The 55,204-nt window shown below is 70.6% G+C and carries 58 protein-coding genes (1 of these 58 cut by a window edge); 31 read left to right on the top strand and 27 right to left on the bottom strand.

Going from position 1 to position 55,204, the window contains the following annotated elements; all coding sequences use genetic code 11:
- On the bottom strand, positions 1–663 hold the beginning of the coding sequence (locus AB0J04_RS16895; RefSeq protein ID WP_363169208.1) for an FAD-binding oxidoreductase. 912 nt of this gene lie to the left of the window's left edge; only the first 663 of its 1,575 coding nucleotides appear in the window; its start codon is at positions 661–663; its stop codon lies beyond the left edge, outside the window.
- 173 nt (positions 664–836) lie between these two features.
- Positions 837–1,007, bottom strand: coding sequence for a hypothetical protein (locus AB0J04_RS16890; protein WP_363169207.1), 171 nt, complete (start codon positions 1,005–1,007; stop codon positions 837–839).
- Positions 1,008–1,149: 142 nt separating this feature from the next.
- On the opposite strand from AB0J04_RS16890, the gene AB0J04_RS16885 reads away from it, so the two are divergent.
- Entirely contained in the window at positions 1,150–1,995 is an 846-nt protein-coding gene (locus AB0J04_RS16885) for a hypothetical protein (RefSeq protein ID WP_363169206.1), read from the top strand.
- A 130-nt stretch (positions 1,996–2,125) separates the two neighbouring features.
- Positions 2,126–2,311: a hypothetical protein gene (locus AB0J04_RS16880; protein WP_363169205.1), complete on the top strand. Its 186-nt coding sequence runs from the start codon at positions 2,126–2,128 to the stop codon at positions 2,309–2,311.
- Here AB0J04_RS16880 and AB0J04_RS16875 read toward each other — a convergent pair.
- Positions 2,297–2,641, bottom strand: coding sequence for a metal-sensitive transcriptional regulator (locus AB0J04_RS16875; RefSeq protein ID WP_363169204.1), 345 nt, complete (start codon positions 2,639–2,641; stop codon positions 2,297–2,299). The two genes, AB0J04_RS16880 and AB0J04_RS16875, sit on opposite strands and share 15 nt — an antisense overlap.
- A 230-nt stretch (positions 2,642–2,871) precedes the next feature.
- On the opposite strand from AB0J04_RS16875, the gene AB0J04_RS16870 reads away from it, so the two are divergent.
- Both AB0J04_RS16870 and AB0J04_RS16865 read left to right on the top strand, forming a co-directional pair.
- Positions 2,872–3,492 carry a DUF47 family protein gene (locus AB0J04_RS16870; RefSeq protein WP_363169203.1) on the top strand — a complete coding sequence of 207 codons (621 nt, stop codon included), beginning with the start codon at positions 2,872–2,874 and terminating at the stop codon, positions 3,490–3,492.
- A gap of 7 nt (positions 3,493–3,499) precedes the next feature.
- Positions 3,500–4,498, top strand: a complete 999-nt coding sequence (locus tag AB0J04_RS16865; RefSeq protein WP_363169202.1) for an inorganic phosphate transporter — start codon at positions 3,500–3,502, stop codon at positions 4,496–4,498.
- Between the two features lie 604 nt (positions 4,499–5,102).
- Here the strand turns inward: AB0J04_RS16865 and pstB are convergent.
- From pstB to AB0J04_RS16810, 11 genes are all read right to left on the bottom strand, one after another.
- Positions 5,103–5,879, bottom strand: coding sequence for a phosphate ABC transporter ATP-binding protein PstB (pstB, locus tag AB0J04_RS16860; protein WP_363169201.1), 777 nt, complete (start codon positions 5,877–5,879; stop codon positions 5,103–5,105).
- Between the two features lie 51 nt (positions 5,880–5,930).
- Positions 5,931–6,995: a phosphate ABC transporter permease PstA gene (pstA, locus tag AB0J04_RS16855; RefSeq protein ID WP_363169200.1), complete on the bottom strand. Its 1,065-nt coding sequence runs from the start codon at positions 6,993–6,995 to the stop codon at positions 5,931–5,933.
- Positions 6,992–8,005, bottom strand: a complete 1,014-nt coding sequence (pstC, locus tag AB0J04_RS16850) for a phosphate ABC transporter permease subunit PstC (RefSeq protein ID WP_363169199.1) — start codon at positions 8,003–8,005, stop codon at positions 6,992–6,994. The genes pstA and pstC overlap by 4 nt, the downstream gene beginning before the upstream one ends.
- Before the next feature lie 139 nt (positions 8,006–8,144).
- The gene (pstS, locus tag AB0J04_RS16845; RefSeq protein WP_363169198.1) at positions 8,145–9,272 is read right to left on the bottom strand and encodes a phosphate ABC transporter substrate-binding protein PstS; all 1,128 of its coding nucleotides are present in this window, start codon (positions 9,270–9,272) and stop codon (positions 8,145–8,147) included.
- 255 nt (positions 9,273–9,527) lie between these two features.
- Positions 9,528–9,908, bottom strand: coding sequence for an NUDIX hydrolase (locus AB0J04_RS16840; protein ID WP_363169232.1), 381 nt, complete (start codon positions 9,906–9,908; stop codon positions 9,528–9,530).
- A gap of 229 nt (positions 9,909–10,137) precedes the next feature.
- Positions 10,138–11,259 (bottom strand): CHAD domain-containing protein, encoded by a 1,122-nt coding sequence (locus AB0J04_RS16835; RefSeq protein ID WP_363169197.1) that lies wholly within the window; start codon positions 11,257–11,259, stop codon positions 10,138–10,140.
- Positions 11,240–13,597, bottom strand: a complete 2,358-nt coding sequence (locus AB0J04_RS16830) for an RNA degradosome polyphosphate kinase (protein WP_363169196.1) — start codon at positions 13,595–13,597, stop codon at positions 11,240–11,242. Before AB0J04_RS16830 ends, AB0J04_RS16835 begins: the two co-directional genes overlap by 20 nt.
- A 202-nt stretch (positions 13,598–13,799) precedes the next feature.
- Positions 13,800–14,816 carry an ABC transporter permease subunit gene (locus tag AB0J04_RS16825; RefSeq protein ID WP_363169195.1) on the bottom strand — a complete coding sequence of 339 codons (1,017 nt, stop codon included), beginning with the start codon at positions 14,814–14,816 and terminating at the stop codon, positions 13,800–13,802.
- Positions 14,813–15,850: an ABC transporter permease gene (locus AB0J04_RS16820; RefSeq protein WP_363169194.1), complete on the bottom strand. Its 1,038-nt coding sequence runs from the start codon at positions 15,848–15,850 to the stop codon at positions 14,813–14,815. Before AB0J04_RS16820 ends, AB0J04_RS16825 begins: the two co-directional genes overlap by 4 nt.
- Positions 15,847–16,758, bottom strand: coding sequence for an ABC transporter ATP-binding protein (locus tag AB0J04_RS16815; protein WP_363169193.1), 912 nt, complete (start codon positions 16,756–16,758; stop codon positions 15,847–15,849). Before AB0J04_RS16815 ends, AB0J04_RS16820 begins: the two co-directional genes overlap by 4 nt.
- The gene (locus AB0J04_RS16810) at positions 16,755–17,168 is read right to left on the bottom strand and encodes a GntR family transcriptional regulator (RefSeq protein ID WP_363169192.1); all 414 of its coding nucleotides are present in this window, start codon (positions 17,166–17,168) and stop codon (positions 16,755–16,757) included. Before AB0J04_RS16810 ends, AB0J04_RS16815 begins: the two co-directional genes overlap by 4 nt.
- Before the next feature lie 121 nt (positions 17,169–17,289).
- Here AB0J04_RS16810 and AB0J04_RS16805 point away from each other — a divergent pair, with 121 nt between their 5' ends.
- The 5 genes from AB0J04_RS16805 (at position 17,290) to AB0J04_RS16785 (ending at position 21,994) form a co-directional block, all read left to right on the top strand.
- Positions 17,290–17,838 carry an RNA polymerase sigma factor gene (locus AB0J04_RS16805; RefSeq protein ID WP_363169191.1) on the top strand — a complete coding sequence of 183 codons (549 nt, stop codon included), beginning with the start codon at positions 17,290–17,292 and terminating at the stop codon, positions 17,836–17,838.
- Positions 17,839–17,917: 79 nt separating this feature from the next.
- Positions 17,918–18,760, top strand: coding sequence for a zf-HC2 domain-containing protein (locus AB0J04_RS16800; RefSeq protein ID WP_363169190.1), 843 nt, complete (start codon positions 17,918–17,920; stop codon positions 18,758–18,760).
- Between the two features lie 71 nt (positions 18,761–18,831).
- Entirely contained in the window at positions 18,832–19,725 is an 894-nt protein-coding gene (locus AB0J04_RS16795; RefSeq protein WP_363169189.1) for an ABC transporter ATP-binding protein, read from the top strand.
- On the top strand, positions 19,722–21,284 hold the full coding sequence (locus AB0J04_RS16790; RefSeq protein ID WP_363169188.1) for an ABC transporter permease: 1,563 nt from the start codon (positions 19,722–19,724) through the stop codon (positions 21,282–21,284). Before AB0J04_RS16795 ends, AB0J04_RS16790 begins: the two co-directional genes overlap by 4 nt.
- 74 nt (positions 21,285–21,358) lie before the next feature.
- Entirely contained in the window at positions 21,359–21,994 is a 636-nt protein-coding gene (locus AB0J04_RS16785; RefSeq protein WP_363169187.1) for an ABC transporter, read from the top strand.
- A 112-nt stretch (positions 21,995–22,106) separates the two neighbouring features.
- Here the strand turns inward: AB0J04_RS16785 and mshD are convergent, their stop codons facing one another.
- Entirely contained in the window at positions 22,107–23,033 is a 927-nt protein-coding gene (gene mshD / locus AB0J04_RS16780; protein WP_363169186.1) for a mycothiol synthase, read from the bottom strand.
- Positions 23,034–23,281: 248 nt separating this feature from the next.
- On the opposite strand from mshD, the gene AB0J04_RS16775 reads away from it, so the two are divergent.
- Positions 23,282–25,084 (top strand): bifunctional metallophosphatase/5'-nucleotidase, encoded by a 1,803-nt coding sequence (locus tag AB0J04_RS16775; RefSeq protein ID WP_363169185.1) that lies wholly within the window; start codon positions 23,282–23,284, stop codon positions 25,082–25,084.
- Positions 25,085–25,300: 216 nt separating this feature from the next.
- On the opposite strand, the gene AB0J04_RS16770 is transcribed toward AB0J04_RS16775, so the two are convergent.
- From AB0J04_RS16770 to AB0J04_RS16735, 8 genes are all read right to left on the bottom strand, one after another.
- Positions 25,301–26,077, bottom strand: coding sequence for a response regulator transcription factor (locus AB0J04_RS16770; RefSeq protein WP_363169184.1), 777 nt, complete (start codon positions 26,075–26,077; stop codon positions 25,301–25,303).
- A 47-nt stretch (positions 26,078–26,124) separates the two neighbouring features.
- Complete coding sequence (locus AB0J04_RS16765) at positions 26,125–28,221, bottom strand: pectinesterase family protein (RefSeq protein ID WP_363169182.1); 2,097 nt, start codon at positions 28,219–28,221, stop codon at positions 26,125–26,127.
- A 74-nt stretch (positions 28,222–28,295) separates the two neighbouring features.
- The gene (locus AB0J04_RS16760) at positions 28,296–29,783 is read right to left on the bottom strand and encodes a HAMP domain-containing sensor histidine kinase (RefSeq protein WP_363169181.1); all 1,488 of its coding nucleotides are present in this window, start codon (positions 29,781–29,783) and stop codon (positions 28,296–28,298) included.
- Positions 29,780–30,517, bottom strand: coding sequence for a response regulator transcription factor (locus tag AB0J04_RS16755; RefSeq protein ID WP_363169179.1), 738 nt, complete (start codon positions 30,515–30,517; stop codon positions 29,780–29,782). The genes AB0J04_RS16760 and AB0J04_RS16755 overlap by 4 nt, the downstream gene beginning before the upstream one ends.
- A 129-nt stretch (positions 30,518–30,646) precedes the next feature.
- Positions 30,647–30,856: a hypothetical protein gene (locus AB0J04_RS16750; RefSeq protein ID WP_363169178.1), complete on the bottom strand. Its 210-nt coding sequence runs from the start codon at positions 30,854–30,856 to the stop codon at positions 30,647–30,649.
- 65 nt (positions 30,857–30,921) lie between these two features.
- Positions 30,922–32,109 (bottom strand): trypsin-like peptidase domain-containing protein, encoded by a 1,188-nt coding sequence (locus AB0J04_RS16745; protein WP_363169177.1) that lies wholly within the window; start codon positions 32,107–32,109, stop codon positions 30,922–30,924.
- 206 nt (positions 32,110–32,315) lie between these two features.
- Positions 32,316–33,338, bottom strand: a complete 1,023-nt coding sequence (locus AB0J04_RS16740) for a LacI family DNA-binding transcriptional regulator (RefSeq protein WP_363169176.1) — start codon at positions 33,336–33,338, stop codon at positions 32,316–32,318.
- Between the two features lie 105 nt (positions 33,339–33,443).
- Positions 33,444–34,232 (bottom strand): response regulator transcription factor, encoded by a 789-nt coding sequence (locus AB0J04_RS16735; RefSeq protein WP_363169175.1) that lies wholly within the window; start codon positions 34,230–34,232, stop codon positions 33,444–33,446.
- 204 nt (positions 34,233–34,436) lie between these two features.
- On the opposite strand from AB0J04_RS16735, the gene AB0J04_RS16730 reads away from it, so the two are divergent.
- The 8 genes from AB0J04_RS16730 (at position 34,437) to AB0J04_RS16695 (ending at position 39,637) form a co-directional block, all read left to right on the top strand.
- Positions 34,437–35,276, top strand: coding sequence for an alpha/beta fold hydrolase (locus AB0J04_RS16730; RefSeq protein WP_363169173.1), 840 nt, complete (start codon positions 34,437–34,439; stop codon positions 35,274–35,276).
- A 36-nt stretch (positions 35,277–35,312) separates the two neighbouring features.
- Positions 35,313–35,567 (top strand): MoaD/ThiS family protein, encoded by a 255-nt coding sequence (locus AB0J04_RS16725; RefSeq protein ID WP_363169172.1) that lies wholly within the window; start codon positions 35,313–35,315, stop codon positions 35,565–35,567.
- A 1-nt stretch (position 35,568) separates the two neighbouring features.
- On the top strand, positions 35,569–36,771 hold the full coding sequence (locus tag AB0J04_RS16720; protein ID WP_363169171.1) for a hypothetical protein: 1,203 nt from the start codon (positions 35,569–35,571) through the stop codon (positions 36,769–36,771).
- A gap of 141 nt (positions 36,772–36,912) precedes the next feature.
- The gene (locus tag AB0J04_RS16715) at positions 36,913–37,650 is read left to right on the top strand and encodes a DUF2993 domain-containing protein (RefSeq protein ID WP_363169170.1); all 738 of its coding nucleotides are present in this window, start codon (positions 36,913–36,915) and stop codon (positions 37,648–37,650) included.
- A gap of 198 nt (positions 37,651–37,848) precedes the next feature.
- A complete protein-coding gene (locus tag AB0J04_RS16710) occupies positions 37,849–37,932 on the top strand; it encodes an Ms5788A family Cys-rich leader peptide (protein ID WP_350818853.1) in 84 nt (27 codons plus the stop codon).
- 139 nt (positions 37,933–38,071) lie between these two features.
- On the top strand, positions 38,072–38,911 hold the full coding sequence (locus AB0J04_RS16705; protein WP_363169169.1) for a sulfurtransferase: 840 nt from the start codon (positions 38,072–38,074) through the stop codon (positions 38,909–38,911).
- Positions 38,912–38,969: 58 nt separating this feature from the next.
- Entirely contained in the window at positions 38,970–39,257 is a 288-nt protein-coding gene (locus tag AB0J04_RS16700) for a DUF1416 domain-containing protein (protein ID WP_093780197.1), read from the top strand.
- A gap of 116 nt (positions 39,258–39,373) precedes the next feature.
- A complete protein-coding gene (locus AB0J04_RS16695) occupies positions 39,374–39,637 on the top strand; it encodes a DUF3099 domain-containing protein (RefSeq protein ID WP_363169168.1) in 264 nt (87 codons plus the stop codon).
- Between the two features lie 13 nt (positions 39,638–39,650).
- Here the strand turns inward: AB0J04_RS16695 and AB0J04_RS16690 are convergent, their stop codons facing one another.
- The gene (locus AB0J04_RS16690) at positions 39,651–40,013 is read right to left on the bottom strand and encodes a DsrE family protein (protein ID WP_363169167.1); all 363 of its coding nucleotides are present in this window, start codon (positions 40,011–40,013) and stop codon (positions 39,651–39,653) included.
- Positions 40,014–40,306: 293 nt separating this feature from the next.
- Between AB0J04_RS16690 and AB0J04_RS16685 the strand changes: the two genes are divergently transcribed.
- The 6 genes from AB0J04_RS16685 to AB0J04_RS16660 all read left to right on the top strand — a co-directional run bounded on the left by AB0J04_RS16685 (position 40,307) and on the right by AB0J04_RS16660 (position 45,615).
- Entirely contained in the window at positions 40,307–40,882 is a 576-nt protein-coding gene (locus tag AB0J04_RS16685) for an FABP family protein (protein WP_363169166.1), read from the top strand.
- Positions 40,883–41,230: 348 nt separating this feature from the next.
- Positions 41,231–41,899, top strand: a complete 669-nt coding sequence (locus AB0J04_RS16680) for a hypothetical protein (protein ID WP_363169165.1) — start codon at positions 41,231–41,233, stop codon at positions 41,897–41,899.
- Entirely contained in the window at positions 41,892–43,472 is a 1,581-nt protein-coding gene (locus tag AB0J04_RS16675) for an N-6 DNA methylase (RefSeq protein ID WP_363169164.1), read from the top strand. Before AB0J04_RS16680 ends, AB0J04_RS16675 begins: the two co-directional genes overlap by 8 nt.
- Positions 43,469–44,110: a restriction endonuclease subunit S gene (locus AB0J04_RS16670; protein WP_363169163.1), complete on the top strand. Its 642-nt coding sequence runs from the start codon at positions 43,469–43,471 to the stop codon at positions 44,108–44,110. Before AB0J04_RS16675 ends, AB0J04_RS16670 begins: the two co-directional genes overlap by 4 nt.
- 31 nt (positions 44,111–44,141) lie before the next feature.
- Complete coding sequence (locus AB0J04_RS16665; protein WP_363169161.1) at positions 44,142–44,639, top strand: transcriptional repressor; 498 nt, start codon at positions 44,142–44,144, stop codon at positions 44,637–44,639.
- Positions 44,640–44,649: 10 nt separating this feature from the next.
- A complete protein-coding gene (locus tag AB0J04_RS16660; protein ID WP_363169159.1) occupies positions 44,650–45,615 on the top strand; it encodes a folate-binding protein in 966 nt (321 codons plus the stop codon).
- Between the two features lie 20 nt (positions 45,616–45,635).
- Here AB0J04_RS16660 and dtd read toward each other — a convergent pair whose 3' ends face one another.
- Complete coding sequence (gene dtd / locus AB0J04_RS16655) at positions 45,636–46,061, bottom strand: D-aminoacyl-tRNA deacylase (RefSeq protein WP_363169158.1); 426 nt, start codon at positions 46,059–46,061, stop codon at positions 45,636–45,638.
- 159 nt (positions 46,062–46,220) lie between these two features.
- Here dtd and AB0J04_RS16650 point away from each other — a divergent pair, with 159 nt between their 5' ends.
- The 3 genes from AB0J04_RS16650 to AB0J04_RS16640 all read left to right on the top strand — a co-directional run bounded on the left by AB0J04_RS16650 (position 46,221) and on the right by AB0J04_RS16640 (position 49,466).
- Positions 46,221–46,787, top strand: coding sequence for an aerial mycelium formation protein (locus AB0J04_RS16650; protein WP_363169157.1), 567 nt, complete (start codon positions 46,221–46,223; stop codon positions 46,785–46,787).
- 110 nt (positions 46,788–46,897) lie between these two features.
- Entirely contained in the window at positions 46,898–48,190 is a 1,293-nt protein-coding gene (locus tag AB0J04_RS16645) for a GNAT family N-acetyltransferase (protein ID WP_363169156.1), read from the top strand.
- Between the two features lie 367 nt (positions 48,191–48,557).
- Complete coding sequence (locus AB0J04_RS16640; RefSeq protein WP_363169155.1) at positions 48,558–49,466, top strand: GntR family transcriptional regulator; 909 nt, start codon at positions 48,558–48,560, stop codon at positions 49,464–49,466.
- On the opposite strand, the gene AB0J04_RS16635 is transcribed toward AB0J04_RS16640, so the two are convergent.
- Positions 49,456–49,650 (bottom strand): hypothetical protein, encoded by a 195-nt coding sequence (locus AB0J04_RS16635; protein WP_363169154.1) that lies wholly within the window; start codon positions 49,648–49,650, stop codon positions 49,456–49,458. The genes AB0J04_RS16640 and AB0J04_RS16635 overlap by 11 nt on opposite strands.
- Positions 49,651–49,820: 170 nt before the next feature.
- Between AB0J04_RS16635 and AB0J04_RS16630 the strand changes: the two genes are divergently transcribed.
- Entirely contained in the window at positions 49,821–50,711 is an 891-nt protein-coding gene (locus AB0J04_RS16630) for a winged helix-turn-helix domain-containing protein (RefSeq protein ID WP_363169153.1), read from the top strand.
- Entirely contained in the window at positions 50,660–51,511 is an 852-nt protein-coding gene (locus tag AB0J04_RS16625) for an HAD-IA family hydrolase (protein WP_363169152.1), read from the top strand. The genes AB0J04_RS16630 and AB0J04_RS16625 overlap by 52 nt, the downstream gene beginning before the upstream one ends.
- Here the strand turns inward: AB0J04_RS16625 and AB0J04_RS16620 are convergent.
- The gene (locus AB0J04_RS16620; protein WP_363169151.1) at positions 51,498–51,683 is read right to left on the bottom strand and encodes a hypothetical protein; all 186 of its coding nucleotides are present in this window, start codon (positions 51,681–51,683) and stop codon (positions 51,498–51,500) included. The two genes, AB0J04_RS16625 and AB0J04_RS16620, sit on opposite strands and share 14 nt — an antisense overlap.
- A 168-nt stretch (positions 51,684–51,851) precedes the next feature.
- Here AB0J04_RS16620 and AB0J04_RS16615 point away from each other — a divergent pair, with 168 nt between their 5' ends.
- Entirely contained in the window at positions 51,852–52,721 is an 870-nt protein-coding gene (locus AB0J04_RS16615; protein ID WP_363169150.1) for a winged helix-turn-helix domain-containing protein, read from the top strand.
- Positions 52,722–53,020: 299 nt separating this feature from the next.
- Positions 53,021–55,114 carry an aminoglycoside phosphotransferase family protein gene (locus AB0J04_RS16610; protein WP_363169231.1) on the top strand — a complete coding sequence of 698 codons (2,094 nt, stop codon included), beginning with the start codon at positions 53,021–53,023 and terminating at the stop codon, positions 55,112–55,114.
- Positions 55,115–55,204 lie beyond the last annotated feature (90 nt).

The following is a 55,204-nucleotide window of genomic DNA, read 5'->3' as shown; positions in this document are numbered from 1 at the left end:
GTCCGCGGTGACGATCGTGGCCTGGGTGAGGCTGTCGCAGGTCAGGCCGTAGGCGCGGGAGACCACGCCGTGGCCGCCGCCGAGGACCAGGCCGGAGACGCCGACCGTCGGGCAGGAGCCAGCCGGGATCGTCACGCCCTTCGCGGCGAGCGTCCGGTAGACGTCGATGAGCTTGGCTCCCGCGCCGACCACGGCCGAGGCGCCGCCGGCCCGGACCCGGTTCAGCTTGGAGACGTCGATGATCAGGCGGCCGTCGCCCGAGGACCAGCCGCCGTAGGAGTGGCCGCCGTTGCGGATCGCGACCTTGGTCCGGTGGGCGCGGGCGTACGCCATGGCGGTGCGGATGTCGTCGGCGTGGGCGACGTAGGCCACCGCGGCCGGCTTGAGGCCGTCGAAGCGGGTGTTGTAGAGCCGGCTGGCGGCGGTCCAGGAGGCTTCGCCGGGGCGGACCAGGGTGCCGTCCAGGTCACGGGCCAGCGCGGTCAAGTCGGCGGGGGCCGCGACGCCGGCGCTCGTGAGCGGGGTCGTCGCCCCGGTTTCCGTTCCCGTTCCCGTTCCGGTCGCCGGGGCGGGGCCGCTCGCGCTGCCGCCGGTCGCCTTGCAGGCGGTCGCCGCTGCCGCGACCGCGGCCGTGCCGCCTGCGATGAACGTACGCCGTTCCATGTTCTGCGCCTTCCCTCGGCCCTTGGCCCTCGGCCGCCTGTCGGCTGCTGCTGCCTTCGTCTGCTTCATGGAGCGAGACGGGGGCATGGGACCACAGGTTCCGGCGGGTCGCGGCGGTGACGGAACAGTGACGTCCGCTCGTCGGTCGGCTGGTCGGTCGGCCGGTCGGTGGGTCAGTTGTCTGTGTGGCGTTGCGCGTCCGTTCTGGCCATGCTTCTCGCTCTGCGGGCCGGGCCGCGCCAGCCGCAGGTGCAGCGGGCCAGGCAGAAGCGGCCCTGTTCGACGGTCGTGGTGGTGTGTTCCCCGTCGGCGCGGGGGTGGGCCGAGCGGTCCTGCTGTGTCACTCCGACAACGTTACCCACGTTCGGCAAAAGACCCGTATGGCGGTCGCACGCTTTCGGTCGCGCGTGACGAGGGGCACTCGGCCGTCGTTACCGGAACGGCGAGGAGCCCGTGACGGACGTACCGGCTGGGGGTAGAGGGACCATGGCGGAGCGGCAGCGCAGGCAGATGGGTGCGGCGGTCCTGTGGGGGATCGTGGCGGGGGTCTGTGGGGTCTGCGCGGGCGCGGCCGGGTGCTCCGGCGGTGGAGCCGCCGGCGAGGACGGCCGGGCCGTCGATCCCGTCGAGACGTTGCACCGGGCCGCCGACGCACTCGTCGAAGCGGGCACCTCGAAGGCCCGTACGTCGATGGAGATGGCCACCGGCGGGACCCGGGTGACCATCCGCGGCCAGGGCGTCTACGACTACCGCAAGCAGCTCGGGGAGCTGAAGGTACTGCTGCCGCAGGATCCGTCCGGGGCCAGTGAGCACCGGCCGATCACCGAACTCCTCGCGCCCGGAGCCCTGTTCATGAAGAACCGGGGGGCCGGGGTGCCGGCCGACAAATGGGTGCGGGTGGAGACTGCGAGCCTGTCCGACGGGAATCTGGTGACCGGCGGGGCCACCGATCCGTTCGCCGCCGCCGAGGTGCTGCGCGGGACGCGCACGGCGACGTACGTCGGGCGGACCGAGGTGGCCGGGACGGCGGTGCGGCACTATCGCGGGACCGCCGATCTGACGATGGCCGCCGAGGACGCGTCCGTGGGCGGACGGGACTCGCTGCGGGCGGCAGCGAAAGGGTTCGCCACGGCTCGGGTGCCGTTCGACGTCTATCTCGACGACCAGGGGCGGATCCGCAAGGTCCGGCACCGGTTCAGTTTCGTGAACGGGCAGCAGAAAGAGGCTGTCGCGGTGGCCTCGACGACCCTGTTGTACGACTTCGGGGCGGCCGTCGATGTGCGGTTGCCCGCGGTGGGGGACATCTACGCGGGGCGGATCGCCGAGGAGTGAAGCTGCCCTCGACTCTCCTGTGCGATTGTTTTCGGCCACAGGGTGGGCACAAGGACTAGCCCGTCCGTGCCATGCGCTCGGTGTATAGCGCTCCCTACCCTAGGAAGTCGGTGACGGCAGAGACGAGGTGATGCGCGTGGCTCCGGGCGGCGGTACGGCAGTTCAGGACCACGTGGCCCTCGCGGAGATCGAACTGTGCGGGGAGCTGATCATCGCGGCCTCCGCGGCGGGCGGCGAACGGCTCAGCCTGGAGAGCATCGACCAGGTGCTGCGGGTGCGGGAAGAAGGAGGAGAGGGCGGGTCAGGTGCGCAGTAGGCGGGCGATCGCCTTCGTCGCTTCCTCCACCTTCGCGTCGATCTCGTCGCCTCCCTTGAGGGCCGCGTCGGCGACGCAGTGGCGCAGGTGTTCCTCCAGGAGCTGCAGGGCGAACGACTGAAGGGCCTTGGTGGAGGCGGACACCTGGGTGAGTATGTCGATGCAGTAGGTGTCCTCGTCGACCATGCGTTGCAGGCCGCGGATCTGGCCTTCGATGCGGCGCAGGCGCTTGAGGTGTTCGGCCTTCTGCTTGTGATAGCCGTGGACCTGGCCCGTCGCGGGGGCCGGGGTGGCGAGGGCCTCTTCCGTGCCGGCCTCGGTGGTCGTCATCGTGTCCTCCAGCGCTCCAGCTCCAGACATATACCCCTACTGGGTATATCGTACCGAAGTTTCGTGGGTATACGGCCCGAGCAGGCACTACGTCGGTCGACCGGCTGCCGGTCGCCCCCCTGCCGGTCTCTCTGTCTCATGGGCGACACTGGGGGACGGCCCATTAGCCGTGGCCGGATGATGCGCCTAGCATCAGCCTGACCGAAACCGATGCATCTTGAGGACCCCACGTGCGATTTCGTCTGACCCCCAGGGAGACGAGCTTCTATGACATGTTCGCCGCCTCCGCGGACAACATCGTCACGGGCTCGAAACTCCTGATGGAACTGCTCGGGGCGGACACCTCCGCCCGGGCCGAGATCGCAGAGCGTATGCGGGCCGCCGAACACGCTGGTGACGATGCCACGCACGCGATCTTCCATCAGCTGAACTCCTCGTTCATCACGCCCTTCGACCGCGAGGACATCTACAACCTCGCGTCCTGCCTCGACGACATCATGGACTTCATGGAGGAGGCCGTCGACCTGGTCGTCCTCTACAACGTCGAGGAACTGCCCAAGGGCGTCGAGCAGCAGATCGAGGTGCTGGCACGGGCGGCGGAGCTGACGGCCGAGGCGATGCCGAACCTGCGGACCATGGAGAACCTCACCGAGTACTGGATCGAGGTCAACCGGCTCGAGAACCAGGCCGACCAGATCCACCGCAAGCTGCTCGCCCACCTCTTCAACGGCAAGTACGACGCCATCGAGGTGCTCAAGCTGAAGCAGATCGTGGATGTGCTGGAGGAGGCCGCCGACGCCTTCGAGCACGTGGCCAACACGGTGGAGACCATCGCGGTCAAGGAGTCCTGAACCTTTCATGGACACCTTTGCTCTGGTCGTGACCATCGGCGTCGCGCTCGGATTCACTTACACCAACGGTTTTCACGACTCCGCGAACGCCATTGCGACGTCCGTCTCCACGCGGGCGCTGACGCCGCGCGCGGCGCTGGCCATGGCCGCGGTGATGAACCTGGCCGGTGCGTTCCTGGGGAGCGGCGTCGCGCATACGGTCAGCAAGGGGCTGATCGAGACGCCGGACGGGTCCAAGGGTATGGGGATCCTCTTCGCCGCGTTGATCGGGGCGATCGTCTGGAACCTCGTCACCTGGTACTTCGGGTTGCCTTCGTCGTCTTCGCACGCGCTGTTCGGTGGCATGGTGGGCGCTGCGCTGGCCGGGGGCACGGATGTCATCTGGTCCGGCGTGCTCGACAAGGTCGTCATTCCGATGTTCGTCTCGCCGGTGGTCGGGCTGGTCGTCGGCTATCTGGTGATGACGGCGATTCTGTGGATATTCAGGCGGGCCAATCCGCACAAGGCCAAGCGGGGTTTCCGGATAGCGCAGACGGTTTCCGCCGCGGGTATGGCGCTGGGGCATGGTCTGCAGGACGCGCAGAAGACGATGGGCATCGTGGTGATGGCGTTGGTCATCGGCGATGTGCAGGGGCCCGATGATCCGATTCCGGTGTGGGTGAAGGTAGCTTGTGCGGTGATGCTGTCGCTGGGGACGTATGCGGGTGGGTGGCGCATCATGCGGACGCTTGGACGGAAGATCATCGAGCTTGATCCGCCGCAGGGGTTCGCGGCGGAGACGACGGGGGCGTCGATCATGTTCACCACCGCGTTTCTGTTCAAGGCGCCGATCTCCACTACGCATGTGATCACTTCGGCGATCATGGGGGTGGGGGCGACGAAGCGGGTCAATGCCGTGCGGTGGGGAGTCGCCAAGAACATTGTCCTTGGGTGGTTCATCACGATGCCGGCGGCGGGGGCGGTTGCGGCTTGTGCGTTCTGGGTTGTGAACCTGGCGTTCCTGTAGGGGGAGCCTGCCCACCCACCCGCCCGACGCGGTAGGCCGAGAGGTCCCGTCCCGGGGCGGCCGGGGGCTCCGCCCCCTGCACCCCCGTCCGCCCGCCCACCCACCCGACTCGGTGGGTCGAGAGGGTGCCCTCTCTCGGGGTTTCGCCCCGAACCCTGGCGGGGGCTTCGTCCCCTGTACCCCTGGGTGTTCGCCCGCCCGCCCGACTGGGTGGGCTGGGAGGGTGTCCTCTCTCGGGGTTTCGCCCCGAACCCGGCGGGGGCTTCGTCCCCTGTACCCCTGGGTGTTCGCCCGCCTGTCTGTCCGAGTCGGTGAGCCGGGAGGGCACCCTCTGCCGGGGCTTCGCCCCCTGCCCGTCCCCGGCTTGGTGGGTTGGGAGGGTGTCCCTTGTCCTGGGCTGGTCAGGGGCTCCGGCCTCGCTCCTCCCCGCCCCTCCCCGCCCCCGGGCATCCGGCCAACCTCCCCCGTCCCCCGTCCCCCGTCCTCCGTCCGACCGTCGGAGGTAACAGTGAGCCCGCCCCCCTGTCGGGGGGGCGGGCTCTTTGTGTCCTCGCGGTGGCACCGCCATGCAGCACCGCGAGGGGACTTGGGGCGGGGTGGCGGTTTAGCCGAAGCGGCCCGAGATGTAGTCCTCGGTGGCCTGGACCGACGGGTTGGAGAAGATGCGTTCCGTGTCGTCGATCTCGATCAGCTTGCCGGGCTGGCCGACGGCGGAGAGGTTGAAGAAGGCCGTGCGGTCGGAGACGCGCGCCGCCTGCTGCATGTTGTGCGTCACGATGACGATCGTGAACCGTTCCTTCAACTCGCCGATCAGGTCCTCGATCGCAAGGGTGGAGATGGGGTCGAGGGCCGAGCAGGGCTCGTCCATCAACAGGACCTTCGGTTCGACCGCGATCGCTCGTGCGATGCACAGGCGCTGCTGCTGGCCGCCCGAAAGGCCCGAGCCGGGCTTGTTCAGACGGTCCTTGACCTCGTTCCAGAGGTTCGCGCCCTTGAGGGACTTCTCGACGACGTCCGCCAGTTCCGACTTCTTGTAGCCGCCGTTCAGACGCAGGCCCGCCGCCACGTTGTCGAAGATCGACATCGTGGGGAACGGGTTCGGGCGCTGGAAGACCATGCCGACCTCGCGGCGGACCGACACCGGGTCGATGCCCGCGCCGTACAGGTCCTCGTCGTCCAGGAGGACCTTGCCCTCGACGCGGCCGCCGGACGTCACCTCGTGCATGCGGTTCAGCGTGCGCAGGAACGTCGACTTGCCGCAGCCGGAGGGGCCGATGAAGGCCGTCACCGAGCGGGGCTCGACCGTCATCGAGATGTCTTCGATCGCCTTGTGGGACCCGTAGTAGGCGGTCAGACCGCTTACGTCGATTCGCTTGGCCATTTTTTCTACTTCACTTCCCGGTCAGATCAGATCAGTCGCTGTGTGGCCGCGTCAGCGACCGGTCTTCGGGGCCTTCCAGCGGGCGATGCCACGGGCCACCAGGTTCAGGATCATCACGAAGGCGATCAGCGTGAGCGATGCGGCCCAGGCACGGTCGTAGGCCGCCGTCGATCCCGCGCTCTGCGCGTACTGCTGGTAGATGTACAGCGGGAGCGAGGCCTGCGCACCCTCGAAGGGGTTCGCGTTGATGAACGGGTTCCCGAAGACCAACAGCAGCACCGGGGCCGTTTCGCCGGCGATGCGGGCGATCGCCAGCATGACGCCCGTGATGATGCCGCCGATCGACGTCGGGACCACCACCTTCAGGATCGTCCGCCACTTCGGCACGCCCAGGGCGAGCGACGCTTCGCGCAACTCGTTCGGGACGAGCTTCAGCATCTCTTCAGTCGAGCGTACGACGACCGGCATCATCAGGATCGCCAGGGCGAGGGAGCCCGCGAAGCCGAAGGGCTCCATGTCCAGCATCAGCATCAGGCTCAGGATGAAGAGGCCTGCCACGATGGAGGGGATGCCGGTCATGACGTCCACGAAGAACGTGACCGCCTTGGCCAGGCTGCCGCGGCCGTACTCGACCAGGTAGATCGCCGTCAGGATGCCGATCGGGGCGCCGATCGCGGTGGCCAGGCCGACCTGCTCCAGGCTGCCGAGGATCGCGTGGTAGATGCCGCCGCCGGGCTCGCTGTCCGCCACCACGCCCATGGAGTGGGTGAGGAAGTAGACGTCCAGGACCTTCACGCCGCGCTGGATCGTCGTCCAGAGGAGGGAGACCAGCGGGACGACGGCGAGCAGGAACGCCATCCAGACCAGGTTCGTCGCGATGCGGTCCTTCGCCTGGCGGCGGCCCTCCACCTTCGCGGCGATGCCGTAGGTGCCGACGAGGAAGAGGAGACCGGCGATCAGGCCCCACTGGACCTCGCTGTCCAGGCCGCCGGCCAGGCCGATGACGACCGCGAGGGCGAGCGAACCGGCCGCGATGGCGTAGGGGGACCAGCTCGGGAGGCTGGCTCCCCGCAGGGTGCTGGGGGTCTTGTCGGCTACTGCGCTTGCGTGGCTCATGCGTTGGCCCCCGAGTACTCACTGCGGCGGGAGATGATCCATCGTGCCGCGCCGTTCACCAGCAGGGTGATGACGAACAGGACCAGACCGGAGGCGATGAGCGCGTCACGGCCGAACTCCGTCGCCTCGTTGAACTTGCTGGCGATGTTCTGGGCGAAGGTGCCGCCGCCGGGGTTGAGGAGGCTGGCGTGGATGTCGAAGTCGGGGGAGAGCACGGTGGCCACCGCCATCGTCTCGCCGAGGGCGCGGCCGAGGCCGAGCATCGAGGCGGAGATCACACCGGAGCGGCCGAAGGGGAGCACCGACATGCGGATGACCTCCCAGCGGGTGGCGCCCAGCGCCAGGGCCGCCTCCTCGTGCATCTGCGGGACCTGGCGGAAGACCTCGCGGCTCACGTTGGTGATGACCGGCAGGATCATGATCGCCAGCAGGATGCCCACCGTGAGCATCGAGCGCGGGGCGCCCTCGTCCCAGGAGAAGATCCCGGTCCAGCCGAAGTAGTTGTTCAGCCAGCCGAACAGGCCGTCCATGTGCGGTACGAGGACCAGTGCGCCCCAGAGGCCGTACACGATGGACGGCACGGCGGCGAGCAGGTCGATCACGTACGCGACGGGGCCGCTCAGGCGACGCGGGGCGTAGTGCGTGATGAAGAGGGCGATCGAGACGGCGATCGGGACCGCGATGGCCATGGCGATGATCGACGAGACCACTGTGCCGAAGGCCAGGACGGCGATGCCGAACTTCGGCGGGACGAGGCCGGTGTTCCACTCGAAGGCGGTGAGGAAGTTGGCGTCGTCCTTGCTGATCGCGAGCGAGGCGCGGTAGGTGAGGAAGACCGCGATCGCGGCCATGATCACCAACAGGAAGATGCCCGAGCCGCGGGAGAGCGCGAGGAAGACGCGGTCGCCGGGTCGGGTGGCGCCGCGGGTGGCGGCCTTCTGCTCGGCCGAGCGGATCTCGGTGGGGGGAGGGGTGCCGTCCGTGTCTGACTTCTGTGTCGATATGTCCATAGGGGTCTCCGGTCTGCGGAGCCGCCTGCGGGTTGTGGGCGGCTCGGGTGGGGCCGGACTGCGGGCGGCCCCTGGCGGCGGTGCACCGGACGGGTGCGGTCCGGACCGGGTTCCCCGGAGCCGGACCGCACCGCTGAGATCAGCTCAGGCCCTCGATGGTGGTGCGGACCTTGGAGATGATGGCGTCGGGGATCGGCGCGTAGTCGATGCCCGAGAGGATGCCCTGGCCCTCCGTGCTGGCGATGTAGCGGAGGAAGGCCTTGGTGGCGGGCAGGGTCGCGGCCTTGTTGCCCTTGTCGCAGGCGATCTCGTACGTGACCAGGGTCAGCGGGTAGGCGCCCTCGGCCTTGGTGTTGTAGTCCAGCTTCAGCGACAGGTCGCTGCCGGTGCCGACGACCTGCGCGGCGGCCACGGCCTTGGTGGCGCCGTCGGAGGAGGGCTTGACCGGGGCCGAGGCGCCCGTGTCGACGGCGACGGTGCCGAGGCCGTCCTTCGCGTACGACAGCTCCATGTAGCCGATCGCGCCGTTGGTCTGCTTGACGCCCTGGGCGACACCGGAGGAGCCGGCCGCGGCCTGGCCGCCCTTGGCCTGCCAGGCCTTGCCGCCGGAGTACTTCCAGTTGTCCGGGCTGGCGGCGATCAGGTACTTGGTGAAGTTGTCCGTCGTACCCGACTCGTCCGAGCGGTGGTACGGCTGGATCTTCAGGTCGGGCAGCGTCGCGTCGGGGTTCAGGGCCTTGATCGCGGCGTCGTTCCAGTTGGTGATCTTGCCGTCGAAGATCTTGGCGATCGTGGCGGCGTCCAGCGTCAGGTTGTCGACGCCCGAGACGTTGTAGGCGACGGCGATCGGGCCGGCCACCATCGGCAGGTCGATGCCCTGGCCGCCGGAGCAGACCGACTTGGAGGCGGTGACCTGCTCCGGCTTCAGCGCGGAGTCGGAGCCGGCGAAGGCGACCGTGCCCTGCGTGAACGCGGTGACACCGGCGCCGGAGCCGGAGCCCTTGTAGTTGACCTGGACGCCGGAGCAGGCCTGGGTGAAGTTCTTGACCCAGGCGTCGATCGCGTTCTTCTGCGCGGAGGAGCCGTCGGCGAGGAGCTGGCCCTTGGCGTCGTCACACTTGATGGACCCGGCGGCCGCGGTGGCGGACGAGCTGCTGCCGCTGCTGGAGCCGGTGTCGTCGGAGCCGCACGCCGTGAGGGCCAGGGCGCCGGAGACGGCGAGAGCACCGAGGGAGAGAGCCCGCCGGTTCATGCGCTGAAGCTTCACTTGAGGAAGATCCTTCCAGGAGCCGCCGTCCTGAATTCCGGCGGCGTGCGGAGTGTGCGAAGTCTGGTCGGTCCGGCGTGCCCTTTCGGTTCGCGTGCCGCACCGCGTAAGGCCGAAATTAGGCAGATCAGGTGAAGGCGCTTACGGGCGCGAGTGAACGGCGGGTGAACCCCTGGGGACGGTGCGGTTAGGTCACGGAACGCTCACGTCGAGGACACGGGGCGATTCCGGCGGCCCACCCTGTTCCCCCACCCGTTATGCCAGGTGCAGGACGTGCAGCAGGGCGTCCACGAGTGTGCGGTCCCTCGGCTGGGTGAGCCGGTCGCGGGCAGCCGGCGGAGCGAGCCAGAGCAGCCTGTCCACCTCGTGGTTGGGGACGAACAGGCCGGAGACGGCCTCCGCCGCCCAGTAGCGGACCAGCTTCGGGCGGCCGTTCGCCTCGTACTCGACGGTGGGGAGCCGGGTGCCGGGCACGGCCCGGTGGCCAGTCTCCTCCTCCACCTCGCGCAGCGCGCCCGCGAGCGGGTCCTCGCCGCGTTTCAGCTTGCCCTTGGGGTGCGACCAGTCGTCGTACTTGGGGCGGTGGACGAGGCAGATCTCCAGCCCGCCCGCCGCCGCCGGGGACCGCCGCCACAGGACGCAACCGGCTGCCTGGACGACGGAGTCGTCGGAGCCGGCGGGGCCGTCGGGGCCGGCGGGGCCGTCGGGGCCGGTGGACTGCTCGGGGGTGCCGGCGGGGCGGTCGGGGGCGCCGGTAGGGCGGTCGGGGGTGTTCGCCGTGCTCACCTGGTTCTCACCGCCTGTCTGTTCAGGGTGCGCCGTCTGTTCAGGGTGCGCCGTGCGGTCAGGGTGCGCCGTGCGGAGGTCAGGGGGCGCCGATGGGCTGTTTCTGCCACGAACGCTGGAACGTGTACCGGGCCGCCTCCACCTCGTGCCGCTGGTCCGCGTGCAGCACGCCGAGCGCGTACGCCGTCGCGGGAGCGATCCGGGGGGTGCGGGCCGCCTGCGCCGCGGCCGACGCCGCCTCCGAGGCGTCCCGGTGCCGGTCGAGGGCGTGGCCCGCGGTGAGCAGCCGGACGTCCAGGGGGGTGCTGCGGCCGTGCACGACCTCGCACGCGTACCGGTGCAGGCGCAGCAGGAGCCGGGCCTGGTGCCAGGGCGCGTCCTGCGGGTGCGGGGCCGGGTCCGGGGAGAGGCCGTGGATCAGGGCCTGCGCGTTGTACGGGTTGCCCGCGGTGCTCAGCGGGAGCGCGCCGACCGCGTCGACGAGGCGCTCCTCGGCCGCCGCGGCCAGCGGGCACAGGTCGGTGGCCGCGGCGGCCGGGGTCAGCGGCACCTCGCTGGCCAGGACGGCGACCTTGTCCGCGACGGCGTGGAAGCGGGAGGAGCCGAGGGCCTGGAGGGCGGTGGAGTGGGCCCGGGTGCGGGCGAGGGTGAGCTGACGGTCCAGGAGGGCGCCGGCCTTCGCCGCGCCCACGGTGAGGTTGCCGCGGTCCGGGGTCGCCGGGTGCGCGGCGGCGGCCCGGTTTCCGCCCGAGGCGGTGCGGCCCGGGCCCGTCGCCTGGGCCTGGGGCGGCACCGGTGTGGAGCCCGACAGCCGGTTCAGCGCCAGCAGCAGCCGCTCCAGCCGGGCCCCGTACGCGTGCTCCAGGGCCAGCGTGCCCGACAGCCAGGCCAGTTCGGGGCGGATCCCCTCCGACCACTCGTGGTCGAGGAGGGGCCGGAAGGTGTGCAGGCTGCCGCTGATGCGGCGGGCCGAGCGGCGCAGGGCGCGCGCCGCGTCGTCCCGGTCCGCCTCGACGCCGTTCGACGAGCCGCCCGACGAGCCGTTCGACGTGGCGCCGCCCGTCTCCCGGTGCAGGCGCAATGCGCGGAGGAACTCCGTGGCCTGGGCGCGGAGGTAGCCCGCCAGGGCGTCCCCCGTCGTCGCGGGCCCGGTCGCGGCCTCCGCCGCGGGGTCCGTCAGGTCATGGTGTCGCTGTGCCACGCCGGCGCCTCCGGGCGTCTATGAACATCTCCTGGATGTTGCGCAGGGGCGCGCCGTCCGCATCGGTCGCGTGCCGGATCCACTCGCCGTCCGGGCCGAGGTGCCAGGAGGAGGTGGAGTCGGACATGCCGGTCTCCAGCATCCGGTTCAGGGACGCCCGGTGGGCCGTGTCCGTGACCCTGACCAGGGCCTCGATACGGCGGTCGAGGTTGCGGTGCATCATGTCGGCGCTGCCGATCCACACCTCGGGCTCCCCGCCGTTGCCGAAGCCGAAGACACGGGAGTGCTCGAGGAAGCGGCCGAGGATGGAGCGGACCCGGATGTTGTCCGAGAGGCCCGGCACGCCCGGGCGCACCGCGCAGATGCCGCGCACCCACACGTCGACCGGCACGCCCGCCTGGGACGCGCGGTAGAGCGAGTCGATGAGGGCTTCGTCGACTATCGAGTTGACCTTGATGCGGACGTGCGCGGGCCGTCCCGCGCGGTGGTGCTGGATCTCCTTGTCGATGCGTGAGATCAGGCCGTCACGCAGGGACTTGGGGGCGACGAGGAGACGGCGGTAGGTCTCGCGGCGGGAGTAGCCGGAGAGCCGGTTGAAGAGGTCGGAGAGGTCCGCGCCGACCTGCGGGTCGGCGGTCAGCACGCCGAGGTCCTCGTAGAGCCGGGCCGTCTTCGGGTGGTAGTTGCCGGTCCCGACGTGGCAGTAGCGCCGCAGCGTCTCGCCCTCCTGGCGGACCACCAGCGACAGCTTGCAGTGGGTCTTCAGACCGACGAGGCCGTAGACGACGTGACAGCCGGCCTCCTCCAGCTTGCGCGCCCACTTGATGTTGGCGTGCTCGTCGAACCGGGCCTTGATCTCGACCAGGACGAGGACCTGCTTGCCGGACTCGGCGGCCTCGATGAGCGCGTCGACTATCGGGGAGTCGCCCGAGGTCCGGTACAGGGTCTGCTTGATGGCGAGGACGTCCGGGTCGGCGGCCGCCTGCTCCAGGAACGCCTGGACGGAGGTGGAGAAGCTGTCGTACGGGTGGTGCAGCAGCACATCGCGGTTGCGCAGCGCGCCGAAGATGTCGGGGGCGGAGGCGGACTCCACCTCGGCGAGGTCGCGGTGCGTGCCGGCGATGAACTTCTTGTACTTCAGCTCGGGGCGGTCGAGACCGTGGATGCGGAAGAGACCGGTGAGGTCGAGCGGGCCGGGCAGCGGGTAGACCTCCGCCTCGGAGATCTTCAGCTCGCGGACGAGGAGGTCGAGCACCTCGCGGTCGATGGACTCCTCGACCTCCAGGCGCACCGGCGGCCCGAAGCGGCGCCGCATGAGCTCCTTCTCCAGGGCCTGCAGGAGGTTCTCGGCGTCGTCCTCCTCGACCTCCAGGTCCTCGTTGCGGGTGAGCCGGAAGGCGTGGTGCTCCAGCACCTCCATGCCCGGGAACAGCTCCTCCAGGTGCGCGCCGATGACGTCCTCGATGGGGACGTAGCGGCCCGGGCTGCTCTCCAGGAAGCGGGACAGCAGGGGCGGCACCTTGACGCGCGCGAAGTGCTTGTTGCCGCTGACCGGGTTGCGCACGACGACTGCGAGGTTCAGCGAGAGACCCGAGATGTACGGGAAGGGGTGCGCGGGGTCGACGGCGAGCGGGGTGAGGACCGGGAAGATCTGGTGCCGGAACAGCGTGAAGAGGCGGGCCTGCTCCTTCTCCGCAAGTTCGCTCCAGCGGACCAGGTGGATGCCCTCCTCCGCGAGGGCGGGGGCGATGTCCTCGTGGTAGGTCGCGGCGTGCCGGGCCATGAGCTCGCGCGAGCGCGCCCAGATCATCTCGAGCACCTCGCGCGGCTGGAGACCGGAGGCCGAACGGGTGGCGACCCCGGTGGCGATCCGGCGCTTCAGGCCGGCCACCCGGACCATGAAGAACTCGTCCAGGTTGCTGGCGAAGATGGCGAGGAAGTTGGCCCGTTCGAGGAGCGGGGTGTTCGGGTCCTCGGCGAGTTCCAGGACGCGCTCGTTGAACGCGAGCCAGCTGCGCTCCCGGTCCAGGAAACGGCCCTGCGGAAGCTGGGGGCCGTCGTACGGCGCCTCTTCGTAGGTGTCGAGGTCGGCGTCGATGTCGGGCTCCAGATCGGAGACCACGGCAGCCACTGTGTGCGGGCGGTGCGCGGCTATGGAGCCCACGGAGGGCTGCGCGTGCTGGATCTCGGCCTGGGTCTCTTGCTGGCTCATGTACCCATTCTTCCGCGCCAACAGTGATACAGGCGCGTCGGAACGTGCGGGCGGGATCGCGGCGGTGCTTCCCTGGGGCTGATTTCCCTCGGGAGGCGGCGAAGGCTCGGGCACGGCGGGCTTCATTCGCCGAGCCTCGCAAGGTCGTCTGAACCAACGGTTACGGCGACATGGCGTGCGGGATATCGCGGGGCGGCTCGCGGGGGTCGGAGGATGCCCCGGTGGGGGCGACACGCGCGCGGGGCGTGTACGTCCTTCCCCCCGTGGAGGGACGTGCACGCCCCGGGGTCCGCCCGGGATCGGCGGTGATCGGCCGGGATCGGCGGTTTCAGGCCGTGCGGCGGCGCAGCAGCAGGAAGGCGGCCGTGGTCGCGGCGGCCGCCACCGCGAGGACGACGCCGCTCTCCACGAGCTGGAGCGGCCAGTAGTGGGACTCCGGGTGGTAGGTGAGATAGGTCCCGGAGAAGCCCAGGTCGTCGAGGCAGCGACGGCCCTCGGCGACCGTGCCGTCGCATTGCCAGATGTCGAAGTCCGGGTCGCGTCGGCCGTGGATGACGGCGCCGTTCTCCAGCTCCCACGCGCTGTCCGGATACTCGACGTCCTGGGTGGTCGAGGTGATGGTCAGCGCGGGCCAGAAGGAGTCCCGGAACTGCGCCACCACGTAGCCGAGCAGCCCGGTCGTGGCCACGGAGACGGCGAGGGCGGGCAGGGTACGGCGCAGCAGGAGCGCGATCAGGGTTCCGACGGCGAGGGCGCAGAGGGCGTACGCGACGGTGGCCGGGCCGCGGGCGAGGAAGGCGCTGCCGGCCTTCCAGCCGTTGCTCAGCGGGTCCTGGTCGGCGGCCCAGGCCCAGCGGTACACGAGGACCAGGGCGGTGGCGCCGACGGTCACCGCGAGGGCGGGGACGGCGAGCTTGGCGGCCAGCCAACGGGTGGGCGAGACGCCCTGGGTCCAGGCGAGGCGCGCGGTGCCGCTCTCCAGTTCCCGGCCGATGAGGGCGCTGCCCGCGAAGGCGGCGACGGCGAGGAAGAGATAGCCGGTGAGCAGGCCGATCCACTCGACCGACGGGCCGTAGCCGGTCCAGCCCATCGTCGTGTCGCACCAGTCCTGGTCCGTCCGGTCACAGGCCTCCACCGCCGCCCGCTTGCTCGCGGCGCCGACCTCCGTGGCGCACACCAGCCAGCCGCTCAGGCCGATGACGGCGAGTGCCCACACGGTGAGGGCGGCCCGGTGCACCCGCAGCACGGTACGGGCGAGGCCCCAGGACCTGCGGCCGTCCGCGCCGCCGCGGACGGCCCGCGCGGGCATGCTGTCCGGAGTGCTCTCAGGGGCTACGGCGGTCATACGGCGGCCTCCTGGGCGACGCGCGGGGTGGTGGCGGTCGTGCGCCTGATCAGGACGAACGCGGCCACGGCGAGGGCGGCGGCCACGGCGAGCACGAGGGCGGTGGTGGTCAGCTGGAGCGGCCAGTAGTGGGACTCGGGGTGGTAGGAGGAGTAGAAGCCGGTCGCGTCGAGCTTCTTGTAGAGGGCGGCGCAGGTGTCGGAGGAGGACGCCGGTCCGCAGCCGGGGTCGGCGACGTGCGCGCCGGAGGAGGTGACCAGACCCGAGTCGACCTGCATGCCGTCGCTCCGGTGGGCGTCGCCGAGGCTGGTGACCTTGGTGAAGGTCGGCCACAGATGGGGCATGGCCAGGTCGGCCAGCACGCGCAGGGCGGCGACGAAGCCCAGGGCGAGCATCAGCGCGGGCAGCGTGCGGCGCAGCAGCAGGCCCGCGAGGGCGCCGGCGGTCAGGCCGGTCAGGGCGAGGGCGACCGTGGTGGGGCCGTTGGTGTGCAGGGTCAGGCTGTCGTGCCAGTTCTTGGCGGTGTCGATACGTCCGTCGCCCGCGGACCACGTCAGGCGGTGCAGCGTGACCAGCAGACCGGTGCCCGCGGCGACCAGGACGGCGGGGACGGCGAGCTTGGTGGCCAGCCAGCGGACCGGGGACAGGCCCTGTGTCCAGGCGAGCTGCGCGGTGCCGTGCTCCAGCTCGCGGCCGAACAGGGAGGCGCCCGCCCAGGCCGCGACGACGAAGGGGAGCGCGGTCAGTGCGCCGGTCGTGTACATGTACACGCTCTTGTAGCGGACGATCGCGTTCTGGTCGTAGGCGCACGGGCCGGCGTCGTAGTCGCACGCGTTGTACTGCCGCCAGCCCTGGATCGCCGAGTCGGTCAGCGGGCCCCACAGCCATATGAGGGCGAGGCCGAGGACGGCGACGACGCCGATCCACCCGTGGAAGGCGGGCCGGTGCAGGCGGAGGAGCCAGTGGGTTCCGGGTGCGGGGGTCCGCTTGGCGGCGGGGGCCGTCCGGTCCGAGCCGAGGGTGAGCGCGGTCATACGGCGGCCTCCTCGGGCTGGGCCGCGGCGAGCGGGGCGGCCTGCGGGTTGCGCAGGTAGGCGAGGACGAGCTCCTCCAGGGTGGGCGTCGAGGTCCGCCAGTCGTCGGCGAGCGGGCCGGCCGGGCGCACCAGCGCGGTGAGCTGACGTCCGGTGACGCGCGACTCGACGACGGTGTGCGGGGCGAGCTCGGGGGCCTGGGCCGGGGAGTCGTCCACGGAGACGGTGGTGCTCACGCGCGCGTGGGCGGCGAGCAGGTCGTCGATCTCACCGGCGAGGCGCACCCGGCCGCCGCCGACCAGCAGCAGGTGGTCGCAGGAGTCCTCCAGTTCGGCGACGACGTGCGACGACATGACGATCGTCGTGCCGTGCTGCGCCGCCTGCGCCATCAGGGAGCCCATCAGCTCGTGCCGGGCCAGCGGGTCGAGGTCGGCCATCGGCTCGTCGAGGAGGAGCAGTTCGGGCTGCTTGGCCAGGGCCAGGGCGAGCGCGACCCGGGTGCGCTGGCCGCCGGAGAGGGCGCGGATCTTCTTCCCGGGGTCGAGATCACCCGCGGCGACGATCCCCTCGGCGGTCTCGGCGTCCCAGCGCCCCGGGTTGAGATCGGCGCCCACGAGGAGCGTCTCGGCGACGGTGAGCTGCGGGTACAAGGGCTTGTCCTGGGCGACGTAACCGACACGCGCGCGTGCGGACGCCGGATCCGTGCCGAGGACGGTGACCCGGCCCTCGGTGGGGGCCAGCAGACCGGCGGCGAGGGCGAGGAGCGTGGACTTGCCCGCGCCGTTGGGGCCGACGACGGCACAGACGCGCCCGGTGGGGAGCCGGAACGTGCAGTCGCGCAGCGCCCAGCCACCGCGCCGGCCGAAACGCTTGCCGAGCGCGGTTGCCGCCATGGCGGTGTCGGTCATGAGGGGTCTCCCTGGAGGTGCTCGTTCGGGGTGGCAACGGCGAAGCGTTCGTCGAGTACGGCGGTGAAGAGCGCGGCCACGTCGTCGCGGTCCAGTCCGGCCTGCTGGGCCCGGACGGCCCAGCCGTCCAGTTCCGTGCGCAGGGGCGAGTCGGCCGGGGCGGTGCTCAGCCCGCGCCGCACGAAGGTGCCGAGGCCGCGCCGGGCCTCCACCAGCCCGTCGCGCTCCAGCTCGCGGTACGCCTTCAGCACGGTGTTCGGGTTGATGGCGGTCGCCTCGACGACCTCGCGGGCGGTGGGGAGCTTGTCGCCGGCCTGGAGCATGCCCAGGCGCAGGGCCTGCTTGGTCTGCTGGACGATCTGGACGTAGGTGGCGACGCCGCTGTGCCGGTCGATGCGGTATTCGACCACTGGACAACCACCCTTTCACTAATTGAGTAGTGAAAGGGTGGTGCAAGGGCGGTGCGCATGTCAAGAAAAAATCGTGCGCCGAACCGTGAACCGATCGGCGGGTCCGGTCCGATGAGGGGATGTGAGCGAAACGAGAAGCGACGGGGAGCTGCTGCGGGCCATCGCAGCGGACCGGGACCGTCACGCCTTCGAGGAGCTGTACCGGCGGTACGCCCCGTGGTTGACCGCGCGCATGCGCGGCCGCTGCGCCGACGCCGGGATAGTCGACGACGTCGTACAGGAGACGTTCCTCGCGGTGTGGCGGGGCACCGCCCGCTACCGCGACGAGGGCTACTCCGACGCGGCCGGCTGGCTGTGGCGCATCGCCGCGCGCCGTCTGGTCGACGCCGTGCGCGGCGACGGCGCGCGCGGCCGGCTGCGCCAGACGCTGTCTCGCCTGCGCCACCGGGACGAGGCATCGGCGGAGGAGCGCGTGCTCGCGGGGGTGGAGCACGGAGACCTCGCCGGGGCCCTCACCCGGCTCTCGCCGGAGCTGCGGGCCGTCCTGCAGGCGACCGTCATCGACGGGCTCACCACCCGGGAGGCGGCCGTACTGCTCGGCATCCCGCCCGGCACCGTCAAGACGCGGGCCCTGCGCGCCCGCAAGCAACTGCGGGAGGCGCTGGCATGAGGCGGTACGTGTGCGGGGTGGGCCTGCGCGCCCGCCTGGGCGACGAGCGGTCGGACGAGCAGTCGAAGGAGGACCTGGCATGACCTGGCACGTGGCTGAAGAAGACCTGCGCGCCTACGCGCACGGCGAGTTGGCGCCGCCCCTGCTGTGGTCCGCCGACACCCACCTCACCGGCTGCGCACAGTGCCGGGAGCGGCTCGCCGGGGCCACCGATCCGATCGCGCTGGACGACGCCTGGGAGCGGCTGGACGCGGAGCTGGACGCGCCGCGGCCGGCCCTCCTGGAACGGCTGCTGGTGCGCCTCGGCGTGGCGGACCACACCGCGCGGCTCCTCGCGGCGACGCCGGTGCTGCGCAGATCCTGGCTCCTGTCGGTGCTGTTCCTGCTGGTCATGACCGTGCTGGCAGTACGCATGGCCGACCAGCCGGCCCTGTTCCTCGCACTCGCCCCGCTGCTCCCGCTCGCCGGGGTCGCCCTGTCCTACGGCCCGTCCCTGGACCCGACGTACGAGATGGCCGTCGTCGCCCCGCTGCACGGCTTCCGGCTGCTGATGATCCGTACGGTGGCGGTGCTCACCGCGGGCCTGGCCTTCAACGGCCTGGCGACGCTGGCCCTTCCGGGGTACGGGCTGCTGGCCCTGACCTGGCTGCTGCCCGCGCTCGCCCTCACCGGGACGGGGCTCGCGCTGACCGCCCGGTTCGGGCCGGTCGTCGCACCCGTCCTCGTCGGCGGCGCGTGGCTCACGCTGCTGGTGGTGGCCAAGGTGCAGACGCCCGCGCACGACACGCTCGCCCCCTTCACCACGGCAGGCCAGTCGGCCGCGGCGGCGGTGGCGGCCCTCGCCGCGCTGCTCCTCTACCAGGCCCGGGACCGTTTCGACGCCCGCCCCATGGCCGGTTTCCCGGGCGGCGGCACGACATGACACGGCGCCCCGACCTCGCCTCCGCCCCTGCCCCCGCTCGCCGACCGGACTCGGACTCCCAGGAGCCCCACATGACCACCGCAACGAACAACGGCCCCGGCCCCGGTCCCGCCACGCTGACGGCCACCGACCTCTCCCTGCGCTTCGGCGGGACCCGCGCTCTCGACGGGGTCTCGCTGCGGCTGAGCCGTGGGGTCACCGGACTGCTCGGACCCAACGGCGCGGGCAAGACCACCCTGCTGCGGGTGCTGGCCACGGCCGTGCCGCCCGACGGCGGGGGGTTCACGGCCCTCGGCCACGACCCCGGCACCGCGGCCGGCCGCCTCGCGCTGCGCCGCACGCTCGGCTATCTGCCCCAGACCCCCGGGTTCCATCCGGACTTCACGGCCTTCGAGTTCGTCGACTACGTGGCGATCCTGAAGGAGCTGACCGACCGCGGGGCCCGGCTGCGCGAGGTGCGGCGCGTGCTGGATGCCGTCGACCTCTCGGAGGTGCGCGGCAAGCGCATCAAGCGGCTGTCCGGCGGCATGCGGCAGCGCGTCGCGCTGGCCGCCGCGCTCGTCGGCGACCCCGGCTTCCTCGTGCTGGACGAGCCGACCGTCGGCCTCGACCCCGAACAGCGCATGCGCTTCCGCGAGTTGATCGCCCAGGCGGGCGAGGGCCGCACGGTGCTGCTGTCCACGCACCAGACGGAGGACGTGGCGATGCTCTGCCACCGGGTCGTGGTCCTGGCCCACGGCCGTATCCGCTTCGAGGGCACCCCGGCCGAGCTGACCGCCCGCGCGGCCGGCCGGGTCTGGAGCAGCACGGAACGCGATCCGAAGGCCCTGGCCGGCTGGCGCACCGGCACCGGCGCCTTCCGCAACATCGGCGACCCGCCGACCGGCGCCGATCTCCTGGAACCCACCCTGGAGGACGGCTATCTGCTCGCCCTCGACGGAGAGAGCGCGGAGGTGACGGCATGAGCATCGCGACCCCGGCGCGCCCGGAACCGGTTCCCACGCTCGCCGAGCCGCGCCCTCCCGAGGGTCGCCGCGGCGGGGCCGTCCTCGCCCTCGTCCGCTTCGAGGCCCGGGAGCTGTTCCTGCAGATCCCGATACTGCTCAACTTCGCCCTCTACGTGGGCTTCGTCGCCCTGCGGCTGATGAGCAACGACGGCATGGACGACTACCCCGTCCTCAACACGGTCGACCGCCGCACCCAGATCGCCCCCCTGCTGTTCGCCATCGCCGTCCTCATCTGCACCAACTCGGCCGCGCTGCGCTCGCGGAAGCGGGGCACGGTGGAGCAGTTCGCCGTGCTGGCCATGGAACCGTGGCGGCGCACCCTCGCCCATGTGCTGTCCGTGGTCCCGTGCGTGGCGCTCACCGCGCTCGTCGTGGCGGCCGAGTACACCCGGGAGGCGCTGAAGCCCGGCGCGATCGGGCACGGCTCGTTGGGGGAACTGGCCGTCGCACCCCTGAGCGTCCTGCTGGCCGGCGTCCTGGGAGTGCTGCTGGCCCGTCTGCTGCCCTCCCCCTTCGTTCCCATACTGTTCGCCATCGCCTTCTACATGCTCGTCGTCATCGCCTCCGCGGCCATGGACGCGGGCAAGTGGGCGGCCTGGCTCGCCCCGATCCTCTTCACCACCGACTCCGGCGGCGACCCGGTCCCCGCCGACCTGCTCGGACGCCCCGCGGACTGGCACGCGGTCTACCTGGCGGCCCTGTGCGCCCTGCTGGCCTGCGTGGCCCTGCTGGTGAGCGGCGGCCGCACCCGAGCCGTCAAGGCGGCGACCGCCCTCGCCCTCGCGGTCACCGCGGTCGGTGCGATCGGTCAGATCCCGCGCGACACGGCGGCCCTGGAAGCGGCGCGCAGGACAGCGTCCGAATCCCCCCAGAAGGTCCAGTCGTGCTCGACGTACGACGGCTCGACGTACTGCTCGTTCCCCGAGTGGAGCGGCGTGCGGTCGGACTGGGCCGGGGTGGCCGACCGCGTCCGGTCGCTGGCGGGAGGCACGGCCGCGCAGGCCGCCCTGACGGTCCGCCAGCGCATCGACGTCAGCGGGGGAGTGGAGGTCGACGCCGCCCTGGACGCCTCCACCACGCCCGACGAAGTGACGGTCGGCACCCGCTGGGGCGGCAACCGCGTCCCGGAGTTCGCGGTCGGCGTCGCCACGGTCCTCGTGGCGGGCACGGAGAACGCGACGGAGCAGGAGATGTGCCGCGACGCCCGACCGGTGACCATCATGTGGCTGGCCCTGGGCAGCGACCCCACACCGTCGGAGACGTTCCAGAACGTCCGCCTGGACGACAGCACCGAGGGCTCCGGTCTGGCCCTGACCCCGACGAACCCGCTGAGCATGACGGCGAACCAGACGACGGTCGTCCGGGAACTCCTGGCCCGCCCCCGCGCCGAGGTGACGGCCCGCGTCAAGGCGCACTGGGCGGAACTGACATCCAAGGCGACCACGACGGCCCAGGCGGCGAAGCTGCTGGGGGTCCCGGTACCGAAGGAGGCGGAAGAGTGCGACGCATCGGAGTAGGAAGAGTCCGAGCAGGAGGCCGGTGGGGCTCGCAGGCAGCCTCGGGAGCGCTGCTCCGCTCCCTGGTGCAGCCGGTGTGGCGCAGTCTCCCCTGGCGGGCGCTGTCCACGGCCGGCGGGCTGGGCCTGCTGCTGGCGGGCACGACACGGCTGTCGGACCACGCGCCGGACGCCGACCTGGGGCGGTTTGTCCTGCGCCTCACGGCCCTCAGCGGCGCACTGGGCCTCGCCTTCCTCCTGGACGACCCGGCCCGGAACACGACCGCGGCCACGCCCCTGGGCCGAGCCCCGCGAGCCGCCCTGCGCCTGGCCCTCGCAGCCCCCCTCGCGGCCCTGTGGTGGACGGCCGCCCTGCTCCTCCTGCCCGCCCCGACCCGCCCGGCACCGGGCCCGGCCACGCTGGAGGCCGCGGCGATGGCCGTCGGCGCCCTGGCCCTGGCCACGGCCGCGATCCGCTTCACGGACACGGCGGAAGCAGGCAGACCCACGGCGATCTGGCTCGGCGTCGCGGCCGCGCTGGCGGTACTGATCCCGAACCGCTGGGGCCTGCTGGGAACGCCCCAGGACCCCTACTGGGCGGCGACGCAGGTGAGATGGGCGCTGCTGCTGGGAGCGACGGCGACGCTGAGCGTGCTGTGGACTCCGGAGCCTCTGAGACGGAGGCAGCGGAAAGCCGGCCCGTCTGGGGGTTCCCTCTCCGGGGGAGCCTGAGGACAAGGCTCGTTCAGGGCCGAAGCGGGGGTCCGGGGGCGGCAGCCCCCAGGGACGGCGACCTCGACACCGCCCACCCGACAAGCAGCCTCACCTGCAGCCTCACCTCACCTCACGTCTCCGTCCGGTACATGAGGTCCGTCTCGTGGGTGACGAAGCCCAGCCGCTCGTACACCGACACCGCCGCCTTGTTGTCGGCATCGACATACAGCATCGCCGTAGGCAACCCCTGCGCCGCGAGATGCCGAAGGCCGATCGTGGTGAGGGCCTTGCCGAGCCCACCCCCCTGCGCACCGGGGGCGACGCCGAGGACGTACACCTCGCCGAGCCGCTCCGCGGCATGGACCTTCGTCCAGTGGAAGCCGACGAGTCGCTCGCCGTGGAAGGCGAGGAAGAAGCCGGCGGGGTCGAACCAGGGCTCGGACTTGCGGTCGTCGAGGTCGCGCTGGGTGAGAGAGCCCTGCTCGGGATGGTGGGCGAAGGAGGCGGAGTTGACGGCGAGCCAGGCGGAGTCGTCCTGCCCGGGGACGAAGGCACGGACTGTCACGCCCGCGGGCAGCACCGGCTGGGGCAGTTCCAGGTCGGTCAACGGCCGCCGCATCTGCCGCAGTTCGCGGAACAGGCTCAGCCCCAGGACCTGGGCGAGGTGCCGGGCGGCGGCGTGGCCACCGTGGGCCCAGACCCGAAGCCGTTTGCCGGAGGCGGCGAGCAGGGCGGAGCCGAGCGCCCGGCCGTGCCCGTGGCCACGGTGGGAGGGGTGGACGACCAACTCGGCGGCGGGGGCCTCGACCGGGTCGGTGTCCTCCAGCTGGGCGTAGCCGACGAGCGTGTCGCCCACGGTGAGGACCAGATGGGAGACCCCTTCGCGGGCGCCTCCGCGCAGTTGGAGCCGGCCCTGTTCGGACACCGCCTGCTGGCCGTCCGCCCGGGCGGCCTCCGTGAGCAGGTCGAGGACGGCCTCGGTCTGTTCGGGGGTGAGCTCGGAGTGGGTCTCGATCGATCGGGAGCCGGGGATCCGTGCGGTGTCGTCGCTGGTCATGCGTACGAGGGTAAGGGGCGGGCCGCACAAAGTGGCGGCAAGAGGAAAGGCGGAAAGCTACGGTCCGAAATGGCAAACCGGAGGGCAAGCGGAGGGTAAAGGGAAACCAGGATGTAACCAAGAACCCCCTGTCGCGCTACGCGCGTTGACCCTAGGCTGCGCCGGACGGGGCCACTTCCTCATACGTCTCTCGGGTCGGCCCGGCCCGGGGGACGCAGACACCACAGGCAGACACCTCAGGGGGGCGCATGCCAGCCACTTCCCAGCCGCATCCGAACGGCAGACGTCGTACGTACCGTCTTCTCACGTCGGCGGCAGCTCTCGCCACCGTCGGGGCCATGGCCGCCGCGCTCCCGGCGGACGCGCACGACAGCAAGCACTCCAAGCCGCTGCCCAGCCGCTACCAGGACGTGCAGCTGCTGTCCTTCAACGACCTGCACGGCAACCTCGAGCCCCCGTCCGGCTCCTCCGGCCGGGTCACGGAACTCCAGGCGGACGGCACGACGAAGACGATCGACGCGGGCGGTGTGGAGTACCTCGCCACGCACCTGCGCGAGGCCCGCAAGGGCAACAAGTACTCGGTCACCGCGGCCGGCGGCGACATGGTCGGCGCCTCCCCGCTGATCTCGGGCCTGTTCCACGACGAGCCGACGATCGAGGCGCTGAACAAGCTCGACCTGGACGTCACGTCGGTCGGCAACCACGAGTTCGACGAGGGCGCCAGGGAGCTGGGCCGGCTGCAGAACGGCGGCTGTCACCCGACCGCCGGCTGCTACACGGACAAGAAGTTCAAGGGCGCCGACTTCCCCTACCTCGCGGCGAACGTCCTGAACGAGAAGACCGGCAAGCCGATCCTCAAGCCGTACTTCGTGTGGAAGAAGAAGGACGTCAAGATCGGCTTCATCGGCGTGACGCTGGAGGACACCCCCGGTGTCGTCTCCGCCGAGGGCGTCAAGGGCCTGAAGTTCAAGGACGAGGTCGAGACGATCAACAAGTACGCCAAGGAGCTGCAGAAGCAGGGCGTGAAGTCGATCGTGGCGCTGATCCACGAAGGCGGTCTGCCGGCCTCCGCCTCGTACAACTACAACTGCGACTCCCCGGGCGCGGGCGACGGCATCTCCGGCCCGATCGTCGACATAGCGAAGAACATCACGCCGGCGGTGGACGCGCTGGTGACGGGCCACACGCACGCCGCGTACGCCTGCACGATCCCCGACCCGTCGGGCAAGCCGCGCACGGTCACCTCGGCCGCGTCCTTCGGTCGTCTCTACACGGACACCACGCTGACGTACGACCGCTTCACCGGTGACATCGCGCGTACGGCGGTCAAGTCGGCGAACCACGTGGTCACCCGGACCGTCGCCAAGGCGCCCGACATGACCGAGCTGATCAGCAAGTGGAACACGCTGGCGGCGCCGGTCGGCAACCGCGCGATCGGCTACATCTCCGCCGACGTCCCGAACACGGGCACCGAGTCCCCGATGGGCGACCTGATCGCGGACGCCCAGCTCTGGTACGGCAAGCAGCTCGACGCGGAGACGGACCTCGCGCTGATGAACCCGGGCGGCGTCCGGGCGGGCCTCACCTACGCGGCCAAGGGCAGTGAGGGCGACGGCGTGGTCACCTACGCCGAGGGCTTCACCGTGCAGCCGTTCTCCAACACCGTCAACCTGCAGAACTTCACCGGCGCCCAGCTGATCCAGGTGCTCAAGGAGCAGGTGAGCGGGACGAACGCGAGCGCGCCGAAGATCCTTCAGCCGTCCGCCAACCTGACGTACACGCTGGACCTGACGAAGAGCGGCGCCGACCGTGTCGTCACGGACTCCATCAAGCTGAACGGCGCGGCGATCGACCCGGCCGCCACCTACCGCGTCTCGACCAACAGCTTCCTCGCGGGCGGCGGCGACGGCTTCACCACCCTGGGCCAGGGCACGAACGACCTCGTCGGCACCGACGACCTGACCGCGCTGGAGCAGTACCTGCTCGCCGGCTCCTCGGCGACGGCCCCGCTGGCCCCGCCGACGGCGAACCGGATCACGATCGTGCGGTAGCGCTCACCGCAGTACGCAGTACGCACCGCAGTACGCGGCAAGCCGCAGAGGCGGCCACGTCACCGACGTGGCCGCCTCTTTGCGTTCATAGCCCACCCGCTGCGACGCGTACAGCAGGCTGGTGGAGCCGCGGTCGGGGCAAGCGGCGGACGACACACTCGTACGTCACCGGCGTACGCCTCTGACGTACGCCTCTGACCTGCGGCTCGCCGGACCTCATCCCACCCGCAGCATGTAGCCCAGCCCCCGTACCGTCTGGATCAGCCGTGGCTCGCCGTACTGTTCCAGCTTGCGGCGCAGGTACATGACGTACACGTCGAGGGTGTTGGAGTTGGGCTCGAAGTCGAAGCCCCAGACGTCCTTGTGGATCTGGGAGCGGCTGAGGACCTTGGCCGGGTTGCGCAGGAAGTACTCCAGGAGGGCGTACTCGGTGCGCGTGAGGTCGAGGGGGCGGGCGGCCCGGGTGACCGTGCGGGAGGACAGGTCCATGGCGATGTCATGGAAGGCCAGCCGGGCGGAGGGCCTGCGGGGCGGTGGGGGTGTTCGCCGCCCGGAGCCGCGGCGCAGCAGGGCCCGTACCCGGGCGAGGAGTTCCTCCACGGCGAACGGTTTCATCAGGTAGTCGTCCGCGCCGTTGTCCAGCGCGACGATCCGGTCGCCGACGGCGCCTCGGCCGGTGAGCATCAGGATCGGGACGGTGCAGCCGGAGGCCCGGATCCGGCGGGTCGCGGCCAGGCCGTCCAGGCCGGGCATGGTGACGTCCATCAGGATCAGGTCGGGGGCGGTGCCGGCCGCCCCGACGAGGTCGAGGGCGAGCCGTCCGTTCTCGGCGAGGACGGTCTCGTAGCCCTCGAAGCGGAGAAGCCGGCCGAGTCCTTCGCGGATGTCCGCGTCGTCGTCGGCCAGCAGTATCTTCCCCGCGGTCCCCGCGGTCCCCGCGGTCCCTGTCTCTGACGTCCTTGTCTCTGTTCCCCTCACAGTTCGCATCGCCATCCCCACACGGTGCGGCGAGGGGCTGTGGCAGGGCTGGCAGAGGGATGTCAGGAAGCCGTGGGGGTCCAGTCGCCGAGCCAGTCCGCGACCTCCTGGTCGGCTGCCTGGGCGGCGGTCAGCTGCGGACGGTCGCCGCTCGCGCTGCCCGCGCCCGCGCCGGTGTTCTGGTACTCGGCGAACCGGTCCTCCTTCCAGGAGAAGCCGCCCATGTCCGACCACGGGGTGGACTTGATCGCCGCGCTGAGCGTGGTGCCCCGGACGGTGGTCTGCGGGTCGACGGTCGTGTCGCCGCCGGGGTGCCAGTTACGGCCGAGGTGGAAGGAGCCGGCCGTGACGTCTCCGTTGACCGTGGAGCGGTTGATCAGGATGCCCTTGCGGCCGCTCGGCGTGCTCGGGGCCGTGACATAGCCGGCCGAGGTGCCGTTCCAGCGCTTCTTCAGCGTGATGACGGACTTGTCGACGACGACCGTCGCCCGGCCGAAGACGAAGTCGACGTTGCCGGTGATGTAGGAGTCGGCGATGTAGACCCGGCCGAGCTTGTCCTTGGCGGCGGTCTCCAGCTCCAGGGTGTCCTGGTCGCCGTTGACGATGACCCCGTCCAGGACGATCCTGTCGGCCTGCGTCAGCAGCGCCACCGCCTGGCCCGCGATGTCCTGGTGCTTGGATTCGTCGAAGTCGTTGGTGACGGTGAGGTTGCGCACCTGGGAGTCGTCCGACTGGACGGAGACGGTGGCGCTGCCCGGGGTGCCGTAGGTCCCGGACCCGTCGGGCTTGGTCATGCCGGCCGCGTTGCCGTAGACGATCGTCGTGTCCTTGCGGCTGGCGCCCGAGCCCTGGATGGTGACGTGCGGCTTGTTGGCCGGGACCTTCACGACCTCGCGGTAGGCGCCCGGCTTCACGGAGATCACGACCCGGGAGGGGTTGTTCGCGGGCACGGCGTCCACGGCGGCCTGGACGGTTCTGTACTGGCCGCTGCCGTCGGCGGCGACGGTGAGGGTGGTGGCCGCGGCGGCGGTGGTGCTCGCGGTGCCGGCGGCCGTCGTACCGATCGAAGTCCGGGGGCCCACGCCCGCCTTGAGGAGGGCGGGCACGTCGGCGGCCTTGTCGAGGGTGTACGCGTAGTACGTCCTCGGGTCCCAGGCCGCGCCCGTGCCGCCGCTCTCGTTCTTGCCGGTCGTCCCGGAGAACACGTTGCCGCGCTGGACGAGCGTGGCGGTGGCGTCCCGTACGACGGGGTTGGTCAGGCCCTGGAAGTAGGAGTTCTCCAGCAGCATGTTCGTCTTGCCGCGCGAGTAGTTGCCGTAGGACGACTTGATGTCCGTCCCGGCCACGTCCTCCAGGAAGTTGTTGTACAGGTGCGCGTGGGCGACGTTGTCCGTGGAAGGGTTGCGCTGCTCGGTCTCGCGGATCCAGTTGTGGTGGATCGTGATGTCGGCGGTGGTGTTCTCGGTCCAGCCGATGCCGAACGCCTTGTTCTCCTGGCTCAGCTTGTTCCAGGAGACCGTCAGGTACGTCGTGTCCTTGCGGCTGTCGATGAGCCCGTCGGCCATGTGCCGCAGGTCGTTGTGGTCGATCCAGACGTGGTGCGCGCCGTCCATCTGGATCGCGTCGAAGTCGTGCTCCTTGTCGTTCCAGACGCCCTGGTAGGCGTCCCGGATCGTCAGGTTCCTGATGATGACGTTGTGGACGCCCTGGCCGAGGAAGAAGCCGCCGCCGACGATGTGCCCGGAGGTCCCGGAGCCCACGATCGTCTTGTTCGACTGAACCTTGATCTCTTTCCCGACCGGGTCCATGGTGATGGTCGCCGCGACGACGATGACGTACGGCTCGGCGGCCGTCGCGTACTTCTCCAGGTCGGCGAGGGTCTTCACGGTGACGGTCTTGCCGTCCCGGCCGCCGTAAGTGCCGTTCTGGCCCAGGGCGTCGACCGAGGCGAAGCCGTCGGCGGAGGCGGTGGCCCAGGCGGGCGCGGCGGCGGTCGCGGCCGAGGCCCGCGCCTGCGCGTCCGCGCCGAACAGGCCGAGATCCGTGCCGTAGGCGAGGGACCCGGCGGCGGTGAGGGCCAGCGGCACGCCGACCGCCAGCGCCGTCTTCCTTCTGCGGTGGCGGGGCTTGGCCGTCGACTTGGAGCGGTGCTCGCTCATGCGGCTACCTTTCGTGCGGGTGGGGGAGTCGGTCCTCGCCGAAGTCGCCACCCGGTCGGGAAAGGTTGCCGCGTCTAGGACAGGTCCTGGGGCAGATCCTGGGACAGGTCCTGGAGTGCGGGTGCGGGATCCTCCGGCGGCGGGGTCGGCGCGCCCGGCAGACGGACCGTCGCGACCGTGCCGCCGCCGTCCGCGTGGGCCAGGGTGACCTGGCCGCCGGCCTGCTCCACCGTGCGGGCCACTATCGACAGGCCGAGGCCCGAGCCGGGCAGGGCGCGGGCGCTGGGGGAGCGCCAGAAACGGTCGAAGACGTGCGGGAGTTCCTCGGTGGGGATGCCCGGGCCGTGGTCGCGGACGGTCAGCACACCGCCGGTCAGCCGGACGTCGATCACCCCGCCCTCGGGGCTGAACTTCACCGCGTTGTCCAGGATGTTGACCACAGCGCGTTCCAGCGCGGCCGGCTCCGCCCGGGTGTACCAGGCTTCGAGCGACGCCGTGATGGTCAGCTCGGGGCCGCGCAGCCGGGCCCGGCGCAGCGCCGACTCGACGGTGTCCTCCAGTGAGACCACCTGGACGCGCTCGCCGCGCTGGCCCTCCGAGCGGGACAGCTCCTGAAGGTCGCCGATCAGCGCCGCCAACTCCGTCATCTGCGCCTTCACCGACGCGAGCAGCGCCTTGCGGTCCGCCTCGGGGAGGGGGCGTCCCGTCTCCTCGCTGCGCGTGAGGAGCTCGATGTTGGTCCGCAGGGAGGTGAGGGGGGTGCGCAGTTCGTGTCCGGCGTCGGCGATCAACTGCTGTTGCAGCTCGCGGGAGTTGGCGAGGGAGGACGTCATGGAGTTGAAGGACCGGGAGAGCCGGGCGATCTCGTCCTCGGAGTCGTCCTCGACGGGGATGCGGACGCTCAGGTCCTCGGTGCGGGCCACGTGCTCGACGGCTTCGGTGAGTTTGTCGACGGGGCGCAGACCGGCGCGGGCGACCGCCAGACCGGCGGCGCCTGCTCCGATGACTCCGATGCCGGAGACGAGCAGGAGGATCAGGGCCAGGTCGTTGAGGGTGGACTGGGTGCTCTTCAGCGACACGGCGACCACGAGTCCGACGTTGGGACCGGCCTCCCCGGTGACGGTGGTGGTGGCCAGCGGCTGGAGCATGACGCGCACCGGGTCGCCGTCCTCGTCGGTGCCGTTGCGGAAGTAGAGCTTGTCGGTCTGGCCGTTCTTGATGTCGTCCCGGTCGGACTGCGTGACCTTGACCTTGCCGAGGGAGGCGTCGAGGACGCAGACGGTGCCGTCCTCCTTGACCACCTGGATGTAGTTGTTCCGGTAGCCGCCGTTGTCGCTCTGCTGGGTCTCGGAGCAGGTGTTGAGGGCCTGGTTGATCATCTGCTCGGGGGCCCGCATGCCCCGCCGGAGATCGTTGTTGACCTGCTCGTACAGCTTGCCCTGCACGATGAACCAGCAGGTCACCGAGACCGCCGCCACGGCGAAGGCCACGGCTGCGGCCACCAGCATCGACAGCCGGGCCCGGATGGGCAGGGTCCGGAACCGTCGTACGAGCTTCTTCACTCCGCGCCGCCCTGGCGCAGCACATATCCCACGCCCCGCACGGTGTGCACGAGGCGCGGTTCGCCGCCCGCCTCCGTCTTGCGGCGCAGGTACATCACGTACACGTCCAGCGAGTTGGACGACGGCTCGAAGTCGAAGCCCCAGACCGCCTTCAGGATCTGCTCACGCGTGAGGACCTGGCGCGGGTGGGCCATGAACATCTCCAGGAGCGTGAACTCCGTGCGGGTCAGTTCCACGGGCCGGCTGCCCCGGGTGACCTCGCGGGTCGCGAGGTCCATCCGCAGATCGGCGAAGGTGAGCGCCTCGTCCTCCTCCACCGTGCCCGCTCCGGCGGCCGCCGCGTAGGAACTGCGCCGCAGCAACGCACGGACCCGGGCGAAGAGTTCGTCGAGTTCGAACGGCTTGACCAGGTAGTCGTCGGCGCCCGCGTCGAGCCCGGTGACCCGGTCGCCGACCGTGTCGCGGGCCGTGAGCATCAGGATGGGCGTGGTGTCGCCCGCCCCGCGGATGCGGCGCGCGGCGGTGAGGCCGTCCATGCGCGGCATCTGGATGTCCAGTACCACCAGGTCGGGGTGGTAGGCCGTCGCCTTCTCCAGCGCGTCCGCGCCGTCCACGGCCGTCTGCGTGTCGTAGCCCTCGAAGGCAAGACTGCGCTGGAGTGCTTCACGCACCGCGGGCTCGTCGTCGACGATCAGGATGCGCTGGGTGTCACGGTCGCCTTCGGCGGGGCTCATGGGCGTGGATTCCTCGGGTGCGGTGGGACGGGCGGGAGGCCTGACGTGCGGGCGCTGCTGAACGCCTTCAGCCTCGCATGCTTCCCTCCAGGTGCGTAAAGACCGGGACGGATCGGCAGCGGGGCGGGATCAGCCGCGCATCGCCGCGAGCCGGTTCAGCAAAACCTTGCGCTGGTGCGGGCGGGCTGCCGTGGTGCGCAGGCCCATCAGCTGCGGGGCCGCGACCTCCGGCGCCCGGGTCGGCGCCACCGGCTCGTGCAGTGCGTACGCCACGTCGAGGGCCAGGGCGATGTCCGCCGCGCCGAAACCGGTCACCGTGTGCGAAACCTGCTTGATCATGACGTGCTCCCTGGCTCGGTGAAGTGGCGAAGTGCGAATGAGGTCGGCTGGAAGTTCGAAAGGGGTCAGCTGTCGGAGCCGCCGGCACGGAGGCCGGCCAGGTCCGCCTTGACGGTGTTGATCGGGATGGCGAAGCCGAGGCCGACGCTGCCGGCGTCGGAGGAGGACGAGTCCGCCGCGGCGGAGTACATCGCGGAGTTGATGCCGATGATGTTGCCGCTGGCGTCGATGAGCGCGCCGCCGGAGTTGCCGGGGTTCAGGGAGGCGTCCGTCTGGAGCGCCTTGTAGGTCGTCGTGGACGAGCCGGTGTCGCCGTTGAACTCCTGGCCGCCGAACTGGAACGGCCAGTTGCCCTCGCCGCCGCCCTGCTGCCCCTGGCCCTGGCCCTGGCTCTCGTCCGTCGAGACGGTCACGTCCCGGTTCAGGGCGGAGACGATGCCGCTGGTGACGGTGCCGGTCAGGCCCTCGGGGGAGCCGATCGCCACGACCGTGTCGCCGACCTGGACGCCGTCGGAGTTGCCGAGGGTCGCCGCCTTCAGCCCGGACGCGTTCTCCAGCTCGATGAGCGCGAGGTCCTTCTTGCTGTCGGTGCCGACGACCTTGGCGGTGTACGACTTGCCGTCGCTGGTCGTCACCTTGATCGAGTTCGCGCCCGAGATGACGTGGTTGTTGGTGACGATCTCACCGTCGGTCGTGATGATCACGCCGGAGCCGGTGGACGTCCCGTTGCTGAGCGTGGCGCTGACCTCGACGACGCTCGGGCTGACCGCCGCCGCGATGCTGGCCACGTCGCCCGTCTTGCTGGAGGGCACCACGCTGGTGGTGGTGGACGAGGAGACCACCTCGTCCTTGCCGGTCAGCTCCTGGATGCCGTAGGCCGTGCCACCGCCTATGGCGGCCGCGACGATCGCCACCGCGGCGAGCAGGGCGAGCGGGCCGCGGGCGCGCTTCTTCTTGGCGGGGGCGGGCTCGGCGGCCACGGCGGTGAGGAGAGCGGTTCCGCCGTCGTTGCCGTTGCCGTTGCCGTGTCCGCCGCTGCCCGCGGCCTGCGTCTGCCACACGTGGGTGGGCTCGACGACCGGCTGCTGCTGCATGGGGTGGTGCTGCGCGGGCTGCTGCGGTACGGGCTGCTGCTGTACCGGCTGGTACGCCGGCGGAGGCGGCCACTCCGGGTTCACCGGGGCGGAGCTCGGGGCCTGGTACGGGTTCTCGAAGTTCTCGTACTCGCCGCTGCGGCGGATGCTCTCGGTCATGGAAAGAAGCTTCGCGCCCGACCATGAGAGCTCCCTGAGCGCTCCCTGAGAAGCCCGCCAGAACCTCGTATGCCCGATATAAAGAGGCCCCCAGCAGCTCGCGGGGCCTTCTCAGAGAGCCTTCATACAAGCACTTCAGGGGCGCGGGGGAACTGCGCGACCAGCCACCGACGACCGTGAGACGGACAACGGCCCGACCGGCGGAGCTACTCGCAGCCGCAGGACCTGCGGGCGAGCAGCCGGGACGGGAACACCTTCAGCCGTTCGCGACGGGACCCCGCGACCCGCAGACCGTCGTCCAGGACGAGGTCGACCGCCGCGCGGGCCATCGCCGAGCGGTCCGAGGCGATCGTCGTCAGCGGCGGGTCGGTGAGCGCCGCCTCCTTGATGTCGTCGAAGCCGGCCACCGCCAGCTCGCCGGGCACGTCGATACGCAGCTCGCGCGCCGCGCGCAGCAGGCCGATCGCCTGGTCGTCGGTGGAGCAGAAGACGGCCGGCGGCCGGTTCGGACCCGCCAGCAGCTCCAGGGAGACGCGATAGGCGTCGTAGCGGTTGTAGGGGGCCTCGAAGAGCCGGCCCTCCGTGGAGACGCCGGCCTCGTCCATCGCGCGCCGCCAGCCCTCGACGTGGTCGGAGACCGGGTCGCCGACGGAGGGGGTCTCCGCGGTGCCGCCGACACAGGCCACGTACTCGTAGCCGTGCTCCAGCAGGTGGCGGACGGCGAGCTGGGCGCCGCCCAGGTCGTCGGTGACGACCGCGACGTCGTCGATGGCCTCGGGGCGCTCGTGCAGCAGCACCACGCGCGCGTCCCACGCGTCGATCTCCGCGGCCGCCAGGTCGTTCAGCGCGTGGCTGACGAGGATCAGCCCCGAGACGCGCATCCCGAGGAACGCGCGCAGATAGTGGACCTCGCGCTCGGCGACGTAGTCGGTGTTGCCGACCAGCACCATTTTTCCGCGCTCGGAGGCGGCCTGCTCGACCGCGTGCGCCATCTCGCCGAAGAACGGCTGACGGGCGTCCGGGATGATCAGGCCTATGAGGTCGGTGCGCCGGGACGCCATCGCCTGGGCGACCCGGTCGGGCCGGTACCCCAGCTCCTTGATGGCGGCGAGGACACGCTCGCGCGTGGCCGGGGCGACCGGCCGGGGTCCGTTGTTGATGACATAGCTGACGACGGCGGTCGAAGTCCCCGCCAGCCGCGCCACATCATCCCGAGTCACCTTGGCCACGCGCGGAGTCTACGCGGATGGACCCGCTCTGGGCAGGGCGTACAGGAGCTTCCCTGTGCGCGAGCAACGCCCTTCCCGAGCAGGTACGCGGCCTACTGACGGGTACTACGCCTCCGCCGGGATCTCTTGGGCGTCCAGGGCGGCCGCGTTGTCCGCATCCTCCGCCTTTGCCTGCTCCGACCGGTCCGCCTTGGCCTTCGCGTCCTCGCCGCCGCGCTCCCCCTTCTCAGGGGTAACGAATCGATAACCGACGTTCCGGACGGTTCCGATCAGCGACTCGTGCTCCGGGCCGAGCTTGGCCCGCAGCCGCCGTACGTGGACGTCGACCGTGCGGGTGCCGCCGAAGTAGTCGTAGCCCCAGACCTCCTGGAGCAGCTGTGCACGCGTGAACACCCGGCCCGGGTGCTGGGCCAGATACTTCAGGAGCTCGAACTCCTTGAAGGTGAGGTCCAGGACCCGCCCCTTCAGCTTCGCGCTGTAGGTCGCCTCGTCGACCGACAGGTCGCCGTTGCGGATCTCCATCGGGGAGTCGTCGTTGACGATCTGCTGGCGGCCCATGGCCAGCCGCAGCCGCGCCTCGACCTCGGCCGGTCCTGCGGTGTCGAGGAGCACGTCGTCGATGCCCCAGTCGGCGGTGACGGCCGCGAGGCCGCCCTCGGTGACGACGAGGATGAGCGGACAGCCGGGGCCGGTGGAGCGCAGCAGCTGGCAGAGGCTGCGGACCTGGGGCAGATCGCGGCGGCCGTCGATCAGGATGACGTCGGCGCCGGGGGTGTCGACGAGAGCGGGGCCTTCGGCCGGTGCCACGCGCACGTTGTGCAGCAGCAGGCCGAGGGCCGGAAGCACCTCGGTCGACGGCTGGAGGGCGTTGGTCAGGAGCAGCAGAGAACTCATACGTCTGGTTCCTCCTCGGTCCCTGCGAGGACGTTTTCGGCACTGCGCTTTCTTGCGGCACTGCTCTTGCGTTCCCGGGGCCCGTACACCCGCGGTCACCTGGCGTTTCCCGCCCGGTTCCCAAGTCGTATACAACGCTTCCGAAAGCACAAAAGGACCCGGGGGCTTCGCTGCCCGAGTCCTCTGTCCAGCAGAATAGCCCACATGAGCAGCAGTCCGGCAGGTCATGTGGCACGTTCCACCGATCGTCCGAATTCCGAGACGGGCAGTCGCACACCATTGCGGACGTTTCTGACTGCCGCCGACGGGATTTCCATCGATTCCGTATACGAACCGGGTGGCGTTGTATACGACGCCTCCGCGCCATCCGCCGGTCACCCCGCGTTCGTCATGGCCCACGGGTTCACGGGCGACGTGGACCGCCCGCAGGTGCGGCGCGTGGCGGCCGCCCTCGCCCGGCACGGCGCCGTCGTCACCTTCTCCTTCCGCGGGCACGGCCGCTCCGGCGGGCACTCCACCGTCGGCGACCGCGAGGTGCTCGATCTCGCCGCCGCCGTGGAGTGGGCGCGCTCGCTCGGGCACGCGCGCGTGGCGACCGTCGGCTTCTCCATGGGCGGCTCGGTGGTCCTGCGGCACGCGGCGCTGCACCCGGGGACGGTGGACGCCGTCGTCTCCGTGAGCGCCCCCGCCCGCTGGTACTACCGCGGCACGCCTCCGATGCGCCGGGTGCACTGGCTGATCACCCGCCCCGAGGGCAGGCTGGTCGGCCGCTACGGCTTCCGCACCCGGATCCACGGCCGTGACTGGGACCCCGTTCCGCTGTCGCCGGTCGAGGCGGTCCCGAGGATCGCCCCCACCCCGCTGCTGATCGTGCACGGCGACCGGGACGGCTACTTCCCGCTCGACCACCCCCGGACGCTGGCCGAGGCGGCCGCCGGGCACGCCGAACTCTGGGTGGAGCCCGGCATGGGCCACGCCGAGCACGCGGCCGACGACGGCCTGCTGGCCCGCATCGGGGACTGGGCGGTCGTACGGGGCGGCTAGCCTGACCGTGTACACAGCCGATCGATTGAGGAACCGATGCCAAAGGTCACGGTGCGCTACTGGGCGGCCGCGAAGGCCGCGGCCGGGGTCGCCGAGGAGCCGCACGACGCGGACACCCTCGCCGAGGCCCTCGACGCCGTCCGTGCGCGACACCCCGGTGAACTCGCGCATGTCCTGCGGCGATGCTCGTTCCTCGTCGACGGCGACCCCGTGGGCACCCGCGCACATGAGACGGTACGGCTGGCCGACGGCGGCACGGTCGAGGTGCTCCCGCCGTTCGCAGGAGGGTGAGATGACCGACCAGCCGTATGACCCGCCGTTCGACCAGCCGTATCAGCAGTACCCGCCGTACGAGGGGTACGAGGGCTACGACCCGCAGGCGCACCAGGCCCAGCAGGCCCAGCAGGCGTGGCCCGGGCAGCAGCAGGGGTACGACGACCCGCAGGCCCACATGCAGTACACGCAGCAGTGGCAGGGCCAGACCTGGGAGACGAGCGTCCAGGCCCCGGTCACCCCGGCCGACCCGGCCCCGGCCCACGGCGACCCGCAGGCCGCGTACGGCCGGCCCGACGGGTACGGCCAGGCCGCGTACGGCCGGCCCGACGGGTACGGCCAGGCCGGGTACGGCCGGCCCGCCGCGCACCTGCCCTCCGCACCCGCACCCGTGCCCGCCCCGGCGCCCGAGGCCGGTGGCCCCGACTCGACCTACGGTCCCGCCACCCTCGCCGGCAACGCGCGCGTCACCGACGCCCAGCGGGCCCGGCTGGAGGGGCGGTCGCCGATCATCGAGCCGGGCATACAGCCCGCCGCGCTCACCGCGCTGCTCGGTCTGCTGCTCTCCGGTTCGGCGGCGATCGGCTCGTACGCCCTTCTCGTCCCGCTCGTCGCGCTCCAGGCCGTCACGGCCGCCGGCTGGTTCCGGCTGAACGGCATGTGGCCGGCCCGACAGGGCATCGCGCTCGCCTTCCTGGGCGCGCTGGTCTCGGACGTCGCCCTGCTCGTGGCCGGCCGGGAGAACGCGCCCGCCGCGATCCTCGGCACCCTGGGCGTCTGGGTCCTGCTCTGCCTGGTCCTCCAGCTGCGCTCGCACGCGGACGCCGACGAGCGCATGTACGGCCTGATGGCGACCGTCGCCTCCGCCGCGCTGGCCATCCTCGCCACCGGGTACCTCGCCGCCGTGCCGGACGCGGTGTCGGTCGGCGCGGCCTCGGTCGCGGTGGCGATGTCGGCCCGCGCGCTGCCGCTGCCCACCCCGGCCTCCGTCGTGGTGGCCCTGCTCGCCGCCGCGGGCGCGGGCATCGCGGTCGGCGAGATGACGGGTCTGGGCGCCGGAGGCGCGCTGCTCGGCGCGGGCGCGGCCGGCTGCGCGCTCATCGGCCACCGGGTCGCGAGCTACGACTATCCCTCCCGCTTCGTCCACTTCACGGCGGGCGTCGCCCTGCCGCTGGCCGCGGCCGCCCCCGCCGTCTACGTGCTGGGACGGGCGCTGGGGTAAGCGCCGGGGAGACCTGGAAGGGACCTGGGGCGAGGGGTAAAGACTGTCACAGCTGATCGACAAATCGGCGGTGCCGTCCGTGCCGAGGGTTACCGTGAGGCCTCATTGACTTTTGGCCATCCGGGTGGGGGGAACTACCGCATGCGTGCGCTTCGAATACTGCTGGTCGTCGTCGTGGTCCTGGGCGGTCTGTTCGTGCTCGCGGACCGCCTCGCCGTGAACTTCGCGGAGGACGAGGTCGCCGGCAAGCTGAAGAGCACCGAGGGCCTCGCCACCACCCCGGACGTGTCCATCAAGGGCTTCCCGTTCCTCACCCAGGTCGTCGGCGGCTCGCTGGACGACGTCGAGGTCGGCATCAAGGACTACGAGGCGGCGACCGGCACCAGCGGCCAGACGATCCGCCTCGACGACCTCAACGCGGACATGAAGGGCGTCGACTTCTCCAGCGACTTCAGCTCCGCCACCGCCTCCAGCGCCACCGGCACCGCGTCCATCACCTACGCCGAGCTGCTGAAGACGGCGAAGTCCGAGCCGACCGAGGTGGTGCAGGGCGTCACCGCCAACGTCATCGGTCTCTCCGACGGCGGCAACGGCAAGATCAAGGTCGCCGTCGAGGCCACCGTCCTCGGCACCAAGCTGCCGCAGCCCGTCTACGTGCTGAGCACGGTCACCGTCGAGGGCGACACCGTCCGGGTGCACGCCGACTCGCTGCCCAGCTTCGGCGGGGTCCAGGCCGCCGAGAACGAGGTGCGGTCGATCACCGACTTCCAGCAGAAGATCGACGACCTGCCCGGCGGGATCCAGCTCGACAAGGTCGAGGCGGGGACGAACGGTGTGGAGATCTCGGTGAAGGGTTCGAACGTCAAGCTGGCCGGGTAGTACCCCCGACGGTGGACGGCCGGTGTCCGACAGGCGAGACAAGGCCGTCCGCACCGCAGATGTGACGACGGATACAAGCGCCCGGAACCCGTGTCCCCACGGTCCGGGCGCTTCTCTCGTCCCAGTATCCGGACGATCGCATCTCACCATTCGGAGCGTTGGTGACATGCCCGCCCGTTCGTCCCTACGATCGACGACATGATGCAGCGACAGGCGGATCTCACGAAGCGGCGGGCAGTAGACCTGTGCCGCGTCGCCGCCATGCTCTGTCGCCCCTTCTGAGCGGAGGCGCCGTCGGCCCTCCGCGCCCTCCCGGCGCCCTCACCCGAGGGCATCCGTGCGCCGGCCGCCGGCGAGACCCGGCCCCGCACCCTTCTTTTCTTGCACACCCCCGCCGCAACTGCCCCGGAGGAGAACGAGCATGAGCCGCAGCGACGTCCTGGTCGACGCCGACTGGGTCGAGGCCAACCTCGACAACGCCGACATCGCCATCGTCGAGGTCGACGAGGACACGTCCGCGTACGAGAAGAACCACATCAGGAACGCGATCCGGATCGACTGGACCAAGGACCTCCAGGACCCGGTCCGCCGTGACTTCGTCGACCAGGAGGGCTTCGAGAAGCTCCTGTCCGCGAAGGGCATCGCCAACGACACGCTGGTGATCCTCTACGGCGGCAACAACAACTGGTTCGCGTCCTACGCCTACTGGTACTTCAAGCTCTACGGCCACGACAACGTCAAGCTTCTCGACGGTGGCCGCAAGAAGTGGGAGCTGGACGCCCGCGAGCTGGTCGAGGAGGTGCCGGAGCGCGCCACGACCGACTACAAGGCCAAGCCGCAGGACAAGACCATCCGTGCCTTCCGCGACGACGTGGTGGCGGCCATCGGTTCGCAGAACCTGGTCGACGTCCGCTCGCCCGACGAGTTCAGCGGCAAGCTGCTCGCTCCCGCGCACCTGCCGCAGGAGCAGTCGCAGCGTCCGGGCCACGTCCCGTCCGCCCGCAACATCCCGTGGTCGAAGAACGCCAACGACGACGGCACCTTCAAGTCGGACGAGGCGCTCAAGGAGCTCTACGCCGACGAGCAGGTCGACCTGGCCAAGGACACCATCGCGTACTGCCGCATCGGCGAGCGCTCGGCCCTGACCTGGTTCGTGCTGCACGAGCTGCTGGGCGTGGAGAACGTCAAGAACTACGACGGCTCCTGGACCGAGTACGGCAGCCTGGTCGGCGTCCCGATCGAGCTCGGCGCCAACAAGTAAGCGAAGTATCCCGATCCCGACCGGCCTTCCTTCCGGTCAGACCCTCTTGGAGAGAGACATGTGCGGAGCGAAGGCCGGCGGCCCGGACGCCTCGACGATCAAGCCCGGTGAGACCACGATCCAGGGTCAGGTGACCCGCGACGGCGAGCCCGTGGTCGGTTACGTCCGCCTGCTGGACTCGACCGGCGAGTTCACCGCGGAGGTCCCGACCTCCGCCACCGGACAGTTCCGCTTCTACGCGGCCGAGGGCACCTGGACCGTCCGCGCCCTCGTCCCGGGCGGCACGGCCGACCGCACGGTCGTCGCCCAGACGGGCGGCCTCGCCGAGGTCGCGATCGCGGTCTGAAGCACCTGATCGACCCGAGGGCCGTACCCCTGCACGGGGTGCGGCCCTTCGGCGTGTCCCGACCTGCCCCGGAGTCGTTCTTCGGCGGAGTCGTGGGCGCGGCCTACCCTGGAGTCATGTACGCACGCCGGCGCCACGCGTATTTCGCCATGATGGGGACGTGCATCACGCTGTTCGTCCTGGCCTGGGGAGTCGTGCGGATCTGGTCGGTTCCGGTGGCCGTCGGGATGTGTGTGGTGGCCATGGTCATCCCGCCGCTGGCCGCGATGGTCGCCAACCGGCGCGGCCCCGAGGACCGCTGGTGGGACGACCCCTCGGGCGACCCGAAGTCCGACGAGTGGTGGGACGAGCTGGACGGCAAGAAGCGCCGCTCCCCGTAGCCGCCGGGCGGTCCTAGTAGACGAGGGCCTGCGTGTCGTCCGCCAGCGCCTCCTGTACGAACACCTGCGCGCCCGCGATCCGGACGCCCTCGATGACGTCCTTCTCCGTGATGTCCCGGCGGGCCGCGCACTGCGTGCACAGGGTGAGGCGGCCGGCGGCGAGGACCGAGTCGATCAGGTCGGGCAGCGGGGCCGCGTGCGGAAGTTCGAACTCGGCGGCCCGGCCCTGCAGCGCGAACCAGGCGGACTCCCCGGTCAGCCACAGCGACACGTCGACCCCGCTGGCCACGGCCACCGCCGCGACGGTGAACGCCTGCGAGCACCGCTCGGGGGCATCGGCCCCCGCCGTCACCTTGATCACGAGCTTCTTCGCCATACGTGAATCGTAATCAACTCGCTGGCGACTCCCTGCTCGGATCCCCGCTCCGATCCCGCTCGAATCCCCGCGAGGGCCTACCTCACAAGGAGGGCCGGGCCCCGGCCGCGTAAGCTGGGGCCCGGCCCTTTTGCATGTCCCAGAAGCACGCTCATCCGAGGAGCAACCCGTGGAGATCTTCTTCGAAGCCCTGCTGGTCCTGGTCTGCGTCGGCGTTCTCGCCTTCGCCGGTCTGGCCGTGAAGAAGCTGTACCAGGGCCAGCGCTGACCACCACGTTCAGGAACTGCCACTCATGATCGAGATTCCGTCCGACCTCCACAAGGACCTCGTCCCCCTCGCCTTCCTGCTGGGCACCTGGGCGGGCGCGGGCGTGCACGACTTCCCCGGTTCGGAGAAGTGCAACTTCGGGCAGGAGGTGACCTTCGGCCACGACGGCCGGGACTTCCTGGAGTACCACTCCCACACCTGGGTGCTGGACAACGACGGCGAGAAGGTCCGGCCGCTGGAGTCCGAGTCCGGCTTCTGGCGGATCGACGCCGACCGCAAGGTCGAGGTGACCATGGTCCGCGACGACGGCGTGGTCGAGATCTGGTACGGCGAACTGGCCGCCAAGAAGCCGCAGATCGACCTGGTCACGGACGCGGTGGCCCGTACGGCGGCCTCCGGCCCCTACACCGGCGGCAAGCGACTGTACGGCTACGTCAAGAGCGACCTCATGTGGGTCGGCGAGAAGCAGACCCCCGAGGTCGAGCTGCGCCCCTACATGTCGGCCCACCTGAAGAAGGTCGTCACCCCGGAGGACGTCGAGCGCTGGGCGAAGGCCCTCCCCGACGACATGCCGGACGACGGGATCGCCTTCTTCAAGTAGGGCGAGCGGCGAACAAGCAGTGAACCAAGGGCCTCGCGGCGTCCGCGGGGCCCTGTTTCACGCCCTTGGAGGGGCTTAACAGGGGTTCAGAGCGGATGGTGGGGGGTTAACAGATACGACTGCACTGCAATGCGCTTGATCTCTGCCACTACTACCGACTATCGTTGAGGCCAACGCACGGAACCCCGGCCGCAATTGGACTGCGGCCGGGGTTCCGACAAGCCGTGCCCTGGGTGGCGTGCATGCAGAGGCGGCCCAGAACGTACGTTGTCGACTTTAGCACAGCGGCTCATTCCGTATGGAGAAATCGTCCCGGGCATCCGTGTGCCCGGAAGAAGGGGGGAAACAGTGGTCGACGGGATGCCCGAGTGGATGAAGCGGTACTTCTCCAAGCCGCGGCTCAAGCCCTACCTGCGTGCGGCCGGCGGAGACCCCCGGGCCGCGATGCGGCTCTACCGGTGGAACGTCGAGGCGTCGGCCGCTCTGTACGCCCCGCTGCAGTGCGTCGAACTCGCCGTGCGCAACGCGCTGCACGACTGCCTGGTCACCAAGTACGGCCGGCCCGACTGGTGGGAGGTGGCGCCGCTCGACAGGGGAGGGCATGACGTCGTCGTCGCGGCGCGCAAGAAGTGTGAGGACAAGGAGAGGAAGCGGGCGCAGGAGCAGAAGCGACGGAAGCGGCCGGTCACCGTCGACGACGTCGTCACGGAGCTCACCTTCGGCTTCTGGACAACCCTGCTCGTGTCGCGCTACGACCGGGTCTTCTGGGTGCCCACCCTGCACAAGGCGTTCCCCCACGTCGGCCGCCGCGACGGCTTGTACGACGACCTGTGGGCCGTGGTCCGCCTGCGCAACCGCGTCATGCACCATGAGCCCATCCACGGCGAGGGTCTCGCCGCCGACCATGCCAGGATCTATCGGGTCCTCGACGCTCTCGACCCCGACCTGAGCAAGGAGGTCCGGGCGATGGACCAGTTCCCGTCCGTGCTGGCGCGCAAGGAGGATGCTCTTGAGTGACTTCGGCGAGGTGCGCGTCTCGCGCTCCGACATCGCCCGGCTGGCGGGGGTGAAGCGCCCCGCCGTCACCAACTGGGAGCGGCGCCACACGGACTTCCCCGCCCCCGTCGAAGGCGGCGACCTTGACAGGTTCCGTGCCGACCAGGTCCTGGAGTGGCTGTCCGGCCGTACGATTCCGTCCAGCGCGCTGGAGCCGGGCGAGCTCACGGGGACGACGTACGGCGACCGCTTCCGGGCGGGCCTGAGCGGGCATCGGTCGGGGAGTCTGCTGTCGGCGGTGGAACAACTGGCCGGACCGGACGCAGAGCGGCTGCGTGGCCGGCTGCGTGTGTCCGCATACCTGTACGCGTTGCTGTCCTTGGTCTTCGTCCAGATCCGGAAGTCGGACCGGTGGTCACACTTCGTCAAGGACCCGGAGACCGCCCTGAGGGATCTGAAGGGGCCGGGTCAGGAGTACGGGGAGGCGCCGCTGCCCGAGGTCGTTCGGATTCTGGACAGCAATCCGCCCGTATCCGCGGACGAGAGCCGTCAGGCCTTCGACCGTCTTCTCGAGTTCCTGCGCAACACGGACACGAGAGCGGCCGAGGAGTTCTACACGCCCCTGTCGGTGAGTCGGGTCATGGCGCGGGCCCTGGCCGCCCAGGGTTCCGCGAAGCGGTTGCATGACCCCTTCTGCCGTGCGGGGGAGCTGCTGGCCGCGTACCTGGACGCGGTCGCAGAACAGGGCGGCGGGGTGCCGGAGTCCGTCACCGGCCGCGCGCCGAGCGCGGAGGAAACGGAACTCGCCCAGATGAACATCGAGCTCCACGGCGCGCGACGCCCCCGTGTCCTCCCCGGATCCAGGTACCCCGCGCGGAACGACGACTTCGGTGACCTGCCGGGCCCGTTCGACGCGGTGATCACCAATCCGCCCTTCGGCAGCGTGGGCCCCTGGCCGGGGTACAACCCGAGACACTGGCGCTACGGCGAATCCCGTTCCGGGGAGTTCGACTGGCTCCAGTACGTCGTCTCCTGCCTCGCCCCCGAAGGCCGCGCCACCGTTCTCATGCCCGCCGGCGCAGCCTCCCGCGGCAGCGCCGAGCAGCAGACGAGGGCCCGGATGATCGAGGACGGCGTGGTCGAGTGTGTGATGTCCCTGCCGGCGCGGCTCTTCGAACTGACCCAGATCCAGACGCACATCTGGTTCCTTCGCGCCCCTCGCGGCCGCCCGGAGCAGGTCCTCTTCGTGGACGGGTCGGATCTGGGCAGCATGGCCACCCGGACACGCCGCGCGCTGTCGGAGGAGGACGTGGACCGGCTGGTGGGGGCGTACACGTCGTGGCGCGAGTCCGGACACGGCGAGCGGCCGGGACTCAGCCGGGTGGTGCGGTTCGCGGAGATCGCGGCCCACGACCACCGGCTGGAGCCGACGCTCTACGTACGTGAACACCCGCCCTCGGCAGGCGCCCTCGACGATGTGGCCGCTGCGCGGAACCGGCTGGCGGAACTGTCCGAGGAGCTCGAAAGGCTGCACGAACAAGCGAAGACCATCGACGGTGTCACAGAGGTACGGCTGAGGAGGTACGGCCTGTGACGGACGCGACCGGCGGCCCGGGGCCCCTGCCCACAGGCTGGCATCGCCTCGCTCTGAAAGAACTGTGCTCCTTCCAGGCGGGACCGTCCGTCAAGGGCGAGCAACGTACGGACGCGCACACGGGGGTGCGGCTCGTGCTGCCCCGGGACGTCGTCCACCAGCGGATCACGCCCGCCGAGAGTGTGGGGGTCGTCCCAGAGAAAGCGCGCACGCTGCACAGGTACCGGCTCGTCCAGGGCGATGTTCTCGTCATCCGGACCGGTACCGTCGGCCGGTGCGCCATGGTCACCGGTGAGCAGGAGGGATGGCTGTACCACGCGAACCTTCTCAGGCTTCGGCTCCACGACCCGGACCTGTCCCTGGCGGCCTATCTGACCGGGTATCTGAGCGCGGGCTTCGCACAGAGCTGGATCCACAAGAGGTCGGCCAGTGCGGTGATCCCATCGGTGAACGCCCGTGAGCTGGGCGAGCTGCCCGTGTTCGTCCCCCCGCCCAAGGAACAGGAGTCCATCGGCGCGACCCTCGCGGCGCTCGACGAGAAGGTCCGCGTCCACACAGAGATCGCCCGGGCGACCGGCGAGTACCGAGCCGTGCTCGCCGATCTGCTGATGACGGGCGGGCTGTCGCCCGGGGCGTGACGTCCGTGCGCGGCGGCCTAGACTGGACGCCGTGGTAGGCACCGACTGGAAGAGCGACCTCAGGCAGCGCGGCTATCGGCTGACGCCGCAGCGACAGCTTGTCCTCGAAGCAGTGGACACCCTGGAGCACGCGACCCCCGACGACATCCTCGTGGAAGTGAGGAAGACGGCGTCGGGGGTCAACATTTCGACGGTCTACCGGACGCTGGAGCTCCTGGAGGAGCTCGGGCTGGTCAGCCATGCCCATCTGGGGCACGGCGCGCCCACCTACCACCTGGCCGACCGCCACCATCACATCCACCTGGTCTGCCGGGACTGCGAGAACGTCATCGAGGCGGATGTGAAGGTCGCCGCCGAGTTCACGGCCAAGCTGCGCGAGACCTTCGGCTTCGAGACGGACATGAAGCACTTCGCGATCTTCGGCCGCTGCCAGGACTGCACACTCAAGAACGCGACCGCCAGGAGTGCGACCGCCAAGAGCGCGACCGCCGAGAACGCGACCGCAAAGAGTTCAATTACCGAGTCGTAGGCTTAGGCGTATGAAGAGCCCTCTGCTGTCCCTGCCCGGCGCCGTCCCCGCCGAGGGCGTGGACGAAGGCGTCGCCGGCCACTACGGCGACCTGTTCCGCGAGCAGCGCGCCCTCGCCGACGGCACCGGTTTCGTCGACCTCTCGCACCGCGCAGTGGTCACCGTCTCCGGCGAGGACCGGCTGAGCTGGCTGCACCTGCTGCTCACCCAACACCTCACGGACCTCCCCGTCGGCGAGGCCACCGAGGCGCTGATCCTCTCCGCGCACGGCCACATCGAACACGCGCTCTACCTGGTGGACGACGGCGACACGGTCTGGGCGCACATCGAACCCGACACCCAGGAGGCGCTGATCGCCTACCTGGAGTCGATGAAGTTCTTCTACCGGGTCGAGGTCGCCGACCGGACGGCGGACACCGCGGTCGTCCACCTCCCGGCGGGGTCGATCGCACCCGTCCCGCCCGGCGTCGTCGTCCGCGAGACCGCCTACGGCCGTGATCTCTTCCTGCCGCGCGCCGATCTGGAGTCGTACGCCGGGCAGGCGGGTCCGCCGGTCGGGATCCTCGCCCATGAGGCGCTCCGGGTCGAGCAGCACCGCCCGCGCCTCGGCTTCGAGACCGATCACCGCACGATCCCGCACGAGCTCGGCTGGATCGGCACCGCCGTGCACCTGCAGAAGGGCTGCTACCGCGGTCAGGAGACGGTCGCCCGGGTCCAGAACCTCGGCAAGCCGCCCCGGCGCCTGGTCTTTCTGCACCTCGACGGCAGCGAGGTGTACCTCCCGGCCGCCGGCACCGAACTCCGCGTCGCCGACGAGGACCCCGACGGCCGCAAGATCGGCTTCATCACCACGTCCGCCCGCCACCACGAACTCGGCCCGGTGGCCCTGGCACTGGTGAAGCGCAATGTGCCGGTGGACGCCCCGCTGCTGGCCGGGACGACGGCGGCGGCCCAGGAAGTCGTCGTAGAACCTTAGTTCCCGTCCGGACGGTCCTGCTAGATCTCGAGCAGGACCGTGAACGGGCCGTCGTTCGTCAGCGAGACGCGCATCTGCGCGCCGAACCGGCCCGTCGTCACCGTCGCGCCCAGGGCGCGCAGCTGCGCGACGACCTCGTCGACGAGCGGTTCGGCGACCGGGCCGGGGGCCGCCGCGTTCCAGGTGGGGCGGCGGCCTTTGCGCGCGTCCCCGTAGAGCGTGAACTGGCTGATCACCAGCAGTGGGGCGTCGATGTCGCTGCAGGACCGCTCGTCGTGCAGCATGCGCACCGACCAGAGTTTGCGGGCGAGTTGGGCCGCCTTCTCCTTGGTGTCCTCATGGGTCACGCCGACCAGGACGCACAGTCCCTCGCCGTTGATCTCCCCGACCGTCTCGCCGTCCACGACGACGCTCGCGCCGTCCACCCTCTGCACCACCGCTCGCATGCGGACCATGATGCCGGGTGCCCCGCGCGAACCCGCGAGGGGCCCATTTTTGATCCTTAAGCCCCTATCTGGGGCCGTTCGGGGGGACTCGGTCACAAAGCGGCCACTTGGGGTGGCACGATGCTTTCCACACGCCGGTCGAGGGGACGGTAGAAGGACATGAGCACACCGAGTACCGGGCGGCCGGCGACACCCCGGCCGCCGACACAGCGAGGCGACAGCCCTGTGCTGTCCGCGCCGCCTCCGGAGCCCGACCTGGCCCTGCTGAGCCTGCCCGAACTGCGCACCCTGCGCCGGGACGCCCAGCGCGACGAGGCCGACCTCAGCTACGTACGACGGCTGCTCCAGGGCCGTATCGACATCCTGCGCGCGGAGCTGGCCCGGCGGTCCCCGACGGGCGCGGCCTCCGTGGTCGACCGGCTGCCGGAGATCCTCACCGACGCCCCGGCCCGCCACCGCTCCTCCGCCCGGCACGTCACCCTGGGCACCCCGCACAGCGAGGAGTACCGCCGACTGGCCGCCGACATGCTCGCCGACGTCGAACTCTCCGACCTCGACGCCCGCACCGACCCCGAACTCCACGAGGCGATGGCCCGTCTGGTCCGCTACGAACAGCAGGTCTCGAGCCGCCGCCAGCACCTCCAGCGCACGGCCGACGACTCGGGCCTGGAGATCAGCAGAAGGTACCGGGAGGGGGAGGCGCAGGTGGAGGACCTGCTGGTGTAACGGTCATCCGTGGGCGTGGGAGGGGTGTCCCGGGCGGGTCCCGGAGGCGGGTCCCGGAGGCGGGCGAAAATTCCCTGCGGCACCCGCCTGCGCCTGCCTACGGTGATCCGATGACCAGCCGAGCCACCACCGACCGCCCCCGCGACCTCGACCACGACCACGACCTCGACATCCGGACGATCACCGACGCCGAGCTCCCCGACTGGATGCGCACCCTGCGCACGGGCTTCCTGCGCCCGCCCGTCGTCACCGACCAGGGGGTCGCCGACCGCCGGACGACGCTCGCGGACTCCCGCGTCTTCGCCGCGTTCGACGCGGGAAAGTGCGTGGCGACCTTCCGTTCGTTCCCCCAGGAGCTCACCGCGGTCGGCGGCGCCCATGTCCCGGCCGACGCGATCTCCAACGTCGCCGTCGTCGCCACCCATCGCCGCCGCGGCCTGCTCACCCGCCTGATGACGGACGACCTGACGGCCGCGAAGGAACGCGGGGACGTCGTCGCCACCCTCATCGCCGCCGAGTACCGGATCTACGGCCGCTACGGCTTCGGCCCGGCCACCACGATGACCGAGTGGTCGATCGACGTGCCGCGGGCCGGCCTCGACCCGCGCCGGACCGTGCCGGGGGACGGCGGCCGGATCGACCTCGTGGACGGCGAGGAGGTCCGCAGGATCGGCCCCTGGCTGCACGAGCGGCTGCGCCTCGTCCAGCCCGGAGCGGTCAGCCGGGACGAGCACTGGTGGGCGTCGAACACCGGGCTGCTGCAGCTGTACGGCGGCCCCTGGACCGAGCCCTTCTACGCGGTGTACCGCTCGGCGGACGGCGTGGTCGACGGGCTGGTCTCGTACCGGGCGGACGACACGTGGAGCGACGCCAAGCAGCCGCTGAACACGGCCTCGGTGGACTGGCTGATCGCGGCGACCCCGGCCGCGGAGCGCGCCCTGTGGCACTTCCTCTGCTCCATCGACTGGATCACGCGGGTGAAGTCGGGCCGGCGCTCACCGGACGACCTGCTCCCGCTCCATCTGCCGGACCCGCGCGCGGCGAGCATCACCACGCAGGCGGACTGGTTGTGGGTGCGGATCCTGGACGTCGTGGCGGCCCTGGAGGCGCGTACGTACGACGCGGCGGGCACGCTGGTCCTGGAGGTCGTGGACCGGGCCGGCCTGGCCGGAGGCCGCTTCCTGCTGGACGCGACCCCCGACGGCGCCACCTGTGCGCCGACCACCCGCAGCGCCGACCTCACCCTGGAGGTGTCCGAGTTGGCGACGCTGTGGCTGGGCGATCAGTCCGCGGGGCGGCTGGCGGCGCTGGGCCGGCTCCGGGAAGAACGAGCGGGCGCCGCCCGTGGGGCCGACGCCCTGCTGCGTACGTCCGGGCGTCCTTGGTGCCCGGACATGTTCTGAGCGCTCCCTTCGCCGTGCGGCTGCCTTGCTGTTCTTCCGTCTGTCCGTAGCTGTTCGGTCGTGCCTGTTCGGTCGTGCCTGTTCGGTCGTGCCTGTTCAGTGGTGCCTGTTCAGTTGTGGCTGTGCTCTTGCCGCTCTGAAGTTGTGGCTGTGCGGAAGATGTTCAGTTGTGGCTGTACGTCGGTGCCGACTGCTCGGGCTCCCGGCTCCCCTCCGGAAGGGAGCCCGACCGGCCAACCGTATGGAAGTTTGACCATGTTGTTGAAGTTGGCAGCCAACTTCACTGTACTTATGTCCGCTTGGAAGCGTCCTATAACCATCTCTCTTTGAACTGACGGAAGATGGCGGGAAGTTGTACTGTGCGAACGTGGAGCCGGAACATGCCTCCGTCAATGCGCGGAGGAGGGCGGAGCGGCCGCAGCGGTCACACCGCGAGGTGGCCGACGAGCTGCGCACCCGGATCAGAACCGGAGTGCTGCGGCCGGGTGAGCGCATGCCCACGCAGGCCAGGCTGGCGGACGAGTTCGGCGTCGAGCGGGGTGCGGTGCGCCAGGCACTGCGCATTCTCCAGTCGGAACGGCTCCTCACCAACGTCTCCAAGGGAAGTCCGGCGACGGTCGCCGCGCAGCCGGGCGCGGACGGCCCCCCGACCGGGTCCGCTGCGACGCCGCAGGCGGCCATGGTCGCGCTTCCGCCACGCATCACCGAGGCCTTCGCGGCCGACCATGTCGAGGTCGACGCGCTCTGTCTCACCGCGGTCTCGCTGACGGCCGCGATCGGCGAACCCCTGCGGCAGATTCACGCGGGGCAGCTGAAACCGGCCAAGATCGACGTCCGTGTTCTGCTGCCCTCCCGGGACATCGACCTCGCCTTCCCGGCGCCCGTGGACGTCTCGGCCACCGGGCGGCTCCAGCGCCGTTGGCTGGCCCATCGCAACGCGCAGGGCCAGGTGCTGCGGCACAACCTGCTCACCCTGCGCTCCACGCACGGCATCGACGTGCACGTCACCTTCCGCGCGCTGCCCTTCACCCCGCCCGTCAAGCTGTATCTCCTCAACGGGACGGAAGCCCTGTTCGCGTACTACACGGTCATGCGGGGCGAACAGACGATCGACCAGGAGCTCCTGGAGATGTACGACGCCGAGGGCACGCGGTCGGTGCTGTTCGCCTTCGGACAGGGCGCCGGACCGCGTGACACGACGTTCGTGGAGCAGTCCCACCGGTGGTTCGACGCACTGTGGGACACCATCAGTTCGGAGCTGGTGCTCACGAGTTGACGGCGGGCCCGGAGGCGAGAAGGGCGAGGATCACGGCGCCGACAGAGCTGACGGCGGGGCTCTTGGCCTTGATACCGATGCTGAGCAGGAGCAGGCCGACGGCGCCGGCGGTGCCGTACTTCCACTGGATGGTCTGCTCTACGCCGACGACGAACGCGGCGCTGAGAAGGACGAGGACGGGCATGGCGGTTCCCCCCTTCGGAGGCTGGTGGCTCGGAGGCCGGTAGTGGGAAGCAAACCTTCCGCCAACTCGCTAAAGTTGGCAACCAACTATGATTATGTTGTCCCCAGTTGGCAGCAGTTGCTAAACAACTTTCAAACAACTGCCGTCAGATGGATGGAAGTTGTAGCGTTTTGGTCGTGACCCAGGAGAGCGTGGCGGAGAACGTGGCAGTGAACGGCAGCAGAAGAGCCTCGCCGCAGGAGATCGCCGACGTCCTGCGCGAGCGCATCCGCGCGGGGGATCTCAAGGCGGGCGACCGGCTGCCCACCCAGGCCGAGCTCGCCGACGAGTTCGGCGTGGAGCGCGGCACCGTGCGCCAGGCCCTGCGGATACTCCAGGAGGACGGACTGCTCACCAACGTGAGCAAGGGCAGCCCGCCCCGGATCGCACAGCCGCCCGCGCCGGGCCGGGACGAGCCGCAGCCCACGATGGTCGCCCTCACTCCCCGGCTGACCGCGGCCTTCGCCGCCCCGCACGTGCGCATCGACGCGGCCTGCCTCACCGCCGAGAGCCTGATCCCGGCCCTGGGGGAACCCCTGCGGCTGATCCACGCCGGCAGCATCCGGCCCCAGAAGATCGACGTCCGCATCCTGCTGCCCTCCCGGGACATCAGCCTCGCCTTCCCGGTCCCGGTCGAGGGGCGCGGCGAGGGCGACCCCGTCCATGAGCGCTGGCTGGCGATGCGCAACGCGCAGGGGCACGTGCTGCGGCACAACCTCCGGACCCTGCGCTCGCACGGCATCGACGTCAGCATCACGTTCCGCGCGCTGCCGTTCACCCCGCCGGTGAAGCTGTACCTCCTCAACGAGCAGGAGGCGCTGATCGCGTACTACATGGTCACCCGCCGCGAGGAGTCCACCGACACCGGAGTCCTCGACATGTACGACGTGCTGGGCACCGAGTCGCTGCTCTTCTCCTTCGAGAAGGCGGCCGGTCAGCGCGACGCCGCGTTCGTGGAGGAATCCCAGAAGTGGTTCGACGCCCTCTGGGAAACCATCACCACGGACCTGACACTTTCCTAGTGACCTCTGATACGACGCGGACTCAAGGGACTCAACGGACTCAACAGGTGGCAGCCGACGCCGAGAACGAGACGGGCAACGAGACCGGTGCCGAGGCCGGGACCGGGGCCGCGGATCTGCGGGAGTCGATCACACGGGCGCGGGTCGTCCTGTGGGACTTCGACGGGCCGATCTGCCGCCTCTTCGCCGGGTACTCCGCGGAAGGGGTGGCCGACGGCCTGGTGGAGTGGCTCGAGGGGCGGGGCCTGCACCATCTGCTGACGGAGTCCGAGCGGGCGTCGCTGGACCCGCACGTCGTGCTGCGCGCCGTGGACCGTCGGCGCCCCGGCAGCGACCTGGTCGCGGAGCTGGAGGAACGTCTCACCCAGGAGGAGCTGAAGGCCACGTCCTCGGCGATGCCCACCGCCTACGCCGACCCCCTGATACGCACGCTCACCGCCCTGGGGAAGCGGCTGGCCATCACCACGAACAACTCCCCCCGGGTCGTGGCCTCCTACCTGGCGACCCGCGGTCTCACCTCGTGCTTCGCCCCCCACGTCTACGGCCGCACACAGCAGCTGCGGCACCTCAAGCCCCACCCGCACTGTCTGAACCTCGCCCTGCGTGCGACGGGCTCGGCGCCCGGCACCGCCCTGATGATCGGCGACACGCCCTCGGACTTCCTGGCCGCCCGGGACGCGGGCGTCCCCTTCCTGGGCTACGCGCGTAACGAGCGCAAGGCGAAGCTGCTCCGGGGTGCGGGCGCCACGCAGGTGGTGCATTCGCTGGAGCCGGTGCTGACCGCGATCAGGTCGCTCTGAGCATCAGTGCCACGAGGACGACGACCGCCCCGACGGCGAGCACGTTGTGCCGGGCCCGCACGCCCACGGCCACGGTGAGCAGCAGCATCACGCCCACCGCCCCCAACTTGGCCTGCACGGTCAACCCCGCGCAGAACGCGAGGACTTCCCAGAGTGCCGATAACAGGAGCATGCCGTTCCACCTCCCTGCCATTCCCTGTGAAGCTTTCAATTCCCAGTCCAATTGGACTGGTTGACTTGAAGTGGATTTCCCCTGGCTGATTGATCCTTAATCGGCTGCCTTGTACGAGATTTGATGGACGGTGGTTTGGGAGTTGCCGGATGGCGGTACGGTCGCCCTGTGGGCAAGCAGAGTGCTGATGCCGGCGGCCGCGAGTTCCAGCGGGTCGCCGACGAGCTGCGCACCCGGATGACCGACGGGACGTATCCGCTGCGCTCGTTCCTGCCGTCCCAGCGCAGACTGGCGGACGAGTTCGGGGTCTCCCGGGACACAATCCAGCGGGTGGTGCGGGAGTTGGCCAGCGAGGGCTGGATCGAGTCCCGTCAGGGCAGCGGGTCCCGCGTGGTCAAGACCCAGCGGATCCAGTCGTCCACGCCCAAGGCCACCCGGTGGCGGCAGGGGCCGACGCTGGGTCCGCTGCTCAGCGAGGCCTTCGAGCAGCCCGAAGTCACCCTGGACGTCTACACGTTGACGTCCCAGTCGCTGGACGCGCACATTCAACTGCAGGCCGAACGGATCCACAGCGGCTCCATAGCGCCCCAGCACATCGGCCTGCGGATGATCCTCCCCGCCGAGGGCCTCGCCATGCCCTATCCCCGGGTCAAGGACGACAAGGACGACCCGCGTCTGCAGAACCGCCTGCTCACCATCACCAAGCGGCACACGGAATCGCTGCGCGGGGTGCTGAAGGACCTGAGGACCGAGATGCGGGTGTCGTCCGTCGACGTGCAGATCCGCCACGCCCCCCTGGCGCCGGCCTTCAAGCTGTACCTTCTCAACGGCACGGAGGCGCTGCTCGGACCGTACGAGGTGATCGAGCGGCGGATCGGGCTGGAATCCGGGGACGAGATCGCGGCGCTCGACGTCCTGGGGCTCGGCGCCACGCTCACCCACCACGTCAAGGACGAGGACGAGAACTCGCCCGGCACCGTGTTCGTCGACAGTTGGCAGACCTGGTTCGACTCCGTCTGGAACCTGCTCGCCGAATAGCCATGGCGCCGTGCGCTAGCATGCGTCAATCGCGCGAGCAATCGCTCCCGTCCATACGTATGAGACGGCGAACAAGCCAGTCTCGAACGGCCCGACGTGGATGAGTGGCTCACCACCCATTGGCTCACTCGATCATCGCTCCGGTCGTTCGGCGCCTTTACCGTTTGCCCTAATCAGCCCAGCGCGAGTATCCGGAGCGGCCAGTGGTCGACCACCTTGTTCCCTCTCGTCACCACGGGGAACGAGCCGCCGAGGACGTGCCAGGGGTTCTCCGCGCCTTCGTCAGGACCGCCGAGTCGATGCAGGAATCGAGCGGTCATCACAATCGCAACTATGTGCTGCCGCTGACGGAGGGCGTGGCCCGGCTGGTGGGCGGCGAGGCAGGCGCCTCGGTGATCGTGCGCGTCCGGCGCTCCGAGGCGCTGCCCGTGGTGATCAGGACCTGGCAGGACGAGGCGGCCATCCTGGACGCGGTCCACGCCGCGCTGCCGCACGCGCCCGAGTGCCTGATCAAGACGCCCGGCTACGCCATCCACAGCCATGTGGAGGGCGTACCGCTCTCCACGATCTGCGGAAACGGCAAGCCTGTCGACACCCTGCTGATGAAGGCGCTGGCCGGGCTGCTCGCCCAGATGACGCAGGTGCGCCGGCAGGCCCTGCCGCCGCTGCCGAGTTCCTGGCCCGCCAACCACAGCGACAGCCGGGGCTTTCTGAAGACCCTGGCCCTTTGCGCCGACGAACAGATCCGCAAACCCAACTGGGCCGAGTTCGGCGGCCTGTTCAAGGCGCTGGGGATCTCCGACGACGCTCTGCTCCGGCTGGCCGAGCGGGTGCCCGCGCTGACCCGGCGGCCGTACAGCCTGCTCCACGCCGATCTGCACCGGGACAACCTGATCCTGTCGTACGACGGGGACCCGCCGCTCGTCTGCGTCGACTGGGAGCTGGCGACGTACGGCGACCCCCTGCACGACCTCGCCACCCACCTGGTGCGCATGCAGTACCCGGACTACCAGTGGGCCGAGGTGATCGAGGCCTGGGCGCGGGCCATGCGGGACTTCCGGCCCGGTGCGGTCAAGGGGCTGAGCAAGGACCTGCGCCACTATGTCGACTTCGAGCGGGCGCAGTCCGTCTACCCGGACGTGATGCGGGCCGCGCGCTCGCTTCAGGAGTCGTTCACGCAGAAGAGCCTGGACGAGGCGACGGTGGAGGTGCGCCGGGCGCTCGACGCGGCGGCGGGGCCGCTGCGGCTGCGGGACGTGCCGGCGGACGACGAGATCCAGCGGGCCCTGTTCCGGTGGCTGGCGTCGCGGGTCGACGGGGGCGACAGCGGTCGGCACTGGATGGCGAAGGCCTCCGCCTGGGAGCCGGACCGGCGTTTTCCCGAGAACCCCGACTTCCCGGCGTCCGCGGTGCGGGAGGCCCTGCTCGCGGAGGGGGCCGCGCCGGCGCACCGGGTGTTCAAGGGCACCGCGCATCTCAACTCGGTGGTCTGGGTCGGGGACATGTCGACCCCGGTGGTCGTGCGCCGCAAGCTTCCCAACGTCTCCCGGCGCGAGCCGAGTTATCTGAGCGAGCACGCCGTCCTGCGGGCGATCGAGGAGTCGGGTGTCCGGGTGGCGGCGCCCAGGGTGCTGGCGCTGGGCGAGAGTTACCCGGACGACGGGTTCAGCATCCAGACCTATGTCGGCACCCGCGTCGACCAGCCGCCGAGCCACCCGGTGAACGGCCTGCTCCCGCACGAGGCGGACGCACTCGTCGACCAGCTGTGCGAGCTGACCCGGGTGGACCACATGCTGATCGATCCGCAGGCCGGGGACGTCGACTTCTACGAGTGGCTGAAGGAGCAACTCGTCGGCCTGGTGCGCAACCTGCCGAAGGAGTCGCTGCAACTGGCCCGCACACTCGGGCTGCCCGACGAGTGGCGGCTGCGGGAGATCCTCTCCCGGCACCGGCTGAGCCGCCGGGCGCCGGCCCTGCTGCACGGCGACCTCAACCCGTGGAACCTGGTGCGCCGCAACGACCACCATGCCCTGACCGTCATCGACTGGGAGATGGCCCTGGTCGGCGATCCGCTCTACGACCTGGTCCGGCACATGCATCTGACGCCGACCGGGCCGGAGATCCGGACCCGTATGTTCCGGCGGTGGGAGGCGAAGCTGGCCAAGGAGCACACGGCGAACTGGGACAAGGACTGGACCGTCTACCGCTGGATCGAGATCGTCCGCTCCGCGTACATCGACCTCGACCGGCTGGCGACCCGGGCGAGCCTGGACGCCCCCAACGTCCGCCGAGCCGTCGACTCCTACGCCGACACCCTCGCGGCCGCCACCGCCTCACTGGGCCTCCCCGTGTCGAGAACGGCCAACCCGTTCCTGGCCCTCGCGCTGGGCTAACGACGTGGTGCGCGACTGAGGTCGGGGTGTGCCGGCCTGGCGGGTTGGCTGGTGGGCGATCACCGCTCGGCGGTGCGGTCGGAAACGAGG

Source organism: Streptomyces sp. NPDC050263, assembly GCF_040655955.1.
In the GTDB taxonomy this organism is placed as follows: domain Bacteria; phylum Actinomycetota; class Actinomycetes; order Streptomycetales; family Streptomycetaceae; genus Streptomyces.
Note: the sequence above shows the minus strand (reverse complement) of the source record. Positions and strands in the feature narration are given on the sequence as shown.

Coding starts and splice junctions, on each gene's coding strand:
- AB0J04_RS16710 (WP_350818853.1), top strand. CDS start 37,849: ATGATGCAGCGACAGGCGGATCTCACGAAGCGGCGGGCAGTAGACCTG.
- AB0J04_RS16795 (WP_363169189.1), top strand. CDS start 18,832: ATGACCACCGCAACGAACAACGGCCCCGGCCCCGGTCCCGCCACGCTG.
- AB0J04_RS16825 (WP_363169195.1), bottom strand. CDS start 14,816: ATGACCGCCGTAGCCCCTGAGAGCACTCCGGACAGCATGCCCGCGCGG.
- mshD (WP_363169186.1), bottom strand. CDS start 23,033: ATGACCAGCGACGACACCGCACGGATCCCCGGCTCCCGATCGATCGAG.
- AB0J04_RS16775 (WP_363169185.1), top strand. CDS start 23,282: ATGCCAGCCACTTCCCAGCCGCATCCGAACGGCAGACGTCGTACGTAC.
- AB0J04_RS16735 (WP_363169175.1), bottom strand. CDS start 34,232: ATGAGTTCTCTGCTGCTCCTGACCAACGCCCTCCAGCCGTCGACCGAG.
- AB0J04_RS16730 (WP_363169173.1), top strand. CDS start 34,437: ATGAGCAGCAGTCCGGCAGGTCATGTGGCACGTTCCACCGATCGTCCG.
- AB0J04_RS16885 (WP_363169206.1), top strand. CDS start 1,150: ATGGCGGAGCGGCAGCGCAGGCAGATGGGTGCGGCGGTCCTGTGGGGG.
- AB0J04_RS16660 (WP_363169159.1), top strand. CDS start 44,650: ATGAAGAGCCCTCTGCTGTCCCTGCCCGGCGCCGTCCCCGCCGAGGGC.
- AB0J04_RS16875 (WP_363169204.1), bottom strand. CDS start 2,641: ATGACGACCACCGAGGCCGGCACGGAAGAGGCCCTCGCCACCCCGGCC.
- AB0J04_RS16635 (WP_363169154.1), bottom strand. CDS start 49,650: ATGCCCGTCCTCGTCCTTCTCAGCGCCGCGTTCGTCGTCGGCGTAGAG.
- AB0J04_RS16715 (WP_363169170.1), top strand. CDS start 36,913: ATGCGTGCGCTTCGAATACTGCTGGTCGTCGTCGTGGTCCTGGGCGGT.
- AB0J04_RS16770 (WP_363169184.1), bottom strand. CDS start 26,077: ATGGCGATGCGAACTGTGAGGGGAACAGAGACAAGGACGTCAGAGACA.
- AB0J04_RS16700 (WP_093780197.1), top strand. CDS start 38,970: ATGTGCGGAGCGAAGGCCGGCGGCCCGGACGCCTCGACGATCAAGCCC.
- AB0J04_RS16690 (WP_363169167.1), bottom strand. CDS start 40,013: ATGGCGAAGAAGCTCGTGATCAAGGTGACGGCGGGGGCCGATGCCCCC.
- AB0J04_RS16880 (WP_363169205.1), top strand. CDS start 2,126: ATGCGCGTGGCTCCGGGCGGCGGTACGGCAGTTCAGGACCACGTGGCC.
- pstB (WP_363169201.1), bottom strand. CDS start 5,879: ATGGCCAAGCGAATCGACGTAAGCGGTCTGACCGCCTACTACGGGTCC.
- AB0J04_RS16800 (WP_363169190.1), top strand. CDS start 17,918: ATGACCTGGCACGTGGCTGAAGAAGACCTGCGCGCCTACGCGCACGGC.
- AB0J04_RS16705 (WP_363169169.1), top strand. CDS start 38,072: ATGAGCCGCAGCGACGTCCTGGTCGACGCCGACTGGGTCGAGGCCAAC.
- AB0J04_RS16620 (WP_363169151.1), bottom strand. CDS start 51,683: ATGCTCCTGTTATCGGCACTCTGGGAAGTCCTCGCGTTCTGCGCGGGG.
- AB0J04_RS16650 (WP_363169157.1), top strand. CDS start 46,221: ATGAGCACACCGAGTACCGGGCGGCCGGCGACACCCCGGCCGCCGACA.
- AB0J04_RS16765 (WP_363169182.1), bottom strand. CDS start 28,221: ATGAGCGAGCACCGCTCCAAGTCGACGGCCAAGCCCCGCCACCGCAGA.
- AB0J04_RS16865 (WP_363169202.1), top strand. CDS start 3,500: ATGGACACCTTTGCTCTGGTCGTGACCATCGGCGTCGCGCTCGGATTC.
- AB0J04_RS16745 (WP_363169177.1), bottom strand. CDS start 32,109: ATGACCGAGAGCATCCGCCGCAGCGGCGAGTACGAGAACTTCGAGAAC.
- AB0J04_RS16645 (WP_363169156.1), top strand. CDS start 46,898: ATGACCAGCCGAGCCACCACCGACCGCCCCCGCGACCTCGACCACGAC.
- AB0J04_RS16815 (WP_363169193.1), bottom strand. CDS start 16,758: ATGACCGACACCGCCATGGCGGCAACCGCGCTCGGCAAGCGTTTCGGC.
- AB0J04_RS16695 (WP_363169168.1), top strand. CDS start 39,374: ATGTACGCACGCCGGCGCCACGCGTATTTCGCCATGATGGGGACGTGC.
- AB0J04_RS16820 (WP_363169194.1), bottom strand. CDS start 15,850: ATGACCGCGCTCACCCTCGGCTCGGACCGGACGGCCCCCGCCGCCAAG.
- pstA (WP_363169200.1), bottom strand. CDS start 6,995: ATGAGCCACGCAAGCGCAGTAGCCGACAAGACCCCCAGCACCCTGCGG.
- AB0J04_RS16610 (WP_363169231.1), top strand. CDS start 53,021: ATGCAGGAATCGAGCGGTCATCACAATCGCAACTATGTGCTGCCGCTG.
- AB0J04_RS16725 (WP_363169172.1), top strand. CDS start 35,313: ATGCCAAAGGTCACGGTGCGCTACTGGGCGGCCGCGAAGGCCGCGGCC.
- dtd (WP_363169158.1), bottom strand. CDS start 46,061: ATGCGAGCGGTGGTGCAGAGGGTGGACGGCGCGAGCGTCGTCGTGGAC.
- AB0J04_RS16830 (WP_363169196.1), bottom strand. CDS start 13,597: ATGAAGCCCGCCGTGCCCGAGCCTTCGCCGCCTCCCGAGGGAAATCAG.
- AB0J04_RS16750 (WP_363169178.1), bottom strand. CDS start 30,856: ATGATCAAGCAGGTTTCGCACACGGTGACCGGTTTCGGCGCGGCGGAC.
- AB0J04_RS16755 (WP_363169179.1), bottom strand. CDS start 30,517: ATGAGCCCCGCCGAAGGCGACCGTGACACCCAGCGCATCCTGATCGTC.
- pstC (WP_363169199.1), bottom strand. CDS start 8,005: ATGGACATATCGACACAGAAGTCAGACACGGACGGCACCCCTCCCCCC.
- AB0J04_RS16685 (WP_363169166.1), top strand. CDS start 40,307: ATGATCGAGATTCCGTCCGACCTCCACAAGGACCTCGTCCCCCTCGCC.
- AB0J04_RS16790 (WP_363169188.1), top strand. CDS start 19,722: ATGAGCATCGCGACCCCGGCGCGCCCGGAACCGGTTCCCACGCTCGCC.
- AB0J04_RS16720 (WP_363169171.1), top strand. CDS start 35,569: ATGACCGACCAGCCGTATGACCCGCCGTTCGACCAGCCGTATCAGCAG.